Source organism: Shewanella dokdonensis (assembly GCF_018394335.1).
Taxonomy (GTDB): Bacteria; Pseudomonadota; Gammaproteobacteria; order Enterobacterales; family Shewanellaceae; genus Shewanella; species Shewanella dokdonensis.
Genome location: NZ_CP074572.1, coordinates 3516530 through 3574200, shown reverse-complemented (window position 1 = coordinate 3574200; position 57671 = coordinate 3516530). Strand labels below are relative to the sequence as shown.

At 48.6% G+C, this 57671-nt stretch carries 41 protein-coding genes, 1 other RNA gene and 13 pseudogenes (1 of these 55 cut by a window edge); 34 read left to right on the top strand and 21 right to left on the bottom strand.

What is annotated here, in order from left to right; genetic code table 11:
• Positions 1-52: 52 nt before the first annotated feature.
• Positions 53-184 carry a hypothetical protein gene (locus tag KHX94_RS21260; RefSeq protein ID WP_280529588.1) on the top strand — a complete coding sequence of 44 codons (132 nt, stop codon included), beginning with the start codon at positions 53-55 and terminating at the stop codon, positions 182-184.
• Positions 181-531, top strand: coding sequence for a hypothetical protein (locus KHX94_RS17165; RefSeq protein WP_213681533.1), 351 nt, complete (start codon positions 181-183; stop codon positions 529-531). The genes KHX94_RS21260 and KHX94_RS17165 overlap by 4 nt, the downstream gene beginning before the upstream one ends.
• Positions 532-724: 193 nt before the next feature.
• Here KHX94_RS17165 and KHX94_RS17160 read toward each other — a convergent pair whose 3' ends face one another.
• The 5 genes from KHX94_RS17160 to KHX94_RS17140 all read right to left on the bottom strand — a co-directional run bounded on the left by KHX94_RS17160 (position 725) and on the right by KHX94_RS17140 (position 6639).
• Positions 725-934, bottom strand: coding sequence for a cold-shock protein (locus KHX94_RS17160; RefSeq protein ID WP_212593649.1), 210 nt, complete (start codon positions 932-934; stop codon positions 725-727).
• A gap of 235 nt (positions 935-1169) precedes the next feature.
• On the bottom strand, positions 1170-1973 hold the full coding sequence (rlmA, locus tag KHX94_RS17155; RefSeq protein WP_213681532.1) for a 23S rRNA (guanine(745)-N(1))-methyltransferase: 804 nt from the start codon (positions 1971-1973) through the stop codon (positions 1170-1172).
• A 20-nt stretch (positions 1974-1993) separates the two neighbouring features.
• Positions 1994-2800: a PH domain-containing protein gene (locus KHX94_RS17150; protein ID WP_213681531.1), complete on the bottom strand. Its 807-nt coding sequence runs from the start codon at positions 2798-2800 to the stop codon at positions 1994-1996.
• A gap of 387 nt (positions 2801-3187) precedes the next feature.
• Positions 3188-5569: a phosphatase PAP2 family protein gene (locus tag KHX94_RS17145; RefSeq protein ID WP_213681530.1), complete on the bottom strand. Its 2382-nt coding sequence runs from the start codon at positions 5567-5569 to the stop codon at positions 3188-3190.
• Positions 5570-5994: 425 nt separating this feature from the next.
• A complete protein-coding gene (locus KHX94_RS17140; RefSeq protein ID WP_213681529.1) occupies positions 5995-6639 on the bottom strand; it encodes an MBL fold metallo-hydrolase in 645 nt (214 codons plus the stop codon).
• 218 nt (positions 6640-6857) lie between these two features.
• Here KHX94_RS17140 and KHX94_RS17135 point away from each other — a divergent pair, with 218 nt between their 5' ends.
• Both KHX94_RS17135 and KHX94_RS17130 read left to right on the top strand, forming a co-directional pair.
• Positions 6858-8144, top strand: a complete 1287-nt coding sequence (locus KHX94_RS17135) for an alpha/beta fold hydrolase (RefSeq protein WP_213681528.1) — start codon at positions 6858-6860, stop codon at positions 8142-8144.
• Between the two features lie 208 nt (positions 8145-8352).
• Positions 8353-8550: a DUF4250 domain-containing protein gene (locus tag KHX94_RS17130; RefSeq protein WP_213681527.1), complete on the top strand. Its 198-nt coding sequence runs from the start codon at positions 8353-8355 to the stop codon at positions 8548-8550.
• Here KHX94_RS17130 and KHX94_RS17125 read toward each other — a convergent pair.
• The 3 genes and pseudogenes from KHX94_RS17125 to fadI all read right to left on the bottom strand — a co-directional run bounded on the left by KHX94_RS17125 (position 8547) and on the right by fadI (position 14139).
• Positions 8547-10555 (bottom strand): annotated as a pseudogene (locus KHX94_RS17125) (DNA topoisomerase III). The gene KHX94_RS17130 and the pseudogene KHX94_RS17125 sit on opposite strands and share 4 nt — an antisense overlap.
• Before the next feature lie 138 nt (positions 10556-10693).
• Positions 10694-12822: pseudogene (gene fadJ, locus KHX94_RS17120) on the bottom strand (fatty acid oxidation complex subunit alpha FadJ).
• A 6-nt stretch (positions 12823-12828) separates the two neighbouring features.
• Positions 12829-14139, bottom strand: coding sequence for an acetyl-CoA C-acyltransferase FadI (fadI, locus tag KHX94_RS17115; protein ID WP_213681526.1), 1311 nt, complete (start codon positions 14137-14139; stop codon positions 12829-12831).
• 365 nt (positions 14140-14504) lie between these two features.
• Between fadI and KHX94_RS17110 the strand changes: the two are divergent.
• From KHX94_RS17110 to KHX94_RS17025, 20 genes and pseudogenes are all read left to right on the top strand, one after another.
• A pseudogene (locus tag KHX94_RS17110) lies at positions 14505-15462 on the top strand (AAA family ATPase).
• Positions 15463-15464: 2 nt separating this feature from the next.
• Positions 15465-16403 (top strand): DUF58 domain-containing protein, encoded by a 939-nt coding sequence (locus KHX94_RS17105; protein WP_213683503.1) that lies wholly within the window; start codon positions 15465-15467, stop codon positions 16401-16403.
• A 94-nt stretch (positions 16404-16497) separates the two neighbouring features.
• Complete coding sequence (locus KHX94_RS21905) at positions 16498-16710, top strand: hypothetical protein (RefSeq protein WP_425314021.1); 213 nt, start codon at positions 16498-16500, stop codon at positions 16708-16710.
• A complete protein-coding gene (locus KHX94_RS17100; RefSeq protein WP_213681525.1) occupies positions 16610-16915 on the top strand; it encodes a DUF4381 domain-containing protein in 306 nt (101 codons plus the stop codon). The genes KHX94_RS21905 and KHX94_RS17100 overlap by 101 nt, the downstream gene beginning before the upstream one ends.
• Entirely contained in the window at positions 16909-17892 is a 984-nt protein-coding gene (locus KHX94_RS17095; RefSeq protein WP_213681524.1) for a vWA domain-containing protein, read from the top strand. The genes KHX94_RS17100 and KHX94_RS17095 overlap by 7 nt, the downstream gene beginning before the upstream one ends.
• Positions 17889-19958, top strand: a complete 2070-nt coding sequence (locus tag KHX94_RS17090) for a vWA domain-containing protein (RefSeq protein ID WP_213681523.1) — start codon at positions 17889-17891, stop codon at positions 19956-19958. The genes KHX94_RS17095 and KHX94_RS17090 overlap by 4 nt, the downstream gene beginning before the upstream one ends.
• The gene (locus tag KHX94_RS20735; protein WP_244859217.1) at positions 19952-20935 is read left to right on the top strand and encodes a BatD family protein; all 984 of its coding nucleotides are present in this window, start codon (positions 19952-19954) and stop codon (positions 20933-20935) included. The genes KHX94_RS17090 and KHX94_RS20735 overlap by 7 nt, the downstream gene beginning before the upstream one ends.
• Before the next feature lie 82 nt (positions 20936-21017).
• Entirely contained in the window at positions 21018-21572 is a 555-nt protein-coding gene (locus KHX94_RS20730) for a hypothetical protein (protein ID WP_244859216.1), read from the top strand.
• A 235-nt stretch (positions 21573-21807) separates the two neighbouring features.
• Positions 21808-22071 (top strand): outer membrane protein assembly factor BamD, encoded by a 264-nt coding sequence (locus tag KHX94_RS17080; protein WP_213681522.1) that lies wholly within the window; start codon positions 21808-21810, stop codon positions 22069-22071.
• A 47-nt stretch (positions 22072-22118) separates the two neighbouring features.
• Entirely contained in the window at positions 22119-23165 is a 1047-nt protein-coding gene (locus tag KHX94_RS17075; protein ID WP_213681521.1) for a tetratricopeptide repeat protein, read from the top strand.
• Between the two features lie 268 nt (positions 23166-23433).
• Positions 23434-24884: pseudogene (gene putP / locus KHX94_RS17070) on the top strand (sodium/proline symporter PutP).
• Between the two features lie 347 nt (positions 24885-25231).
• Entirely contained in the window at positions 25232-26530 is a 1299-nt protein-coding gene (locus KHX94_RS17065; protein WP_213681520.1) for an OmpP1/FadL family transporter, read from the top strand.
• Positions 26531-26649: 119 nt separating this feature from the next.
• The gene (locus tag KHX94_RS17060) at positions 26650-27363 is read left to right on the top strand and encodes an SIMPL domain-containing protein (RefSeq protein WP_213681519.1); all 714 of its coding nucleotides are present in this window, start codon (positions 26650-26652) and stop codon (positions 27361-27363) included.
• Positions 27364-27505: 142 nt separating this feature from the next.
• Positions 27506-28534 carry an efflux RND transporter periplasmic adaptor subunit gene (locus KHX94_RS17055; protein WP_244859215.1) on the top strand — a complete coding sequence of 343 codons (1029 nt, stop codon included), beginning with the start codon at positions 27506-27508 and terminating at the stop codon, positions 28532-28534.
• A 15-nt stretch (positions 28535-28549) separates the two neighbouring features.
• Positions 28550-31798, top strand: coding sequence for an efflux RND transporter permease subunit (locus KHX94_RS17050; RefSeq protein ID WP_213681518.1), 3249 nt, complete (start codon positions 28550-28552; stop codon positions 31796-31798).
• Between the two features lies 1 nt (position 31799).
• Positions 31800-32012: a YgaP family membrane protein gene (locus tag KHX94_RS17045; protein ID WP_213681517.1), complete on the top strand. Its 213-nt coding sequence runs from the start codon at positions 31800-31802 to the stop codon at positions 32010-32012.
• A gap of 15 nt (positions 32013-32027) precedes the next feature.
• Positions 32028-32399 carry a rhodanese-like domain-containing protein gene (locus KHX94_RS17040; protein ID WP_213681516.1) on the top strand — a complete coding sequence of 124 codons (372 nt, stop codon included), beginning with the start codon at positions 32028-32030 and terminating at the stop codon, positions 32397-32399.
• A 106-nt stretch (positions 32400-32505) separates the two neighbouring features.
• Positions 32506-32865, top strand: coding sequence for a VF530 family protein (locus KHX94_RS17035; protein ID WP_213681515.1), 360 nt, complete (start codon positions 32506-32508; stop codon positions 32863-32865).
• 151 nt (positions 32866-33016) lie between these two features.
• Positions 33017-33475 (top strand): FlxA-like family protein, encoded by a 459-nt coding sequence (locus tag KHX94_RS17030; protein WP_213681514.1) that lies wholly within the window; start codon positions 33017-33019, stop codon positions 33473-33475.
• 297 nt (positions 33476-33772) lie between these two features.
• Positions 33773-34929, top strand: a protein-coding gene (locus tag KHX94_RS17025; RefSeq protein ID WP_213683501.1) for an IS3 family transposase whose coding sequence is annotated in 2 segments (ribosomal slippage) — positions 33773-33989 and positions 33989-34929 — 1158 coding nt in all. Because the reading frame shifts where the segments join, the coding sequence is not laid out codon by codon here.
• Positions 34930-34938: 9 nt separating this feature from the next.
• On the opposite strand, the pseudogene KHX94_RS21900 reads toward KHX94_RS17025, so the two are convergent.
• The 5 genes and pseudogenes from KHX94_RS21900 to KHX94_RS17005 all read right to left on the bottom strand — a co-directional run.
• A pseudogene (locus tag KHX94_RS21900) lies at positions 34939-35061 on the bottom strand (IS4 family transposase); the annotation flags it as partial.
• Positions 35062-35115: 54 nt separating this feature from the next.
• Positions 35116-35259 (bottom strand): annotated as a pseudogene (locus KHX94_RS17020) (IS3 family transposase); the annotation flags it as partial.
• A pseudogene (locus tag KHX94_RS17015) lies at positions 35247-36339 on the bottom strand (IS3 family transposase). The pseudogenes KHX94_RS17015 and KHX94_RS17020, both read right to left, overlap by 13 nt.
• A gap of 226 nt (positions 36340-36565) precedes the next feature.
• Entirely contained in the window at positions 36566-39433 is a 2868-nt protein-coding gene (locus KHX94_RS17010; protein WP_213681513.1) for a TonB-dependent receptor plug domain-containing protein, read from the bottom strand.
• A 398-nt stretch (positions 39434-39831) separates the two neighbouring features.
• Positions 39832-42195 (bottom strand): DNA polymerase II, encoded by a 2364-nt coding sequence (locus KHX94_RS17005; RefSeq protein WP_213681512.1) that lies wholly within the window; start codon positions 42193-42195, stop codon positions 39832-39834.
• Positions 42196-42279: 84 nt separating this feature from the next.
• Between KHX94_RS17005 and dinG the strand changes: the two are divergent.
• The 5 genes and pseudogenes from dinG to KHX94_RS16980 all read left to right on the top strand — a co-directional run bounded on the left by dinG (position 42280) and on the right by KHX94_RS16980 (position 47208).
• A pseudogene (dinG, locus tag KHX94_RS17000) lies at positions 42280-44350 on the top strand (ATP-dependent DNA helicase DinG).
• A gap of 12 nt (positions 44351-44362) precedes the next feature.
• The gene (locus KHX94_RS16995; RefSeq protein ID WP_213681511.1) at positions 44363-45133 is read left to right on the top strand and encodes a sulfite exporter TauE/SafE family protein; all 771 of its coding nucleotides are present in this window, start codon (positions 44363-44365) and stop codon (positions 45131-45133) included.
• Positions 45130-45791: pseudogene (locus tag KHX94_RS16990) on the top strand (primosomal replication protein). Before KHX94_RS16995 ends, KHX94_RS16990 begins: the two are co-directional and overlap by 4 nt.
• 9 nt (positions 45792-45800) lie before the next feature.
• Positions 45801-46490, top strand: coding sequence for a DUF2057 domain-containing protein (locus KHX94_RS16985; RefSeq protein WP_213681510.1), 690 nt, complete (start codon positions 45801-45803; stop codon positions 46488-46490).
• 439 nt (positions 46491-46929) lie between these two features.
• Positions 46930-47208, top strand: coding sequence for a late competence development ComFB family protein (locus tag KHX94_RS16980; RefSeq protein WP_213681509.1), 279 nt, complete (start codon positions 46930-46932; stop codon positions 47206-47208).
• 166 nt (positions 47209-47374) lie between these two features.
• Here KHX94_RS16980 and ffs read toward each other — a convergent pair.
• The 8 genes and pseudogenes from ffs to pspA form a co-directional block, all read right to left on the bottom strand.
• Positions 47375-47471: signal recognition particle sRNA small type (gene ffs, locus KHX94_RS16975), an RNA gene on the bottom strand.
• 160 nt (positions 47472-47631) lie between these two features.
• A complete protein-coding gene (locus tag KHX94_RS16970; protein WP_213681508.1) occupies positions 47632-47940 on the bottom strand; it encodes a ComEA family DNA-binding protein in 309 nt (102 codons plus the stop codon).
• Positions 47941-48044: 104 nt separating this feature from the next.
• The gene (locus tag KHX94_RS16965) at positions 48045-48644 is read right to left on the bottom strand and encodes a TIGR01620 family protein (protein WP_244859214.1); all 600 of its coding nucleotides are present in this window, start codon (positions 48642-48644) and stop codon (positions 48045-48047) included.
• Positions 48566-49165 (bottom strand): hypothetical protein, encoded by a 600-nt coding sequence (locus tag KHX94_RS20725; RefSeq protein ID WP_244859213.1) that lies wholly within the window; start codon positions 49163-49165, stop codon positions 48566-48568. Before KHX94_RS20725 ends, KHX94_RS16965 begins: the two co-directional genes overlap by 79 nt.
• Positions 49162-50582, bottom strand: a pseudogene (locus KHX94_RS16960) (YcjX family GTP-binding protein). The gene KHX94_RS20725 and the pseudogene KHX94_RS16960 overlap by 4 nt, the downstream one beginning before the upstream one ends.
• A 45-nt stretch (positions 50583-50627) precedes the next feature.
• A complete protein-coding gene (gene pspC / locus KHX94_RS16955; RefSeq protein ID WP_213681506.1) occupies positions 50628-51023 on the bottom strand; it encodes an envelope stress response membrane protein PspC in 396 nt (131 codons plus the stop codon).
• On the bottom strand, positions 51013-51249 hold the full coding sequence (gene pspB, locus KHX94_RS16950; RefSeq protein ID WP_212593741.1) for an envelope stress response membrane protein PspB: 237 nt from the start codon (positions 51247-51249) through the stop codon (positions 51013-51015). Before pspB ends, pspC begins: the two co-directional genes overlap by 11 nt.
• A 21-nt stretch (positions 51250-51270) precedes the next feature.
• On the bottom strand, positions 51271-51954 hold the full coding sequence (pspA, locus tag KHX94_RS16945; protein WP_213681505.1) for a phage shock protein PspA: 684 nt from the start codon (positions 51952-51954) through the stop codon (positions 51271-51273).
• A gap of 178 nt (positions 51955-52132) precedes the next feature.
• Between pspA and pspF the strand changes: the two are divergent.
• From pspF to KHX94_RS16920, 5 genes and pseudogenes are all read left to right on the top strand, one after another.
• A pseudogene (gene pspF, locus KHX94_RS16940) lies at positions 52133-53223 on the top strand (phage shock protein operon transcriptional activator).
• Positions 53224-53373: 150 nt separating this feature from the next.
• Positions 53374-54996 (top strand): annotated as a pseudogene (locus KHX94_RS16935) (ABC transporter substrate-binding protein).
• Complete coding sequence (locus KHX94_RS16930) at positions 54996-56027, top strand: ABC transporter permease (RefSeq protein ID WP_213681504.1); 1032 nt, start codon at positions 54996-54998, stop codon at positions 56025-56027. Before KHX94_RS16935 ends, KHX94_RS16930 begins: the two are co-directional and overlap by 1 nt.
• Entirely contained in the window at positions 56014-56904 is an 891-nt protein-coding gene (locus tag KHX94_RS16925) for an ABC transporter permease subunit (RefSeq protein WP_213681503.1), read from the top strand. Before KHX94_RS16930 ends, KHX94_RS16925 begins: the two co-directional genes overlap by 14 nt.
• 2 nt (positions 56905-56906) lie before the next feature.
• A pseudogene (locus KHX94_RS16920) lies at positions 56907-57671 on the top strand (oligopeptide/dipeptide ABC transporter ATP-binding protein) (its annotated part continues 234 nt past the right edge of the window); the annotation flags it as partial.

Sequence of the window (57671 nt, the reverse complement as noted above, 5' to 3'; positions counted from 1 at the left end):
ACAGCTTACAAGAGTCATAACGCTATCCTCGTCACCAAGGAATATATTGCTCATGCGCTTACCATTATTGCTGCCCCCATCACATTGCTACTCTTATCTGCCTGGCTCTGGCACGCCAGATCCGGCGCAATTTGCAGCAAAGTCACCGATAGCTTCCAGACAGAAATTAAAAGTGATGGAATGAAACTGTTTACCTACAGTGTTACCGCAGTGACCGCTGATAGACATCGGCAGAAGTCAGCAGAAACACCTGAGCGCCAGCATTCTCGCCCCCAACCTCAGGATGACATGCGTTCACAACGCATGGGGCGTCGAGGTAGCACTGAAAATAAACTGATGACGCAAGAACTGGAAATTGGTCTGCAAAAAACGCTCGAAGCCAACCTATATTGCCGTGATGGTTACTATGAGCTGGAACGTTTGGTACTACAAGACCGAGCCGAGTTACGAGGTGAATGCCATGAAGGTGCCAGTAAGCAAGATATTCAACATTTTGGTTACGGCAAATATACCGAGCAGCAGAAACAATGATTAATACAGTCATTGCACAGCATTAATTGAATTTAGCGACAGATAACTACCGTTATTTTGTAAAAAACAAACAAGTTATCTGAATGAAATGCTTAAATACTCTAGAACAACCGTAATAAAGAGACTTTTTAGATATAAAAAAACGCGGCGCTAATTGCCGCGTTTTTTTCGAATTTCTTTATAAGAAATTAAATTAGCTGATTACAGTTACGTTTTCAGCTTGTGGACCTTTCTGGCCCTGAGTAACGGTGAAAGAAACTTTCTGACCTTCATCCAGAGTTTTGAACCCTTCAGAGTTGATAGCACGGAAGTGTACGAATACGTCTGGACCTGATTCCTGAGCGATGAAGCCGAAACCTTTGTCAGCGTTAAACCATTTAACAACACCAGTTACTTGAGACATAGTCTTAATCCTGTAACAAAAACAATACTAAGCCTTTACGGCGGTGGAGCTGAAAATGCCGGTATTATTTATGCTAACAGGACGAACAAGTCGTTTTGAACACATAAAAATAAGCCCAACTTTCAAGCCTCCATGACTATAAATCATTCCATAAATAAGTCAACTTACTTCGCTGAAGCAGCTTTAAAATCTGCGTATTTAGGCAGATTTTAAATTTCTCAATACGACTTTTTGCTTATTTCTGTCGTTGAAACAGTTCAATGCAGAAATCCAACTCACAACTCACCCCTTGTTGTGCTAAGTGTTGCTTCTGTTCAGTTGAAAATTTCCAGGCATAAGGTGTCATCTGTAAAAAACTGCTGCTGAGTTCTCCTAGTGGGGTTTGCAACTGCCACTGCAACCTTTCCTGGTGTTGCAAGATAAACCCATCCAGTTGTCCAGCACTAAGCGGATGCTCTTTGGGCTCGGCATAGATGAGCTGTTTGAGGGCAAAGTGGTGCATCGGCCCCGCGGTGACACTGATATAGTAACCATCAGGACGACAGACACGTTGTAACTCAGCCGCTGCTACCGGGGCAAAAATCTTTAGCATCAAGTCAAAACTATTGGCGACAAAGGGCATATCAAAAGCACTAGCCACACAAAACTGCAAATCAGGGTAACGTTTGGCGGCGTAACGCACAGCGGTTTTAGAAATATCCATGCCCTGCAATATTCCACCCGTTGCTTGCTGCAAGCGTTGGCTGTAATAACCTTCGCCACAACCAATATCCAGAATATCCGGCATTTGCTGGTGAAGAGAAACAGCTAACGTATTAATTCTGTCGCTCAACGGCTGATACAAACCTGCCTGTAGAAATGTTCTTCTGGCCGCCATCATCTGTTGATTATCACCGGGGCTCAATGAGTGCTTTTTATTGACCGGTAACAAATTCACATAGCCTTCTTTTGCCACATCAAAACAATGGCGCTGCTGACAGCGCCATTGCCGACCATCTAACACTAATGCCTCGCGACATATCGGGCATTCATAATGCATTTAATCTTCTCTTTACTGTATCAGTGTTCATTCTCATCCCCCGTAAGTGTGGCCACCATTGCCACCAATTCTGGGGGTGCCAGCAATTCATAACACTCAAGAGTGCGCTGCAAGCGTTCGTCGGCCACCTGATTAGCACTGTAACGATAGCTGTGGCGACTGAGCGCCTGATTATAACAATGCCCCAACCACTGTCGTTTCTGCTCCAATTGTGCATGCAACTGCAACAGCTCGTCTGCGGCCTCGGGGGATAGCTCAAGTGCCATGCGCTGCTGATAACGTTTTAGCTGGCGGCTTGTCTGTTGGATTTCAGATAGTTGCACTGCAAGTGTGACCGCTTCTGCATGCGGATCGGGAACCTGCGCCAATATGGTACGGGCATGTTCCAACACTTGAGGTTGCAACATTAAACGGCGATCGCACTCAAGCGGCAAAAGTTCAAATGCCGTAGAATTTAAACTAAAACAGATCTCAGCCGCGCAATCGATATCGACCGTTACCCCTCGGCGCAAGGCACTGATGGCCTTAGCGCTGCTAACACCTGGTGCTATATATAACCTGACACCCTGCCCCAAACTGCGAGAAACAGCAGATGACAGCGGTAATGGGTTAGTCACATTACTCATGTCAAACGTTAAGAATGGTTGTTTGCGCACAAGATGATGCACGTTGGAGTGGTTGCGTTCGCACACTATCCACTCAGCTAAGGGATAACTGGAAAACTCTAATAGCACAAAATCGCTAAATTGCGGTGGTACCGTCAGCACTAACTGTTGCCGCCCACTCATGGTTAATTCTGTTGGTGACGCAAAATACTGGCCTAGCATACGACAGCTCCTTGTATACAACGTCCTTCACTGCGGGACAGCACAAGTCATCAACGCCATGTTAATGTTAAACGTTATGGATTTCACCAAGTAACATGCAGAGATTATAGAGAATTTTTCCTTCCGACAGGAAAGCAGCCATTGAGTGGAGCATAGTAACGCGGCAGCCAAAGGCTGAGCTAGGCGAGAAACAGCCAACAACTGAGTATCTCGATGAATCTTCAGTCAGCACGTATAGGGGATAACGGCTGTAAACCCGATGGACATAGGATAGGAACGACAGAAAAATCCCCACGGTGCAATGCGTGGGGATTTTTGTCTGTTTTCGACATTATTCAAAAACACGTAACCGACTAAAGTTACCTTTTTGATAGCGCTTGTGTGCGGTTAGTTTTTCGGTGTAACGGTCACTTGCGCAGAGGTATCGGTATAAACCATCGCCACCTTATATACGGTGCCTGACGCATCGGTAGCCCTGATATTAGCTTCAGTAAATTTACCTTCCAGATGTTGGCTATTCAGCACGGTATAACGGGTTGCCGCCGTCAGTGGCGGAACCTTTAAATCCAGTGACAGATTGTTTCCGGTCAGGTAGATACCAGTGGTCGCCTTGAGCTGTGCATTACGGTTAAGATCAAGCGCCAATACACCGCCATCCATAACGAAATCGGTAACCGTCAAGGCACCTGCGGCCGCCGTTTCAGCCCCAGCGCCTATCGATATTTTTACCGTACCATCCTTTTGGTAAAGGGTATTGTTACCGAAGGCAGAAGCCGAGCTAGCCACTAGCGTTCCTTGTTCCAACACTGTGCCACCGCGGTAACTATTGGTGCCAGTAAGATAAAGCGTACCACTACCACTTTTTTCTAGACGGCCATCACCAGAAATATCATTCATCCAGCGGTCAATCGCATTAAAGCCACCGCGGTTCGCGTCCATGTATATCGACACATTACTGTTAAACGCCGCATAGCCATCTGCCGCATCAACTAAATTGAGGCGTCCCCAACCACGAGACTTATTGATAACCGGATAATTAGCATCTATTTCAGTGGTGGCCAAAACTTGACGACGCTGGTTTGCATCCAGATATGGGAAACGCGTTTTCAACAGTACTTCGGCGCCTTTTGGCACTTCGGGCGCGGCGCTTGCTTCTGCCAACGGTGTAAAACCGTAAGTCATACTTTGGCGATAGCGCGTTTTCATCGCGGCTCTATCCGCATACTGGTCAGTCAAATCACAAGGCTTAGTCACATCAGTGGTACAGTGAGCGTAATCATAAACAGTGTCGTATCCTGCGGTTTGCGCCTTGGTGAGGAAATACTTCTGAGCTTGTTCTACCGCAGTTTCGGCTGCGAGTGCATTGTTATTATCAGATAACATTGCCGCAGCAATAGCCGTGGCCATAATACGGCCACCAATTACATCTAACGGAGAATGCATCCCGGCAACGATACGATCAGTGCCAAGATCGCCTGCCCGTGCAACCATTTCCGCAAAACGTTCAGGAATGGCGTAGGCATAGATCAAGCCACGGTCAAATGCTTCAGCGGTATGCCCACTGGGAAACGCACCATCTTTCGCTCTGCTTGAATACAATGCAGGAAGACTATTGACGGCAGTCTTAGTATCCCCTTCAAATTCACTGAAACTATTAGGAACACCGTCATTGTCACTATCTTTGCCGTAATACGTAGTACGCGCTGCGCACAATAAACCGGTAATAGGCAGCACGATTGGATTGGCCGGACGCTCATAATATTTGTATGCAGCCACCGCTTGTCCATCAAGCCCCAAACACGCATCTTCTTCTAGTGCACTAATGTCGGTAATGGTGCTGTAGATGCTTGCAGAAGCATCATTAACATTCACGGTACTGTAATCATCAGCATTGATACGCCATGGACGGGGAGACTCAAAATGGTATTTAGGCGCTTCCGTAGACGCACCATAAGCCGCAACGGTTTGCAATAAAACTACGACATCACTTAAAGCCGTTGCTTCACCATCAACGGATGTCGAACCAAAGCCAGTTCGGGTTGAATTCGCCAGGCTCTCATAGAGATTGCCATTGTATTTGGTATTTTCAATGTCAATCACATGGGTTTCACCGCTAACTGCGTCAGTCAGCACCACATCACCATTAGCATTAACACTATAGGAAGAGGTCGCATTCGCGCCGCTTTGATAATCGGCGGTCATCGGCCCTAAGCCAGAGGAGATGCTGAAGCCTTTATCTCGTTGATCATCTAAATATGCAGCAACCTTTTCTGCTTTAGTTGAGTTTTCAACCAGTTGTTTTACATAATTAAAGTTTTCCTGCCAGACACTCTTGTTGCGGATCTGTTCATGGCTAAAATTGAAAGGAATGGCATAGGACGTGCTGTTAGTGCCACCACCAACTACGCCTGGATAAGCTTCATAACCTGCCGCAATCGCCTTCGATTCAGAAGAGCCAGTCATGGCCCAAGTATCATCGCCTGCATACCAAATATCATCAAAACCACTCAGGATTTGGATCAAAGGACTAACGGAAGGGTCGAAAGCAACAATATTGCCATTGTTGTTAGTCGTAGGGAGATTTCCATCCACCACGGCAATGTCATTGCCCGATAACACAGGTTCAGCAACACTGTGGGTTGCCGATGTTCCCGCGGGTAATCCCGGGTTTGTGTACGTGGTAGTGTCATCGTTAGAAGAGTTACAGGCGGCAAGGGCTAAGGCAACGGCACTGACCACGAATACCTTGGCACATGACTTGGTGACCATAGTGATAAATCCTCATAAAAGTAGGTAAGAGGTTATTTTTGTTGAACTTGGTCGGCCAATTTACTGACGCTTAATGACAGATAAATTAAGGAAAAATGATCATATGTATAACTTATATCTAATTGCGGTTTTTATTACCGATATGGCGATAACAACGCCCTATTCGCGTAAAAAACGCAGGTGAAGAAACGGGGAGACGGGCAACTGTGAGACAATTATCAGCAGTGGCGGCATTGATTAAGCATATTGAAGAGGCAACTAAAGACTATAAAGCGTTATGACTAAGGGCGATGACTGATTGCTACGAAGGCAACTTAGTAAACGTATTCAGCAGGTTAAGGCACTAAACGTGCAATACTCATCATCCAGAGTGGCTAAGCATCACGCCAGCCGATCGCTGCTGGCGTCATCGAAAGCACAACAGGCTATTGCAGTAACTGATCGGCCACAAAAGGATTATTTTGCCGTTCTTCCGCAAACGTTGACATCAGTCCATGCCCCGGCACAAAGCGGGTATCATTGCCCAGAGGCCATAGCTTATTACTGATCGAATCAATCAGTGCCTGATAACTGGAACCAGGAAAATCCGTACGGCCGATAGAACCGCGAAATAACACATCACCAACGAATGCTAGCTTGTCTGCTGCGGACCAAAACACCACATGTCCCGGCGTATGCCCTGGGCAATGGAACACTTTCAGCACGCTATTGCCAACGGTGACTTCATCGCCATCTTGCAAATATTGACTGGGTTCAAACGCCACACTGGCAGGGAAACCAAATTTTTGGCTCTGTATCGGCAATTGTTCTAGCCACATTTTGTCATCCTCATGCGGCCCAATAATCGGTAACTGCTGTTGTTCTGCTAATTTGGCGGCGCCGCCGACATGATCGATATGTCCATGTGTCAGTAAAATCTTTTCCAGACTCAGGCCATGTTCATGCACGGCATCAAGGATCCTGTCTAGGTCGCCACCTGGGTCAATTACCGCCGCTTGCAGCGTCTGCTCACACCAAACTAAGCTGCAGTTCTGTTGGAATGGGGTTACGGGAATTATTTGATATTTCATTTAGTTGTTACTCTCAGGCTGGTTTTATCTATCCGTGATAACGGCAACATCATCGATCAATTATCAGCGATTAAAGTTGATCTTAACCGTAAAAGCTTCGCGTTAAATGCCAGTTTAACTTTTCCTGTCAGTGAAAGCCCGAGCAAATTACATTATGGGCATCTTGGGCCGTCATTTCGTTGTACAATCGGCTAAAAATTTTGCACAAGATGCTACTAATGAACAATATCGCCCAACTTGAAGGAATGCGGTGCCGCAAGCACTACTTTACTTTGCCGTTAGATTACGCTCAGCCCCAAGGGCCAACCCTCAAGGTTTTTGCCCGAGAATTGCAGGGATTACAAACGAACGCAGAAAACCTGCCAATATTGCTGTATTTTCAAGGCGGGCCAGGCTTTGCGGCACAGCGGCCATTAGCCAATAGCGGCTGGCTAAAACGCGCATTGCAGGAATTTCGAGTACTGCTGTTAGATCAACGCGGTACCGGTTTATCGAGCCCCGTAAGCTACCGTACGCTGAGTGGCTTGAGTGCCACTCAGCAAGCCGAATATCTGCGTCATTTTCGTGCAGACAACATCGTCCGAGACGCCGAAGCCATTCGTCAGCAACTCAGCCCACAAATGCCCTGGAGTGTACTCGGTCAAAGCTTTGGGGGATTCTGCATTCTGCATTATCTCAGCGCCGCCCCCGAGGGACTGCAACAAGCCTTTATTACTGGCGGAATTCCCTCACTGACACGCAGTGCCGATGAAGTTTATCGCGCCACTTATCAGCGGGTATTGGATAAAAACCGAGAGTTTCAGCGCCGTTTCCCAGATGCTCAGCAGTTACTCAACACGCTGGCGGCACACTTGAGACAACATCAAGAATACCTGCCGAACGGCGATCGACTGACGGTAGAGATGCTGCAACTACTGGGGATTAATCTTGGCATGATGCAAGGGCCAGAGGCCGTCTACTACCTGCTCGAGCAAGCGCTGCTAGAGGGCACTGACGGTCAAATACTCAACCCGTTATTTGCCGAGCATTTCACCCAGATGCTGAGTTACCACACCAACCCGTTATATGTGCTGCTGCACGAAGCCATCTATTGCCAGCAAACATCATCTAACTGGGCAGCCCAACGTGTGCGCGCCGAATATCCCGAATTTGCCCCTGATGCCGCAGAGCTGCTGCTCACAGGTGAGATGGTATATCCGTGGATGTTGCACCAGATCAGCAACTTGCGGCCACTACAACCATGTGCCGAATTACTGGCTAGCAAACCCGATTGGCCCACACTCTACAATTTGCAAAAACTTGCCGCTAACAAAGTGCCGGTGGCCGCGGCTATCTATAGCGAAGATATGTATGTGGCGCGAGAATACAGCCTGGAAACTGCCGCGCAGGTGGCTAACCTCCGTTACTGGTTGACGTCCGAATACGAACATAATGGTATTCGCATGGATGGAGAACATATCCTAGACCGGCTGATAGCGCTAAATAAAGGCGCGCAACTGCGTTAATTTCAGTTCGACTTAATTAGCGTTCTGCATAGTGGCCCCATGCGTTTGTACCGACATGGCGATTGGCATTGCATCGTTTATATTCGCAACAATGACAGAGCATAAACGATGCAACCTACAGTTAATAAATCCCACAATTTTTTCATGGTAATGGCAATTTCTGTCACGCTATGACTATGCTTAAAGCATGTTCAGGGAGGCTTCCACTATGCAAGATCTGCAACAATTGCCCGCGGAGATCCTGCTCGGCATCGTCAATGAAAAACTACGTCTGCATTGCCCAGACAAACAGGCGTTATTGTACGACCTAGACTTATCACCACAGCTGCTGGAGCAGAAACTGCATCAGTTTGGCTATGAATATGACATGGTATCCAACCAGTATCGCAAAGTCCGTGACGTTTAATCCGCAGACTTGCTGCCGTGCGTTACGGCTTTAGTTTGACGTTCTGCCCGGCGTACTGTTTTCCCAGTTTGCCCAACTTTGCCCCTTGCAGCTTTAGAGGTGCGCTTCCCGGTAGTGTTGCGATAATTCCGTTGTCGAGTTTTAACTCCACTAAGCGCTGTAGGTAAGCTGTTTTGTGCCTGAGTAACTAGCGCTGTCAGTTGCTGTAGCAGTGGCTGCATAAATGCCTGATATTTCATGTCACGGCGACTGATAGCATCTAGACTGCTTTCCCATTGCGCCGTCATATCCGGTGTTGTGGCAACATCTGGCAAGCTGTGGATCAGCCCGGTGCCAGCCGCAGTGGCCTGAATACTCTTGCCTTGCCGCTGTAAAAATCCCCGTTTAAACAGCAACTCGATAATACCCGCGCGGGTGGCTTCGGTGCCGAGACCATCGGTATCTTTAAGCACTTTACGAATTTGCGGATCGCTGACAAAGCGGTTAATTCCCGTCATGGCGGCTAACAAGGTGGCATCGGTGAAATGCTTCGGCGGCTGAGTCATTTTTTCCAGCAATTCGCCCTTAAGACATTGCAGTTGTTGCCCCACCTTGAGTGGCGGCAAGCTTCCAGTTAATGCCTCCTCTTCATCGTGGTTCTGTTCCTGACGAAATAGCTGTTTCCAGCCGACTTGCTGTTGCTGCTTGCTCTTGGCGACAAAAAGGCCACCCGCAATCTGCAACTGGACCTGTGTTTCCAGATACAGATAATGGGGATAAAACTGCGCCAAATATTGCCTAGCGACCTGCAGATAAACCTGCCGCTCACGCGCCGACAATCCTGCTAAATTAGCCACTTTGTGCGTGGGAATAATAGCGTGGTGGGCATCAACTTTACTGTCATCCCACGCTTTGGATTTAAGCTTAGGATCAGGAAGTTCACATCCTTGCAGCAGTTCGGCCGCACCTTGGCTGATGGTAGCAATAATCTCGGTGGCATCAGCAAACTGCGCTTGTGGCAGATGACGACTGTCGGAGCGCGGGTACGTCAGCAGTTTGTGGCGTTCGTACAACGCCTGCGCCGTATCCAGCACCTCTTTGGCACTCATGCCAAAGCGTTTATTACAGTCTATCTGCAATGCAGACAAGCTATAAGGCAGCGGTGGCGCCTGCCTTTTGGGTTTGCTCTCCACGGTTTGTACATGGGCAGACTGACCACTGATACGGCGGATAACGTTTTCAGCCAGCCCTCTTGCCAACACGCGGCCTTCTGCATCCAGCCACTGCTGGCAGGCTTCACTTGGCTGCCAGCGCGCACTAAAGCGGGCGCCATCGTCACACTGTAGCTGTGCCAACACCTCAAAAAACGGCTTTGGCTGAAAAGCGGCTATCTCTTCATCCCGGCGCACCACCAAACCAAGCAAAGGGGTTTGCACTCGACCTACCGACAAAACCCCTGATAGCCGACTTTACGCCCCTGCAAAGTGTACGCACGTGACAGGTTCATGCCATACAGCCAGTCAGCACGACTGCGCGCCAACGCGGAGGTGGATAACGGCACAAATTCACGATTACTGCGCATATTGCCAAGTGCACGACTGACCGCCTGCGGGTTTAAATCATTGATCAGTAGTCGCTGCGCCGCCGACTGTTTGTCACTGCTGGTACCCAGATAAGATAACACTTCATCCACCAGTAACTGCCCTTCTCTATCAGGATCGCCAGCATGCACCAGTGTATCGGCTTGTTTGATCAGTTTTTTCAGCACCGCCAACTGACCTCGGCTACCTTTTTTAGGCAGTAACTGCCACTGCTGTGGCACAATCGGCAGATGCTCTGGTTTCCAGGATTTATATTGCGGATCATAGGCATCCGGTGCCGCCTGCTCTAGCAGATGCCCTACACACCAAGAGACACAATCGCCATTGGCCGCTTCAATATAACCCTCGTGCTTGCGCAGTGGCTTAGGTAACACGTCAGCAATCGCGCGGCCAAGGCTTGGTTTTTCAGCAATATATAGGATCATAGCTCAATAGTGCTGTATAAATTTACAGTAAATTTAACCCGCTTTACGCCAAACTGCAAACCACCGAGCACAATGACTATCGTTTTAGTAAACAAAACGCCCGCAGCGGCGGGCGTTTATGGTCAATCAGTTATGGCGTTAGTCAAAGAAACGCTGGCCAGTTGCCGCCATTGTTTTCAGCCGTTCGCAAGGGGCAAACCGTTCACCCAAACGGTACTGATAACCTTCCAGCATCTCCACCAGTTTAGCGGTACCCAAAGTATCAATATAGTGGAATGGCCCGCCCAGAAACGGTGGGAAACCGATACCAAAAATGGCACCGATATCACCATCACGGGCATTGCGGATAATGCCTTCATCGAGACAGCGCACCGCCTCATTTAACATCTGCACTACGCAGCGCTGTGCCAGTTGTTCGTTATCTGCGGCCACGCCTGGGGTGATCCCCAGCACTTTATAGACAGAACTATCCACCTGTTTCTTCTTGGATTTCTTTTTACCATACAGATAGAAACCCTTGCCGTTCTTACGCCCTTTACGCTCATCTTGCAGCAGTTTTTCAAACGCCGCTGGCGCGCGGAAACGTTCACCCAGCGCTTGTTCCAGAATGGGTGAGATCTTGGCACCGACGTCAATGCCGACTTCATCCAGCAATGTCATCGGGCCCACCGGGAAACCAAATTTCACCAGCGCCTGATCCAGCTGTTCCACACTCTGGCCTTCCAGCAGTAGTTGCGCCGCTTCGTTCATATAAAGCGCCAGGATACGGTTAACATAAAATCCGGCACCATCTTTTACCACTATCGGGGTTTTCCCCTGTTTACGGGCAAAAGCAACCGTAGTGGCGATGGTCTCAGAAGATGTTTTCTCATGGGCAATAACTTCCACCAGCGGCATCTTCTCTACCGGTGAAAAATAGTGCAGCCCAATGACATTTTCTGGGCGGCTGGCCACGGCGGCAATCTGACCGATTGGCAAGGAAGAGGTATTGGATGCAAACACCGTATGTGCAGTACATTCGCGTTCAATATCCTGCACCATCTGATGCTTGAGTTTTAGATCTTCAAACACCGCTTCCACCACGATATCCGCATCGTGTATGCCACGGTACTCGGTAGTGGTACTCATCAGCGCCATCTGTTTATCCCGCTGCGCTGCACTCATATGGCGCCGCTTAACACCTTTATCCAGCAGTTTATAGGCGTAGGACAAGGCGTTAGACAGCCCTTTTTCGCTGATATCCTTTACCCGTACCGGCAGTTTGGCCTTGCTAATGGTGACCGAGGCAATACCACCGCCCATCAGACCACCGCCGAGCACAACCGCTTTTTTCAGCGGCCGCGGTTCGGCGCCGTCAGCACCGGTCTCTTTTTTCATTTCGGTGGTCGCAAAGAAGATAGAACGCAGCGCGGCGGATTCTGCTGTCATCACCAATTCGCCAAAATAACGGGATTCTGTCGCCAAACCTGCCGCCATGCCTTCATCAGCGCCGATGCGCACACAATCAATAATTTTAGGCGGCGCGGGATAATTGCCCTGAGTCTTACGTTCCACCTGTTTTAATGCCTGATCGAACAATATATTGCGGCCAAAGTGGGTGCGCTCCAACGCTAGTTCCATCAAGGTTGCTTTGCGTTTCGCGCGTTTTTTACCGTTTTGGGCTAATTCAATCGCCGCTTGCAACAAAATGGTCTGTGGCACAACATCGTCCACCAAGCCCATTTTCAATGCCTGTTTCGGCCGGATTTGTTTACCGGTTAACATCATATCCAGCGCCTTGGCGATGCCTATCAGCCTTGGCAAACGTTGGGTTCCGCCACTGCCGGGCAACAGTCCTAATTGCACTTCCGGTAACCCCAGCATAGTTTTGCCATCGTCAGTACAAACACGCTTATGGCACGCCAGAGCCAACTCCAGACCGCCGCCGAGACATGCACCATGAATGGCCGCCACTACCGGGATTGCTAATTTTTCCAGTTCGCCAAACACTTGATGTCCGGCGGCCGATAACTCGCTGGCTTTATCACGGGTATCACAGGCATCCAACATGGCAATGTCCGCCCCCGCAACAAACGAGTCTTTTTACCAGAGATCACCACCAGACCTTTGATGCGCTGATCGGCGCGGATCTGTGCTAGCAGTTCGGTCATTTCTGGGACAAATTCGGCCCGCAAGGTGTTCATGGTTTCGCCGGGAACATCCATCGTCAACAAGGCGATGCCATCATCCCGCACACTGAGGTTGAAGGTTTTTTCTGTCATTTCCATGGCCTTTTACTCCACTTCCAGGATCATGGCGGCACCGAGGCCCCCGGCGGCACAAGCGGTGGTCAACGCAGTTCCGCCACCGCGACGTTTCAGCTCGTTACACACCTGAGTGATCAAACGAGTACCTGTTGCCGCAAAAGGATGCCCATATGCCAGTGAACCACCGAGGACGTTGAACTTATTCATATCAATCTCGCCAATGGCGCGGCTCTGCCCCAGTTTCTCTGCGGCAAAGGTCTTTGAAGCAAACATCTGGATATTGGCTAAGGTCTGCGCTGCAAAAGCTTCGTGCATCTCAATCAGATCCAAGTCTTCCAGTTGCATCCCCGCACGTTTCAGCGCCAGCGGTGTTGCATATGACGGCCCCATCAGCATATCTTGCCAGACTTCAATGGCGCTGAAAGCATAGCTCTTGATATAGCCAATAGGCTGATATCCTAGGGCTTTAGCTCGGCCTTCGCTCATCAGCAATACCGCTGAGGCACCGTCGGTCAGCGGTGTGCTGGTCGCCGCCGTGACCGTGCCATGCTTACGATCAAACACTGGCTTCAATTTGGCATAGGATTCCAAAGTAGAATTGTCGCGGATATTGTTATCGCGTTCGATAAAGCTGTCGAATGGTGGTACATGGGTGACCATTACTTCATCTTTCAGTTTGCCTTCCGCCCAGGTCTTGCTGGCAAGTGTATGCGAGCGGTGCGCCAACGCGTCCTGATCGGCGCGGCTGATATGATAGCTCTTGGCCATCTGCTCGGCGGTTTGCCCCATCGATAACCCGGTGGAATACTCAGCAACCGCAGGCGGAACAGGTAACAGATCCTTTGGCCGCAAACGGCTGAGCACTTGCCATTTTTGTTTCAGACTGCGTGCTTTACCTAAGTCTACCAGTGCAACCGCTAATGTCTTGGATACACCGATAGGTAATAAAGAAGAGGAATCTGCGCCACCGGCAATACCAATATCGATATTGCCAGTCATAATGGCTTCCGCCACATTCACTGTGCTTTGGAAACTGGTGGCACAAGCGCGGGTGACGCTGTAAGCATCGGTGGTCACCTTCATGCCTGTCCCCAGCACAATCTCCCGGGCAATGTTAGGCGCGGCAGGCATCTGCACTACCTGACCATATACCAGTTGTTCAACCAGTGCCGGGTCAAGCTCAGTGCGCTGCAGTAATTCAGCCACCACCATTTTGCCCAGATCTACGGCGGGCATGCCATGAAAAGCTGTCGCCTGACGAGCAAACGGTGTACGCAAACCCGCTACAATGGCAATGCGTTCTCCCTTGGCATTGGTTACCTGCTGTCTGTCACTCATCTGTTATCCTCGTTATATTTGGTCCATGACCACAGACTGAAATCCCTAGCCAGACATACACCCAACAGGTCTGACCATTAAAATGTGATCTGATTCTAACTTCTTCTCTCTAAGTTTTAAACACTTGTTTGGATTTTCCACTGGATAAATTATCGGCAACTGCCATCATCGCAGGATAAATCGGCCAACAGTTCTGTCTATAGCAACAGCGCATGGCATAATACAGACAAGGCTCCAAGTGCCTGCCTTAAGAAAAATTAACTTTTAATTCATAGCATTTTGTACTTCAATCGCCCTGTAATATTCCGCACAATGACAGGAAAACCCTGCAGCCGCTGCTGCACGAGCATGATAAGAGAAGCCCTATGCCGTTAAGTCGTTTTCACGCATTAAGAACATACCTTGACCACGTCATCGTCGGTCAGCCCTCGTTAACCGAAAATCTGCTGCTGGCATTGATTGCCGATGGTCATTTACTGGTAGAAGGCCCGCCAGGACTGGCAAAAACCCGCGCGGTGAAAGCGCTGTGTGACGGTATTCAAGGGGATTTTCACCGGATCCAGTTTACCCCAGATCTACTCCCGGCAGACTTGACCGGAACCGATATATACCGCGCACAAACCGGCACGTTCGAGTTTGAGGCTGGGCCGATATTTCACAATCTGATTTTAGCGGATGAGATTAACCGCGCGCCTGGCCAAAGTACAGTCGGCGCTGCTAGAAGCCATGGCCGAAGGTCAGGTGACCGTTGGTAAACATTCCTACAAATTACCGCAGCTGTTTTTGGTAATGGCCACCCAGAACCCGTTAGAAAATGAAGGTACCTACCCGTTACCGGAAGCGCAGCTCGACCGGTTTCTGATGCACCTGAACCTGGATTATCCAAGTGCAGACACAGAGTTGGAAATTTTGCGGCTGTCACGCAATGAAGCCAAGACTCGCAGCATGGAAAAGATGACGCCAATTTCCCAGGACGACATCTTTAATGCCAGGGGGCAAGCGCTGGAAATTTATCTGGCTGAGCCACTGGAGCGCTATATTGTTGATTTGGTGATGGCAACCCGGCAACCACAACGCTACAGCGACGAACTGGCAAAATGGCTGGAATATGGTGTCAGCCCTCGCGCCACCCAGTCCATTGAACGTTGTGCCCGCGCCCGCGCTTGGTTGTACCAGCGAGATTTTGTAGCACCGGAAGATATTCAAGCAGTGTTGCCAAATGTATTGCGCCACCGCTTGCTGCTAAGTTACCAAGCACAGGCAGAAGGCATTAGCCGTGATGAAGTGATCAACCATATTCTCAGCCAGGTGGCCGTGCCCTAATGATGTCCGAGTCTGAACACACGCTGCCGTTATTTGCCGATGGCGTACATCTGAGCGAAGCGGAATTGCTGGCGTGCCGGGATCTGGCGCGGGCATTGCCCGACAATCCAGTGCGTGCCAGAGCCGCGCTGGCTGGTAATCGCAGCAGTCTGCTCAAAGGCCGCGGCATGGAGTTTGCCGAAGTGCGCCATTATCAGCATGGTGACGATGTGCGCACCATAGATTGGCGCGTTACGGCACGTACGGGCAAGGCTCACACCAAGCTGTTTGTGGAAGAGCGTGAACGCCCGGTATTACTGCTGGTTGACCTGAAACACAGCCTGTATTTTGGCTCGACCTTGCTGTTGCAAGCGGTGCAAGTCGCCCATCTGGCGGCCACCTTGGGTTGGAAGGCCATTCAGCAAGGCGATCGGTTAGGCGCCTTGATTGTCAGTGATAACAAACGTCGCGAGCTGAAACCACGTACGCGTGAACAAGGCATTTTGGCATTAATTTCGGCGCTGACCGCCGTGCACCAACATCAGTTGCAAACACTACAACAGCCATCCCCGGATCCCGCTGCATTGATGGCGCAAAGCTGTCGGCAACTCGCTCGTTTAACGAAACCGGGCTCGCAAGTGTGGCTGCTTACCGATGGTAACGGCTTTGATGATGAGTGTCGGCAGCCACTGTCAGACCTGCGTCGCCACAGTGAAGTTTCAGCCTTTGTGATCACAGATCCGTTGCGTACTGGCAGCTTGGCTTTACCCAAGCATTTTTCATTACCCGTAAGCGAACAAGGGCAATCGTTACTGCTGGATCGCCGCAGTTATGATGCCTGGCTACAGCGACAGCAGCACAGCCTGATGCAATTTGTACAGATGATGCAGTCGCTGCGCATTCCTGTACGCCAGCTGGATGCCGCACGCAACCTTAACCAACAACTGAATTTGTTACGATGACGCCAACTACCGCTACTGCCAATCCGGCGCTCAGTGCCATGAAGGATATCCGGCTTCCCCTGAGATAGGTTTCTGGCCGCCTGCGCCAGCCATATTGGCACTGTTCATTCTGGCCTTATTGTCACTCATCGCCTTGAGCGTATGGCTATATTTGCGCCACCAACAAAAACGGCGGCAACAGGCGTGCCAAAGCAGCGCTGCAACTCTTGTCACAGTTGGACAGCGAAGATCCGCAACTGATGCTGCAACTCAGTGCGCTACTCAAGCGCTGCGCCATCAGTTATGGTGGCCGCGAGCAAGTTGCTAGCCTTACCGGCGAATGCTGGTATCAGTATCTGGATCAGGCTTTGCCGGTGAAACAGCAAGGAAAATTCCAGCGTTTACTACAACAGCGTTACCAGATGCGCCCTTCCGCCGAAGACGGCGAAGAACTCAAAACCTTGTGTCAGCAATGGTTACTCTGTGCACCAAGCTATTATCGGCGCGCCAGTAAAGGAGGCAAGTCATGCTGACACTCGCTTGGTGGTGGTTGCTACTATTACTGCCATTGCCGCTATTCATCCGTTTTCGCCCAACAAGCGTTGGCAGTGGTCAGTTACAAATGCCGGGCATCCGCCAATATGCGCTGACCGAAGTGAGCAGTCAGCGACGTCGACCGTGGATTATCTGGTTGTTATGGTCACTGTTGCTACTGGCTGTGGCGCGGCCACAGTGGTTGGGCGATCCCATTGAGTTGCCAACGCAGGGCCGCGACTTGATGGTTGCAGTGGATCTCTCCGGCAGTATGCAGATTGAAGATATGGTGCTGGACGGCAAAACCGTAGACCGTTTCAGTGTGATCCAAAAAGTCGTCAGTGACTTTATCGAACGCCGCGCCGGTGACCGTATCGGCCTGATCCTGTTTGCCGATGCAGCATATCTGCAAGCGCCGTTAACACAGGATCGCCGCTCGGTTGCCCAATATCTCAAGGAAGCACAGATTGGTCTGGTGGGCAAACAAACGGCGATTGGTGATGCCATCGCGCTGGCGGTGAAGCGGTTTGATAATCTCGATAAGAGTAACCGGGTATTAGTGCTGTTGACCGATGGCTCCAACAATGCAGGCAATATTGACCCGGATCAGGCTGCCGCCATTGCTGCCAAGCGTCATGTCACTATTTACACCATAGGCGTAGGCGCTGATGTGATGGAACGCCGGACCTTGTTTGGTATCGAGCGGGTCAATCCATCGGCGGATCTGGATGAAGACCAGTTAAAACGGATTGCCGATGTTACCCATGGTAAATATTTCCGCGCTCGTGATCCTAAAGAACTGCAACAGATTTATCAGGAGATAGACCGTTTGCAACCGATAAGCCGCGATCCGCTCACTTACCGGCCGCAATCGGAACTGTTTTACTGGCCACTAGGACTGGCATTATTACTCAGTTTGGCACTTAGTCTCAGCCAGTTCCTGCCCGCCATAAAACCTGCCGGGAGGTCATCATGAGTCTGCACTTTATGCGGCCAGAATGGTTTATCGCACTGCTGCCCTTGCTGCTGGTATTGTGGTTAAAGTTAAAGCATCAAGGTGGTCACTCCCAGTGGGATAAATACATTGCGCCACACCTTGCTGGCATACTTATCAGTCAGGGTGAACAGCCTCGGCGTCAATGGCTGCCAATCGTAGCCAGTTGCTGGCTATTGGCGGTGCTGGCATTAAGTGGCCCTGCACTATTCAAAAAGCCGCTGCCGGTGTTTGCCGCCACTCAAGGGCGTGTCATTGTGATGGATATGTCGCTGTCGATGTATGCCACCGACCTGACACCCAATCGCCTGACGCAAGCCAGATTCCGAGTCACCGATTTATTGAAAGGGCTTAAAGAAGGTGAAACCGGATTGATCGCCTACGCCGGTGATGCTTTTGTCATCAGTCCGTTGACGCGCGACAGCAACACTTTATTAAATCTGTTGCCAACGCTGAGCCCGGACATCATGCCCGTTATGGGCTCTAACCTGCCAGCGGCGCTCACTAAAGCCAAAGAGTTGCTCTCCCAGGGAGGGCATATTAATGGCGATATCATCTTAGTCACTGATGGGGTGGCAACGCCGCAGCTCAATGCCGCTAAAGCAGTATTACAAGATACTCAATATCGTCTTGGCATATTGGCACTGGGTTCTACCCAAGGCGCGCCGGTGCGGTTGGCCGATGGTCAGTTACTGCGAGATAACAGCAATCAGGTCGTCATACCTAGCACTAATTACAGTCAACTACACGAACTGGCACAAAGCTGTCATGGTCGCCTACTGCCCTTCGCCAATGATGGTTCAGATCTAACCAAACTACGGCAGTGGCTGAGTACCGATGAAGACGCGCAAGCCACTCACCTTGCAGGTGACAGTTGGATAGATCTCGGCCCCTACCTGACATTACTGCTGCTGTTGCCTATGCTGGCAATGTTCAGATATGGCCTCCCCGTCTGGCTATTAGTGCTGCCATTGTGTGGCAGCTTGCTAACACCCAAAGCACAGGCCAGTACATGGGATAACCTGTGGCATACTCGAGATCAGCAAGGGATGCAGGCATTTAAGCAGCAAGACTTTAAAGCTGCCGCAGATAAATTTGCCAACCCCGCTTGGCAAGGCAGCGCCTTATATCGCGCCGGTGATTATCAAGGTGCCCTCGCCGCCTATGAACAGGATAAAACGGCGCAGGGCTACTACAACCAAGGTAATGCGCTAATGCAACTTGGTAAGTATGAAGAAGCTATCAAGCGCTACGACGAAGCATTAACGCTACAACCAGCATTTGATGATGCGAAAGCCAATAAACAACTGGCACAGCAACTGCTGAAACAACAACAAAACAAGCAGGACAAGCAGGACAAGCAGGACAAGCAGGACAAGCAGGACAAGCAGGACAAGCAGGACAAGCAGGACAAGCAGGACAAGCAGGACAAGCAACAGAATAGTGCTGATAAGCAGCAAGACCAAGCACAGAATAAGTCTGAGCAGCAACAGTCGCAAGATAAGCAAAAGAATAGCGGCAAAGACAATCAAGGCAGCCAACAACCGCAGCAAGGTGATGAATCCGCAAACCAGCAGCAGGAGCAATCGCAAGCGTCCCCAGGGGAAGATTCGGCCGCTAAGGATAAGGACAAGAGCTCTTCTGCTAAATCCGCCGCTACCGATAATAAGCAGCAGGAGCAGCCGGCCGCAGATCAATCATCGGCAGACAACCAGCAACAAGCACAGTCTGCTGCTGATAGTGATAGGCCCCAAACGCCACCTGCGCCAGCAATGCAAGCGGATGCTAAGCAGGATAACCCAGCTGACTCGGCGCAACAGCGGGCCAGCGCGGCCAAAGCAGCGGATGAGCAACCGCCATCAAACCCGCAAAATGGGTCTGTGGCCGCGTCTACTCTGGATAACCAGGATAAACTGCCCGCAGATATGCAGCGTGCGCTAAAAGCCGTGGTTGACGATCCCGCCGCACTGCTGCGTAACAAAATGCAATTGGAATATCAAAAACGCCGCCAGCGCGGCGATGTACCCAAGGAACAACAACAGTGGTAAAACTACGCTTTCCGTTATGGCTGCTCTTGGCAACCCTGTTGCCACTCAAAGCACTGGCATTGACTGAACTACAGGCTTCTGTTGATAAAAATCCAGTGCCACAAGGCGAGTACATTGCATTAACAGTAACGGCTGATGACGATCTACAAAGTCAGGCGTTGGATACCTCCGCGCTACTGAAAGACTTTATCGTGGGGCGCACCAGCGTTGGCCGCAGCACCCAGATCATCAATTTTGACACTCGCAAGGAAACCCGCTGGCAGATCCTGATAGCCCCCAAACAACTGGGACAGGTGACCATCCCGGCATTTGACATTAACGGCGTAAAATCCAATCCGATCCAACTGCAAGTAGTGGACTCCAGCAGCCAACCACAGCAGATGAAAAACCTGTTTTTACGCACCAGCATTTCCAGTGACGAGGCTTATGTCGGCCAGTTGCTCACCTACAAAGTGAAGTTATATCTAGCCGTTGATTTACAACGCGGCGTGCTGTCGACGCCCAATATTGAAGGCGCCCAAATCAAACAGATTGGCGATGATAAAGACAGCAATGAAATCGTCAATGGCCGCCGTTACCGCGTGATTGAACGCACCTATAGCATTATTGCGGATAATCCCGGCAAGTTAATGATAAACGGCGTTAATTTTTCTGGCGATGTGCTGATGAACAGCCCCAGCAGCGGGATGTTTTCCTTCCAGGAAAGCCGCCCGGTACAAGCGCAAGGCGACAGTCTAGTGGTCAGCATCAACCCCATTCCTAAATCCTATGTGGGCGACTGGTTGGTGGCCGATTTAGTGGCACTCAGGAAGACTGGAAAGATAATCAAAGCTATGAGGCCGGGCAACCCATTACCCGAAACATTACGCTGCTGGCATCTAACGCCGATGAAACCAGTTTGCCAGATCTGCATCTGTCACTGCCTGCCGACATGCGCAGTTATCCCGATAAACCCGTCAAAAAACCTATGTCCGTAATGGACAAACTGTCGCCAAGCTGACGCAAACCATCGCTATCGTCCCAGCCAAAGCGGGTGACTACACCTTACCGGAAATCAAAGTGGCTTGGTGGAATCCGCATCTTAATCAAGAGGAATATGCCACACTACCGGCACGGCAGGTTAAGGTAAAACCGGCCAGCAATACCCCAGCACCGGATCTGAGCACACCTGTGGCTCAGGCACAAAACAACAATGGCTACTGGCCGCTGGCTACTGCGGTGTTTGCTGGTCTCTGGCTGTTAACATTGCTGCTGTGGTGGTGGACAAGCCAACAAAACTCAAAGCGCGTAACAACGGTAGAAAGTAAAAAAGAGCGTCCGGTGGTGAAAGCAGATTCACTTGATGATGCGATTAAGGCTAACAATATTGGCGAAGTGCTCAACGCCTTACTGCATGAGCTTTCGCTCCGAAGTTCACATAAGGTAACACTGCAGAATCTTGCAGAAATCTCGCCAGCATTAGCGCAAACAGTAACGGCACTTCAAGCCGCGCACTATGGCCGCAAGCCAACAGATACTGCCGAGTTATACCAGACCCTCAAGACCCAGTTGGCCGCCTTTAACACTGGCACCAAACAGCAGCGGGATAGTGCCTTAATGTCATTAAACCCATAGCTAAGCCATTCATGATCAATCGTTGTGGTTAAAACACCAACCTTACCAACCTTGCTCGCCAGCATCATGCTGGCGAGGCTCGTTTACACGTTTTTACTGGTGTAACGCTACCAGCCAATGACTTAACACCGCCAGTAAACACTATGCCTCAAAAAAGAAGGTCTTGATATATTCATTTCCATCTAGATAACCATATGATATATATCACTAATACTACTCCTTACTCGAATAATCCATGTTGCGTTATCAATCTGTCATTGGCGTTCTTCTCACCCTGTTTTATTGCACCAGTTGTACCTCTACAACGTCACTGCCGCCCTACCTAGCGTACCAACGTGCACTGCAAGCCTATCAACATGCAGATTATCAAACCGCCATACAGCAACTTAAACCATTAGCCGACAATGGCTTAGCTGATGCGCAGCAGTTGCTAGGAACTATGTATCAACTGGGTAATGGGGTTACCAGTAACGATGAAACTGCCGTGGAGTGGTTTTAAAGGCCGCGGCACAAGGAGATGACAATGCATTGATAAGTATTGGCTCAATGTACAAATTCTCAAACGTGCCAGCCACCCAACATCAGCAAACGCTGGCCACATTACAGCACGCCGCCGAGCAAGGCTCAGCCTATGCACAAAATCTGTTGGGATGGATTTATCTTGAAGGTCGAGGTGTCGCGCCAGATCCAAAACAAGGGGTGAAATGGTTACAACTGGCAGCAGCACAAGGTTACGGCAAAGCCCAATATAACCTAGGGTTAGCTTATGAACTTGGTGAAGGTATTGCGCCCAACAAACAGCAAGCGTTTTACTGGTATTTTGCCGCAGCCAACAACAACTTCACGGCCGCCCAAGAGATGCTGGCTGAACGTTATGAAATCGGCGATGGGATTGAGCAAGACGAAGCGAAAGCCCACGAGTGGTATAAAAAAGCATTAGAACATAGTAGTTTAGTGGCCCTTAATTGGTATAGAACCTCGGCCAACCTGGGTGATGCTGACGCCGAATACATGCTCGGGAAGCAATACCAAACAGGCAAACTGTTCCCAAAAGACGATATTAAAGCCTTGAATTGGTTTATGAAATCAGCACTTCAAGGAAATGCTCAGGCTGAAAATGCCATCGGTGAGTTATATCGTATGGGCCACGGGGTAACAAAAGATTACCAACAAGCTGCTGTTTGGTTTAAAAAAGCGGCTGAACATGGTGTGGCCAGCGCACAATATCGCTTAGGCAACTACTATCGAAATGGCACTGGTGTGGCACACAATGACCAACTGGCAGCGACTTACTATCAACAAGCGGCACAGCAAGGCCACGTTTATGCACAAGTCGCGTTGGGCATGCTGTATCACTACGGGGAAGGTGTAAAACGTAACGATAGCACAGCCGTTGAGTGGTTTACCAAAGCAGCTAAACAAGGGGACGCCGTTGGACAAAATAATCTCGCAGCAGCTTACGAATTGGGATTAGGCATTTCTCAAGATCACCAGCAAGCACTTTATTGGTATCAACAGGCCGCCAATCAAGGGTATCGACCAGCGCAGCAACAGCTGGCACACTTAACTGAGCAACCAAGCAATAAACAATAAGCAATAAGCAATAAGCAATAAGCAATAATGCAACTTATTGAATGGTCAGATTTCTATGCTCATGAGCCAAAATGAACGCATCCGCCATATGCTCATTGCAACAGTAAAGCTCACCGCACACATGTCAATCAAGCGACAGTCTACAGCGTTATCTGGTCAAGCAGCAACGACTGCCATTATGGTGTAATTACAGTACAGATGTTGTGTGCTGACATTCCCATCTGTTAGCATGCAAGACATTGATAACAATAATTTTACAAATATCTTTATGGTCACTGACACGCCTATCATTATCACCTTTATTGGTTATCTTACTGCCATGCTGGCAATCGGTTATTGGGCATACCGCGCCACAGATTCGCTCGACGACTATATTCTGGGTGGCCGCAAGATGGGCCCGGCGGTCACCGCCCTTAGCGTAGGCGCATCGGATATGTCTGGCTGGTTGTTACTTGGGCTTCCTGGCGCGGTATATCTTGGGGGCATGGGTGAAGCCTGGATTGGTATTGGGCTGTTGTTGGGAGCTTGGCTTAACTGGTTACTGGTCGCCAAACGCTTGCGGATATACACACAAATGGCCGATAACGCCCTCACCCTCCCCGACTTTTTTGAAAAACGTTTTGCCGATAAAAGTGGCCTGTTAAAACTGGTATCGGCGCTGACAATTCTGCTGTTTTTCACCTTCTATGCTTCTTCCGGCATGGTGGGTGGCGCCATTTTATTTGAAAAAGTATTCGGCATGGATTACCGGTTAGCCTTGGTTGTTGGTTCGGTTGTCATTGTGGCTTATACCTTTGTTGGCGGTTTTTTTGCTGTTAGCTGGACCGATTTCTTTCAAGGTTGTCTCATGTTGCTAGCGCTGTTAATTGTTCCTGTGAGCATGTTTACCCATCCCGAAAGCCACAAAAGTCTTGATACGCTAGACCCCGCATTATTGTCACTGTTCAACGACAAGCTGACATTTATTGGCTTGCTATCAGCCTTAGCTTGGGGCCTGGGTTATTTTGGTCAGCCTCATATTTTGTGCCGCTTTATGGCGATACGCAGTACCAAAGAGTTACCGGTATCACGCCGCATCGCCATGAGCTGGATGCTGTTGTCTCTGCTTGGGGCGTTAGCCACCGGGATAGCCGGGATGCTGTACTTTGCGGATAAGCCACTGGATAACCCAGAAACCGTGTTTATTCATCTCACTCAAGTGGCCTTTAATCCATGGATTGGCGGTCTCCTGATTGCGGCGATTTTGTCAGCCATTATGTCAACCATAGATTCACAGTTGCTGGTGTGCTCCAGTGTGGTCACCGAAGACTTCTACCGCCGCTGGATACGGCCCCAAGCGTCCAATCGCGAACTGATGTTGGTGGGACGCTTAGCCGTGTTGGCAATTGCAATACTGGCAGGCATTATTGCGCTGGATCCTAAAAGCAGCGTTCTTGGCTTAGTGAGTTATGCTTGGGCAGGCTTTGGCGCGGCATTTGGTCCTGTGGTGCTGTTATCACTGTTCTGGCATGGCTACAGCCGTCAAGGTGCCGTTGCCAGCATCATAGTCGGTGCCGTTACCGTTGTTTTTGGAAACAGGCAAATGGCGGTATTTTTGCCTTATATGAACTATTGCCCGGATTTGTGTTTGCGTCGATTACAGGCATTGCGGTTAGTCTGTTGTTGCCACCCGCAGCAACGACGGTTAAGCAATACCACACCATAAAACAGGCGTTATGACCACAGCCAACTCTCCAACTAAGCGTACAGATGTTAGCTTAGCTGGAGAGCTATAGCAGCCTGTTACTTACCGTTACATTTAACTTTTATAATATGATTTCTCGTTATTTAACATCATAAAAATCAATCAAATAATCTTAAACTTTCGACCATTCTTCAGCAGCGCCAGCCTAAATTTTAAGCGATCTGGCGCACATAATTCCGCCATCTATTAAGCGAAACAAGTGTAAGCTGCTGGTCGGACTTGTTAGTCCTACCAGCGCCCCCTAACATGCCCGCTGATTTAACGGGGACGTTGGCGTTAGCTAACGGATATGCGCAATATTATTCAGAGAACAACAATCAATATGACTAACTTCAGAAAATCACTGCTGGTGAGTGGCATGATGCTGGGCGCTACGCAGGCTTATGCTGCCGGATTTCAGCTCAACAGCCAATCAGCCACCGGTATTGGCCGCGCTTTTGCGGGTGATGCGGTAATTGCCGACAATGCGTCGGTATTGTCACGTAACCCAGCGGCTATGGCATTATTTGACCGCGCGGCGCTGTCAACCGGGCTGACTTACGTCGATATTGATGTCGATGTAAAAGATGTGAATTTTGCAGGTGGTCAGGTTGATTTAGGTGGTATTGATGATGCGGGAAGCAGCAAACTGATCCCGAATATCTATTATGTGCAGCCGTTAAATGATCAATGGGCATTTGGGGTAGCGGCATTTTCCAATTTTGGCACAGGTACAGACACCAGTTCACTGCTCAAAGGAGCAACCGCCGCCCCTTATGATCTGATCGGTAACACAGAAGTGACCACAGTGACACTGAATGCCAGTCTTTCTTATCGTATCAATGAGATGCTCAGCATTGGCGCGGGCATTGATGCCGTTTACGGCAAAGGTAATCTCACCCGCTATGCTGGCAGCATCCCGCTCGTGGATGTAGATGCTGATGGGGTAGGTTTTGGCGGTATCCTTGGCGCCACCTTGGAGCTGAATAAAGATAACCGCTTTGGTCTGAGCTATCGTTTCAGCCCAACAGTAACGGTAACGGGTGATATCAATGTCATGACCAGCCAGCAGTTGCCGGGACTGGGCGCACAACAGATTGCCATTGACTACAACGAACTGGACGTCCCCTTAGCCGATATTCTGCAATTCGCGGGTTTCCATCAATTAACTCACCAATTTGCAGTACATTACACAGCGCAGTACACCCTGTGGGACGATTTTGATCAGATCACCACCAAACAAGGAACCGCAACTATTGCTAGCGGCAGTTATGCAGGGATGGAAGTGGCCACCAATGTGAAAGCACCGCTGAAAGAATATCATTGGAAAAACTCTTGGCTGTTCAGTGTTGGCGGCACATACACCGTTAACGACACGCTGACACTGCGAGCGGGTTACATGTTTGATAACGGTGTGGTGGATCAGCTTGGTTCACTGTCTATCCCCGATTCAGACCGCCATTGGTATACCCTTGGTGCCAGCTATCGCCTGTCGGATAGCATGACTATCGATCTGGGCGCGGCACTGGTGCGTGGTGTTGAAGAATCACTGATTGAAACCAGTGCGCTGGCCGGTGATGTTAACGCACACACCAAATCTACCGCGACCTACTATTCAATGCAGTTTAACTATCGCTTCTGATAGCAGAAACCGCGTTGCGTACGGATTAAAGCGGGTGACCAGTTCACTCGCTTTTTGCTATCTTAGTGTCACATCTTACGGATATTTCTAATTTCTTTCCGCATACAAGGAGTCACGGAATGAACAAACAATCAGTATTAGCGGCAGCGCTGTTAGGCGCATTTATCTGTGGCGGCCTTTATCTGCTGGGCAATGGTTTAGGCAACAGCTTGGTTGCCATGAAAGCGATGGATCGAGTGGTCACAGTGAAAGGATTAGCGGAGCAGGAGGTGAAAGCCGATGTGGCAATCTGGCCTGTTGCCTTTAATGATGTCGACAACGACCTGAATAATCTCTACAGCTCAGTGCAGAAAAAGACCGATAGAGTGATGAAATTTTTGCTGGAGCAAGGTTTTACTGCTGAAGAGATCAGCGTGTCGCAACCGTCCATCGAAGACCGACAAGCGCAAGGATATGCCGATCCTAATGTTAAATTTCGCTATAACGCCAAAGTGACGCTGTCGGTTTATACCCAGCAGATAGATAAGGTATTGCAAAGCCGCAAGAAATTACTGGAACTGGCGAAAGACGGCATTGCCGTAGCACAGAATTACGATAGTCGTACTGAGTTCATCTATACCGACTTAAACAGCATCAAGCCACAAATGGTACAGCAGGCCACAGAAAACGCTCGGGAAGTGGCGGAGAAATTTGCCCGCGATTCGCAATCCTCACTTGGCAAAATCAAGAATGCCAGCCAGGGGACTTTTTCTATCAGCGATCGCGATAGCAACACGCCTTATATCAAGCGTGTTAGAGTGGTTTCTACCCTCACCTATTACCTGAAAGACTAATACTGACAGCGGCCATCAGGGCCGCTTTTTTCTTGTTAATTCAGGGTTTACTTAATTTTTCTTTTTTCACGTACGCTGTTGCGTATTGAAGCATCATCCATTAGAATTTTCTCATAAATAGGTTTTTATGAGATGCAAAACTATGCGAGGACTGTTGTTAACCACTGTGATGGTGGGGTTAGGACTGGCTGTCAGCCCGGCGCTGCACGCAGCAAATGATGTGGCCACTATCACGGTGGCAACGCAAAAAGCGCCGCATATGCTGGTGCTGGATGGTACGCTGGAAGCCGTAAAATCAGCCACAGTTTCTGCACAGACCAACGGTCGCATTGTAAAACTCAATTTTGACGTGAACGATCTGGTGCCTGCGGGAGCCTCGCTGCTGGAGATCACCAGCAAAGAGCAAGGCGCATCGCTGGCCGCCGCTGAAGCCGACTACGCCCGGGCACAAGCGTTAAATGTAGAAGCGCAAAAAACATTAGAGCGTTACCAAAAACTGTTTCCTCAGGGGGCCATTTCCAAAGGCGCGATGGATCAAGCGATTGCCAATGCCAAATCCACCCAGCAAGCAGCCAGTGCCGCCAGCGCCCAGATCACCAAAGCCCGTGAATCATTGAAATATACCGTGGTTTCAGCGCCCTATTCAGGTGTAGTGACCGCGCGTCACGTTGAAGAAGGGGAAACCGTTAGCCCTGGGCAAGCGCTACTTTCAGGCTATGCCACCGACAAAATGCGGGCGGTTATCCAAGTGCCGCAGCGTTACCGTGATGCCCTGATTAACGCCGGGGCAGTAGATGTAGTACTGGCAGATGGTCGGCAGTTCCATGTCAGTAACCCCGTCATTTTTGGTTTTACCGACACCCAAAGCCATGCTTATAAAGTCCGGCTACCACTACCAGAAAATACGCCAGCACTCTTACCTGGCAGTTGGATTAAAGCCCGTTTTCCGGTAGATGAACGGGAGATCACGTTAATTCCACAAAGTGCCCTCTACAGTGTTAACGAACTTTCCGGCGTGTACCTACAACAAGGTGATAAATTCGTGTTGCAGCAGGTAAGGCTGGGGGAAACCCGCGGTAATAATGTGGAAGTGCTGGCCGGATTGCAGGCGGGAGATGTGATTGCCGCTAACGCCTATCAGATACTGCTTACCCATCCAGTACAGCAGTAAGCGGGGGTCAAGGTTATGAGTAAAACCACAGGAACTGGTATTTCTGGCCGGGTGGCGGCCATGTTCCAGAACAGCGCTATCACACCGTTACTGGCCTTGTTAGGGCTGCTGATGGGGCTATTTGCCCTCATAGTCACCCCCAAAGAAGAAGAGCCACAGATTGATGTGACCTTCGCCGATGTGTACATCCCCTTCCCCGGCGCCAAACCTGCCGAAGTAGAACAACTGGTGACTCTCCCCGCGGAAGAAGTGATTTCACAGATTAAGGGCATTGATACCCTGTACTCGTTTTCACGGCCCGATGGTGCGCTGATCATTGTGATCTTTAAGGTTGGCGTGCCGCGCAATGACGCTATCGTCAAGCTTTACAATCAGATCTATTCCAATCTGGACAAGCTCCCGTCTGGTGCTGGGGTTGGCCAACCACAAATCAAACCTATGGGGATTGATGATGTCCCGATTGTCAGCCTGACACTGTGGTCAGAAGATCCACAGCTTTCGGCACAACAACTGACCCATGTGGCTCATGGTTTGGAAACCGAGCTCAAACGCATTCCCGGTACCCGCGAGGTAAGTACCGTTGCACCGCATGATCTGGTGTTGAACGTCCGTATCGACCCGCAACGGATGAACTATTACGGCGTCAGTTACGACAAGATCCGTACGGCACTGACGGCTAACAATGCCGTATCAATGCCAGTATCGCTGGTGCAAGGCAATCAGGAAATTAAAGTTCAGGCAGGTCAGTTCCTGCAATCAGTCGATGATGTTAAACAGTTGGTAGTCGCAGTGAATACCGATGCCAACGGCCATGCGGCTCCGGTATTTCTGCAAGATTTAGCTGATATCAGCCTCAAGGCAGATATTCCGACCGCCAGTGCCTGGCATTACAACACTGTGCGTGATGGCAATAAGCTGCAAGAAGGCCTGTTCCCGGCGGTAACCATTTCCATTGGCAAAAAACCGGGAGAAAATGCCGTTGATGTGGCCGATGCGATACTCGCCAAAGTGGCCCAAACCCGCAATGTGCTGATCCCAGAAAAGGTTAACATCACCGTTTCCCGTAACTACGGGGTAACCGCAGCAGATAAATCCAATACCTTGATCTTCAAGCTGATCTTTGCCACCACTGCGGTCGTCATTCTGGTGCTGTTCACTATGGGGCTACGGGAAGCCTTAGTGGTGGGGATTGCCATTAGTATCACGCTGGCGATAACCCTGTTTGCCTCTTGGGCCTATGGCTTTACGCTGAACCGGGTGTCGTTGTTTGCGCTAATATTCTCGATAGGTATTCTGGTGGATGACGCCATTGTGGTGGTAGAAAACATCCACCGCCATATGGCAATGGGCAAGCGTTCCTTCAAGGAACTGATCCCGGCCGCAGTCGATGAAGTGGGCGGTCCAACCATTCTGGCCACCTTCACTGTTATTGCGGCATTGCTACCCATGGCGTTTGTGTCTGGTCTGATGGGACCGTATATGAGCCCGATACCCATCAACGCCAGTATGGGGATGCTAATTTCCTTGTGTGTCGCCTTTGTGGTAACACCTTGGCTCAGTCGTCATCTGCTGAAAGCCCATAAAGAAGATAACCAACACACTCCGGATCCGGTCAATCCGCGTATGCTTGGTATCTTCAACCGTTTGATCAAGCCATTTCTTGACAGCCGTAAAGCACGTTTAGGTTTGGCCGGTGGTGTAGCCGCATTGATCATAATGGCAATTGCGCTACCAGTGACACAACTAGTTTTGCTGAAAATGATGCCTTTCGACAATAAATCAGAGTTTCAGGTCATTGTTGATATGCCGGAAGGCACACCCGTTGAGCAGACCGAAAAAGTACTGAAAGCGCTCTCTGGTTATCTGGCTACCGTGCCCGAAGTGCGCAATATGCAGTTGTATGCAGGAACTCACGCGCCAATAAACTTTAACGGCTTGGTGCGGCATTATTTCCAACGCAGCACTCAGGAAGCTGGTGATATTCAGGTCAATCTGACCGATAAACACCACCGCCATCGCGATAGCCACAATATTGCGCTGGCCGTACGTGGGCCATTGCAGGTTATTGGTGAAAAATATCAGGCCAATGTCAAAGTGGTAGAAGTGCCGCCGGGGCCGCCAGTATGGTCACCCATTGTTGCCGAAGTTTATGGGCCTAGCGAATCCATCCGCGAGCAAGCGGCGCATGAATTGATGGACTTGTTCCACAAGACTAAAGATGTGGTAGACATCGATATCTACCTGCCTGCCATGCAGCAGAAATGGCAAGTGAGTATTGATCGCAGCAAAGCCAGCCTGCTGGGCGTACCTTACGCCAATATTGTAGATTTAGTGGCAACCTCGGTGGGCGGCAAAGATGTGAATGTGCTGCACAAGAGTATGCAAAAATCTCCGGTGCCGATCCGCCTGGAGCTTAATGAAGCCGATAAGCCAGATCTCACCCAATTGCTGTCGATGAAACTCGATAGCCAATTTGGCGGCACAGTACCGTTGTCAGAGTTGGTGAAGATCAACAAAGGTACTATCGATATGCCGATCATCCACAAGAACATGATCCCGATGATCATGGTGGTGGCCGACATGGCCGGGCCGCTGGACAGTCCGCTCTACGGTATGTTTGAGATGGCGTCTGACATCAACAGCCCTAACGGCTTAGGCTTTGACCAGTACTATGTCCATCAGCCGGATGGCCTCAATGCCGTCAGCGTGAAATGGGATGGTGAGTGGAAGATCACTTATGAAACCTTCCGCGATATGGGCATTGCCTATGCGGTCGGCATGATTGCCATCTATCTGCTGGTTGTGGCGCATTTCCGCTCCTACCTAGTACCGTTGATCATCATGGCGCCAATTCCATTAACCATCATAGGGGTAATGCCGGGGCACGCCTTATTGGGAGCGCAGTTCACTGCAACATCCATGATTGGCATGATCGCACTGGCAGGCATCATAGTGCGAAACTCCATCTTGTTGGTGGACTTTATCAATCTGGAAACCGCGGCAGGCCGACCGTTTGAAGAAGCGGTGATCCACTCTGGCGCAGTGAGGGCCAAACCCATTATTCTTACCGCCTTAGCGGCGATGATCGGTGCGCTGTTTATTCTGGATGACCCGATTTTCAATGGCTTAGCTATCAGTCTGATCTTCGGTATCTTTATCTCTACCCTGCTGACACTGGTGGTTATCCCTGTTCTTTACTATGCAGCAATGCGTAACCGTATTGCACATTTAACCGAAATGGCCGAAGAAGCCAAAGGAGCTTAATATGTCTGTAGAACGTGCCACAATGGCGTTTGCCGGTTTTATGGTGATGCTGTCAATGCTGCTCACCGCAACCGTTCATCATGGTTTTATCTGGCTGACACTGTTTGTGGGTGCCAACCTGTTCCAGAGTGCTTTCACTCGTGTCTGCCCTGCCAGTATGCTGATGCGTAAGTTAGGGATGAAAACCGAAGCGGAAATCGCCCTGGGCAAATAATCGGGACTTTACAAGATGTTGAAAATTAGTTTTTTTGTGCTGCTGGCTGTGGTGTTGTTCGTCAGTCTGCGTGCCTTTGGTAACAACGGCGGACAAGATCCAGCCACTGCCTTTGCAAAAATCTCTAAAGGTGCCAAGGTCATAGATGTCCGCACCGCTGAAGAATTTGCGGCCGGACACTTAGCTGACGCCACCAATATTCCTTATGAGCAGATAGTACCAGCACTGCAACAATTAGGGCTCGCGAAAGACCAACCGCTGCTCCTGTATTGCCGCAGCGGCCATCGTGCAGGGATTGCTAAAGCTGCACTGGAAAAAGCGGGTTACAGTGATGTCTACAATGCCGGTGGTTTGCAGCAATTACAGGCTTATAAAGCAAAACATTAGACTACTTGGTTCATCGTAACTGGTAGCAAATAGTTAAGCCTCATGCTAATGCGGAACTCGTGCTAAAATGTCCGAGTCTTCCCAACAATTAGTATGAGGTTTTCTTTTGGTAACGCCCGCAGACCACAGCCCACAGGCTAATCACAAAGATCCACTGCATGGCATCACGCTGGAAAATATACTGACAGCACTAGTGGAGCATTATGGTTTTGATGGTTTAGCACAACAGATCAAGGTTCGCTGTTTTAGCCACGACCCCAGTATCAAGTCCAGCCTTAAATTTCTACGTAAAACCCCGTGGGCAAGAGCTAAAGTCGAGCGTCTGTATCTGACCATGCAAGGGCTCCCCGTACCTGACTACCTGCGGCAACCAACAGCAACAGCAACCAAAAACACCACAGAAAAAACCACAGAAAAAACCACAACAACCAGCCAACCACTCAATGCTGACATATGGGGCAAATAGTCGCAGTTGCAGTCTATAATCGGCTATAAAGGTGACCCATCTTACATTTCAATGTAAAGCAACAGTGGGGTTATCAAGTTTATGGCTCCGTGGCCGTTAGCCAGATATGATTTAGCACCACTGTCACGAATAGTCCTCGGGGGATAAGCAGATGAACGTTAATGGATTAAACCAACTTGGTAGCCAGAGTAGCTCTCTGAAATCGATGACAGTCAACATTACGACTGACGACAATGCTACAAGTACCCCCATCAGCAACGACAGCAGCAGTAATGGCGATACAAAAGACACAGTATCTATCTCTGCCGATGCCTTAAAAGCTCTATCATCCGATAACGGTGCCACAATGCATAACAACGCCACTCAGGCACAAACCAAAGCCGATAGCAGTAGTGAAGATAGTGCTGACCCAGCCGCAAAAATCGAAAAACAGATTAAAGAGTTAAAACAGCAACTGAAAGAGTTACAACAACAACTGCAAGAACTACGGGGCGATAACTCCAAACAGGCGGATACCCAACGCCAGCAACTACAGGCCCAGATCGGCATGATCAACGGCCAAATTGTCATGCTGACCAATCAAAAAGCCAACCTTGCAAAATCAGAATAGCGCCGGTTAATCCTTAACGGTTACCGCAATGACCCAAGCCAGCTGTTAAGTTGGAAGCTATTGTCGCTAAAACAAAGAGATAATATCGACATAACTGTCGTCAAAATTGATATAAGAGTGTAAATCTTCGATGAGTTTCAAATAGTGAAATAAAGACATGGGGTTAGGATCGATGAGAGCATTCAAAATGGCTGGTGTAGTGGCATATTGAATTTGGCCACCTAATTAGAGCTGCTATGATGGCAGCATAACAAAGTTAGGTGACAAAATGACAAAGAAGAAAGGCCCGAATTCAGACTGGAAACAGCACAACTGGTAGTTGACCAAGGTTATACGAATAGAGAAGCCGCTGAAGCGATGGGCGTTGGCTATTCAACGCTGGGTAAATGGGTTAAACAATTGCGAGAAGAGCGTGCGGGGAAAACACCTCAGGCCTCACCTATGACGCCTGAGCAACGCGAAATTCGTGAACTGAAAAAGAAAATTGAACGCCTTGAATTAGAAAAGGATATTTTAAAAAAGGCTTCTGCTCTGTTGATGTCGGACTCCATGAAACACTCTCGTTAATCGAGAAGCTGAGCCAGAGCAATAAGCACCGTTATTCGGTTAATCATCTGTGTGCGGTACTGGATGTCCACCGTAGCACGTTTAAATACTGGCAGCAGCGCGATAAGCGACCATCGCCGGAAGCTATCCGGCTGCGTAGCTTAGTACGTGAAGCGTATCGACAGAGTGGCGGTTCTGCCGGGGCCAGAACCCTCTCAGACATTATCACGAACGATGAGTCTCACGACATTACGCTGAGCCGATACCGTGCAGGAAAATTGATGAAAGCGCTGAGTTTATTCAGCTGTCAGTTGCCAAAACATACTTACAGGAAAGCTACTCAGGAGCACGTTGCTATTCCAAACTTACTCGACAGACAGTTCGCCGTTACAGCGCCGGATCAGGTCTGGTGTGGTGATGTCAGTTTCATCTGGACGGGCAACCGCTGGGCTTATCTGGCTGTGGTACTCGATCTGTTTGCCCGCAAGCCAATAGGCTGGGCAATGAGTTATTCACCGGACAGTAATCTGACCAGTCAAGCTCTGACAATGGCGTTCGAGTATCGCGGGCAGCCAAAGAACGTGATGTTCCATAGCGACCAGGGATGTCACTATACAAGCCGCAAATTCCGTCAGTTAATCTGGCGCTACCGCTTAACGCAAAGCATGAGTCGCAGAGGAAATTGTTGGGACAATAGCCCAATGGAACGCTTCTTCAAAAGCCTTAAAACCGAATGGGTTCCAACGACAGGTTACGTGAGCTTTACGGAAGCAAAGCAGAAGATTGGTGAATATATTCATGGCTATTACAGTCGACTGAGACCGCATTCGTACAATGGTGGTTTAACGCCAAATGAATCGGAGAAACGTTACTGGAATAGCTACAACGATGTGGCCAAAAAGACTTGACCACTACACTAATAGCCAAGGTTCCTTAGCTCCTAGGCGATAACTCTCTTGGGATGTATGGTTACGTCCTGCTATGTGTGAACGTACGTCTTTACGGCCTTTAGCATTGGCTTTGTATAAATGCAGCGTGGCATAAATAGAATTTCGTTTGCTCAGCTCGCCAAAAACCAAACTGAATCGCCACTGATTTATCGACTCCGGCACCACTAATGCGTCAGGCGTATCACGTTTTAAGCGCTTCTTCGGCTTTATCCGCAGATTAAGTTCCAACTCACGGTAAATCCTAAGCACCCGCTTATGGTTCCAACCAAAGCGTTTCACATTGCGTAAAAAGTAGAGATTAAGGGTGGCTTTCCGCCATTGGCTTTGTGTGGCCGTTCATGATTATAGAACCATAGCCATTTAGTGGCGTAGTCCTGAACTTCTTCAAGCGTATCAAATAAATGTTTACTGACCCAACTGTATCTCATCGTTCTGTTATGTCGTTCGATGTAGGCATTTTGCTGAGGCTTGCCAGGTTGAATGTAATCAATTCGGATCCCATGCTTTCTCGCCCATTCTGTAAATTCGTGGCTGATGAACTCTGGCCCATTGTCACAACGGATCGCCTTCGGTGTTGTTCGCCACTCAAGGAGTTGGTTGAGTGTCCGAATTACCCGCAGAGAACCCGGCTTCTATCGCAAGACCTTCTCGTTTAAAGTCATCAATGACATTAAATAACCGATAGCTTCGACCATCTGCAAACTGGTCATGCATAAAATCTATCGACCAAACTTGGTTCGGTTTAGTTGGCTCTTTCAGCGGCTCTGGTGCGTTTAGTTTTAATCTTCTGCGGAGCTTTATCCACAGATTTAACGCCAAATCGCAGTAAATGCGATATACACGCTTGTGATCCCAACCAAGACTTTTGACGTTGCGGAGGTAATGAAAGCACTGCCCAAAGCCCCAATCGGTTTCTTTCTCGGTTAACTCAACAAGTAAATCCGCGATCTGCACATTTTCATCATCGTTAACGGGTTGATATCGGTAACAGGTTTCACTGATAAAAAAGCAGCGCAGACCAAGCGAATAGTCACTTGCCGATTGGAAACCGCATGTTGCGCCATCGCTTTACGTTGCGACGGCTTTACCACTTTTTTGCCATCGCTTCCTGAATGATTTCGACCTTTAAACGCTCTTCGGCATATTATTATCCCCTTGGGGACATTTTTTTAAGATGAGCATTTTCAGCTTCAAGCTCTCTTAGCCGGGCATGAGTGATGCATCCATGCCTCCGAATTTAGCCTGCCATTTGTAAAACGTCGCAGAGCTCATGCCATGTTCGTGACACAGTTCTGGAACTGGCGCTCCGGCTTCAGCTTGTTTAAGGATCGACATGATTTGGCTGTCGGTGAATTTTGATGTTTTCATAAAGAATCTCCTGCACATATGGTACGAGAAAATTCTACTTTTGACGCCAGTTAATTTAAGGGGGATTACCATATTGAACACCCTCCATACTTCACCTCAATAAGCGAGTTTACTCACTTAGCGAGATGTCCAAAAGTATCGGAGCAGATCATAATAGAAAAGGCCAGCTACTGGAGCTGGCCTGAAAACTGTCAACCTATATGAGGACGAAACAAACTAATAGAATTTAGAATTTAACTCCTACACTGGTAAATAGGAAACGACCGAGCGAATCATAAAAACCAGACATTGTATTAGCATTTGTCGCTAACGTTCCACCAACCATCGGAGGCTCTTTATCCAAAATGTTATTCACACCTGCAGTAATGGTTATATAATCATTTACCGCATAGTTTCCAGACAAATCAAAGAAACTGTATGAACTGATGCCATCGCCGACTAAAACATCTGTGCTATCGTTGTAATCTACTTTTCCGTAGAAACGCCATTTCAAAGCAATACTATAATCGTCAGCAAGATATTCTGTTCTAATAGTATGACGCCACTTAGGAGACGCTACGCCACAACGCGAACTGATTACACCTGAACAGTCATAAGCCAGATTACTCGCACCAGCAACTGGTTCTATTTCTTTCTTGATACTGTATGAGCCATTCAATGAGAAAGCTAACGTACCACTACCAAGCTCCATTTGATAACCACTTGTTAAGTCAACACCTTCCCACGTACGACTACCGATATTCGCTAATGCGTTTTCAACATAACCAGTTTGACCTAACCATAGACTTCCCGAAACGCTTCTGTGGATGTTATCACAGAAAGTAGCATCTCCAGTTAGAGCGCAGTTCTCTAAAATGGTCTCAGCACCGATACTATCAATCACTTTTTCCATTTTAATTTTAAAGTAATCAATGGAGAAGTTGAATCCCTCAAATGGGCTACCGACCACACCCACAGTGTAGGTGTCAGCGGTCTCGGGCTTCAACTCTGTATTACCACCAGAAACCTCATTATATTGGTTCGCAGGAGAAGAACTGATATTCCCATACAAATCACTAGTAACACCGGTACGGGCACACATTTCCGCATCTAAACCTCGGTTTTCAATGGCTTCTGCTGACCCTGCACAAGGGTCGGCACCGGACCACAAACCGATTCCCGTAGAGGAGAATAACTCACTTACATTTGGTGCACGTACAGCTCTTGCGTAGCTTGCACGGAATTTGTAAGCGTCTGCCAACGTATAGTCGGCACCAATTGAATAGGTTGAATCTGTGCCAGTTGTATCATAGTCAGATAAACGTCCGGCCAAATTAACATTTAAATTATCTAATACAGGAATAGCAAGCTCTGCAAATACTTCATTTACGTTGATATCGCCGATAATATCTTCTGTTGGGCCACCTTGTCCTAATAACAAACCTTCTGCATAAATGGTATCAGCGGTTCTTTCATAATCTAGTTCACGTCGTTCAGCACCGATCACCACGCCGATTGTGTTCTCTGTAGTAGGTAAACTCCAGCCCAAATCACCTGAAATATAACCGTTGTAAATTGTCTGCTTAACAATACCGTTTAATGTACCAACACCTGCTAATTGGGCTGCTTGCTCAGCTGTTACACCACCCAATTCAAACACGTTGTAATACAAACACCCATCGGCCTCTAGACATTCAGTGCCAACGGCGCCGACACGTTGCGGAATTTGTGTAGCTAGTAAGTCATTCTTGTAAATTGAACTTGAAGATGTTGCCGAATAGCTGTAGCTAATATCATAACTCCATGTACCATTAATATCGCCTTCCATACCGGTTAAAATACGATAAGAAGTATGTTCCATATTATCGGAGCGAGGGCCACCTTCAACGTTACGCTTACCAATGTACATGATGAATTGATCGTCAGGGGTCTGACCAAAATATTCTTGTAACTGGGCTTTTTGTGCATCAGTCATTAATGGATTGTTGTAATCCATCAATAGTTCATTGTTAAAGAAAGTACCTGATTCCGCAATCTGACCAGCGGTACGGTTATGCATAAATGACACTTCCAAATAAGGACGGAAGTGCTCATTAATTTCATAATTAACAAAGGCACCAGTAGAAAAACGCTCATTGGGACGCATAAAATGGTTAACAGGGGCATAATTATAGAGGTTCATTACGCCGTCAGGATCTTCAATGAACCCCGCCCCATTCGGGTTAAGAAAACCAAAAAATTCATCTTTTCCCATTTCACCATCAACAACAGGGAAAACATCGAAATAAGGATTAGGAGCCGTTGCTGAACCACCACAAACTGTACCCGCATTATTCAACGCACACGAAGAATAGTCACGGCTACCTTGTCTTAGCTCGTCATTGCGACGCCAAACAGCATAAACAGTAGCATGGCCTTTGCCGTTATCGAAGTTCCCTCCCATAGTCATATCCATGGAGTAAGCTTTGCCGTCAATGCCGTTATAGCCGTCTGGGTAATCATACCCCCGTTCGTCCATTAAGCCTTGAATATAGCTGTTGTCATTCTTATGTTGGTACCCCGATGCACCAGCGTTAAACTGAAAGCCTTCAAAGTCATCATCCATTACGAAATTCACAACCCCCGCAACAGCATCCGCGCCATAAACTGCTGCGGCACCACCGGTAAGAACCTCTACTCGTTTGACTAAAGATGCGGGGATTTGGTTTACGTCAGCTGACTGCGAGTAGATACTACCAGCTTGCATTCTACGGCCGTTAATCAACACCAATGTACGATTAGAACCTAATCCACGTAAGTCTAACGTTGCGGTTCCCGTAGCACCGTTTGCTAAAAATGAAGTTTCAGCGGCTTCAATTTGAGGCAATTGGTTCAGGATATCTTCTACACGATCATATCCCGATTGTTTGATTTCAGTAGCGTCCATCACCATAACGGGACTTGAAGTTTCAACATCTGTCCGTTTAATACGGGAGCCTGTGACTTCAATTCGCTCCACTTTCTGCGCATTTTGTTCCTCAGCAGCTACAGCTACCGACCCAGTAAAAGAAACAGCTAAAGTTCCTCCTGCCAATGCCAGACTGACTGCTCTAGCTAAAATATTCTTATGATTCATGCTAGTCTCCCTTGACTATACTGTTTTTGCTTAGTGCATTTGGTTCATCGCCATACACTTTTTATAAACAAATCAACATTTATGTGTTTGTTAGTAGTATTTCGCACACTATAAAATCACATAAATAACATTTTATCAACGTAATAAGAACATAAACCAACAAACAGTTACACTGCATGGCGAATACACATCATAGAATTTGCACATTTATTATGAATAAAATATAAAAATAAGATAAAAAACTAACGAAATGATATACTACAATATATAAATCTATACTTTGTTAAAAATTAGATTTATATACTAAAACTTAAATAGAGCAAAATATAAACAGAAAGTTAACCTTATCAAGGTGTGTGTAAGAGTATGTATTTTTTGGGAAGGGATACTAAAACAAACTAAATTAGCGTCATCTGCTTCAGAACTAATGACTCAAAGGATGTTTGCAGTATCGACAGGACGGGTTCTGCAATGGGTTTGATTTGCTTGTCGAGATAGTAACGGTAGTCGATTGCAGAGCGTCTTAGTTCAATGGGTTCTGGGCCATTGACGGTAATAACGTACTCCACTCTTTGTCCCCGCTTACCATAGGATGCGTCGTTAAATGCGCTCACTAACAACTGCGCAACTTTTACATGAGGAGCATTTGACTGGTAGTCATTCACTGCACGGCGTAGCTGTTTCGTGAACACCAATTCGTCATCTAGCTTACCCTGTTGCAAGAGTTCCGCTTGTTCGGCCAAATATTCGGCAACATCAAGGTCATTGAATAACCGCTGATACAGCTCATATTGAATTCGTTTTGCAATGGGGCTCCAATCACTACGAACCTGTTCCATCCCTTTGAAAATCATTGCAAGTTTGCCATCTTCACCACGCACGGCGCCAACATAGCGTTTTTTCGAGCCTTCAGTTGAACCTCGCAGCGTAGGCATCAAAAAGTGTTGATAATGGCTGTCAAATTCCAGTTCCAGTGCACTCTCCAGCGCAAACGTTTGCTTGATGTAATCCCGCCATTGGTCACTGATATCTGCCGCAAGTTGGTGGCCAAAAGCGACAGGATCGTCAATACCATGATGGTCACCCAGCCAGACAAATGTGGAATCAGTATCACCATAGATAACTTTATAGCCCTGTTCTTCAATCCAGGCTTTGGTGGTCTGCATGATCCAGTGACCACGCATTGTGATAGAACTGGCAAGCCTAGCATCGTGAAACACACAACCACGGGAGCCCAGCACTCCATACAGTGAATTCATGATGATCTTGATTGCTTGCGACAATGGTGCATCTTGTTGCTTCTTTGCTTGTTCTCTCGCTTGCGCCAGCTTTGCCACCAACTGTGGCAAGATATGATTTGTTCTAGAAAATCTGGCACCGCGATAACCGTCTACCGTTTCATTTAGTTCCTGTTGCAAACCTAGGATCATTCCTAGTGGATCGATCAAAAAAGTCCGAATAATAGAGGGATACAGACTTTTAAAATCCAGTACCAGAATATCGCGATAAAGTCCTGGGATAGAGTCCATCACGTAGCCACCGGGGCTTTCTAAACCATCGCTCACCGGATTGGCTGGAGCGACATATCCAGCTCTATGCAGGTGCGGCAAATACAGATTGTTAAACGCCGCGACGGATGCTCCGACCCGCCCCAGTTCCAGCCCGGTTAACTGCGCTCTCGCGATAGCAAATGGCAACAGATGCGTTTTGGCAAAAATCTGCCACACTAGGCGACAATCACTGAGGTTATAACGTGCCAAAGCTAGTTTATCTTGCTGAAAAAGCCGAGTGATTTCTTCTCCACGATTATTAACATCATGGATCTCTTTCCCCTCACCTAGCAGCTGTTGCGACACATGTTCCAAGGAATAACGATCAAATTTGTAAAATGCGGCCTTGAGCCAATCGATACCATCGAGTACAACAATCCCCGGTAATTGCAATGTTTCTGGGCGGAATTTATCTGCAACCAACCACTCAAGTAACGCACCATTGCGACCGAGTGCCGCCGGGATCTGATACAAAGCAAAACGCTTCCATAACAGCGCCAGATCAAAGGTCACGACTGACCAACCTAACATGATATCGGGCTGCCACGCCGCAAACCACGCCACTAACGACACTAACAACTGCTTTTCATCTGCCACCCAATCTATCCAGTCTTCGCCTTCTAGTTCTGGCCCGACCATGATCACTTTGCGTAACGGTAATCCTTGCTCATCCTCACCATACAGACCGACAGAATACAGCTCGCCGCTGAGACTACACTCCACATCTAACGATACAACTCTCAGTGCAACGTCCTTGTTCAGCATTACAGCGCGCGCTTTACTGGCGATGAAATGTGTAGGCTTGTCTGTTGCAAAATACCCTTGAAATTCAGCATCCAAGGCGATAAAACGTTCGATTAGATAACGCTGGTGCGGACGAATTTCCGCTTCATGCAAAGCGATATGATGTTCCCGGTTCCAACGCTGTAGCTCACGAAACTGTTTGCGACTGTGGCAATAGATAGCGGCCATCGGTTGCTGCTGAAAATCCTGCAGCGGTAAATAGCGATAGCCAACAGCGGGGAATCTACGAACGACAGCAGCAACAGCCAATTGCGGAATAAAGGCTACCTGCGATTCACCTGGAACGTCGACAGTCAACGGCCCTGACTCGGTCTTCAAACAATAACGGAGACACATGCCATCGGCGGCAGCGAGCGTCTGTCGGGTAAGAATTCTGCCTTTAACTGTGGTAAAAGCGCTGGCGGGCATAAAACACATCCGCTGACATTAAAGGTTTATTAGCATAAGAAATTACTGTTAATATATACAGGATTATTTTCCAGGATCCATTCAATGCTTGCTGCCAACGTAAAAAACCAGATCCGCGAGATTTATAAGGCGATATCTAGCGCACTGCCCGATTTTCGCTCCCGCCGGGAGCAGAATTACATGGTGGCGGAAATCTCAAAAACGTTAGCGGGTGAATATGACAAGCAACGGCGCATTATTGTGATTGAAGCGGGGACCGGCATTGGTAAATCACTGGCCTATATCCTCGGCACTATTCCGCTAGCATTGGCCTCCAAGAAGAAAGTCTGTATCTCCACAGCCACTGTGGCACTGCAAGAACAGTTGCTGCATAAAGACCTGCCATTCTTTTTACAACACTCGGGTATCGATTTTAAATTTGGCTTAGTCAAAGGCCGGCAACGTTATGTGTGTCTGGCAAAATTGGAGATGCTGATTGGCGAAAGTAGCACCGGACAAATGGCGATGTGGCAAACCAAGCCGGATCAATCGCAGCTTCAATCATTGCAGCAACTGTTGCAGGATTATCGCGCTGGCCGTTGGAATGGCGAATGGGACACGCTAGAGACGCCCTTACCCGATCATCTGTGGCAACAGATAGCCTCAGACAAGCACAGTTGCCACAAACAACTGGCCAACCACTCAAACTGCCCGTTTCATAAGGCCAGGGAAGATATTGAAGAATGGGATGTTTTAATTGCCAACCATAGCCTGTTACTAGCCGATCTCGAGCTGGGTGGCGGCGTCATTTTACCCGACCCGGAAAATCTCTTTTATGTGGTTGATGAAGCCCATCACCTGCCAATTGTGGCACGTGATTTCTCCAGTGCACAAGCAACGGTACGGGGGCTACCGACTGGTTAGATAAAGTCAGTAAACTCGCCGGAAAATTGCAGGCACATATAAAAAGCAACCATATCATTGCCCCCGCGCAAGCAATGATGGATCGCGTAGAAGAACTCACATCGCTGCTCAATAAAGTGGCGCAGTTTTGTGAAACACAACCCAAACTATTTGCCAATGAAGATCAACGCTGGCGCTTTGAGCATGGCAAATTACCGGGGCCGTTACTCATTCTGGCTGAAAACCTTGCCACAGCCAGTGGTGACGCACTCAAGCAGTTCAACAAGATGCAGTTACTGCTGAATGAGAGTTTTAAAGAGGGTGAACTGCCAAAACATCAGGCAGAAGCGTTACTCACCGAGTGCGGCTTTATGCTGCAACGGCTAGAAAATCTGCAAAAGCTCTGGAAAATGATGGCCAGAGAAGATAATCCCAAGGGCGCACCGCTGGCGCGCTGGATTGAAGTCATTAGTGGCAAACAGCCTGATTATCTGTGCAGTGCCTCCCCCATCGAAGTGGGTTTTATGTTAGAAAAAATGCTGTGGGAGAAAGCTGCTGGCGTAGTGTTATGCAGCGCCACACTGCGGGCACTCAACAGTTTTGAACACTTTACCTATCAGGTGGGATTGTCGCTTAACGATGGCAGTCGTTATCTGGCCCTGCAATCGCCATTTGATTTTGCAAACAATGCCACACTGTTTCTGCCACAAATGCAGACAGAACCGGCTGATGATGCTTATACCGACGAGCTGGCGCAGCAGATTAAAGCCTTGGTTGAAGAGGAACAAGCCACCTTGGTACTGTTTGCTTCTTACTGGCAAATGGAAAAAGTAACTGAGTTGCTGAAAGACAAATTGCCTGTCGAGCCACTTATTCAAGGTAGCGCACCGCGGCAACTGTTGCTGGCAACCCATAAACAGCGCTGTGACAGTGGCCAACCCAGCATACTGTTTGGTACTGGCAGTTTTTCTGAAGGCTTAGATTTACCAGGTGATTACCTGACCAATCTGATTGTCACCAAACTCCCTTTTGCAGTGCCCACCTCCCCGGTAGAACAGGCACATTCAGAATATATCAAGCTAAAGGGGGTAATCCTTTTCTACAATTGACGATTCCCGATGCCAGTCGCAAGCTGATCCAAAGTTGTGGGCGGCTATTGCGAAAAGAGGAAGATTATGGCCGAATTACCATCCTTGATCGCAGACTTGTCAGCAAACGCTACGGGAAAGCATTATTAGATGCGCTGCCACCCTATCGTCGAGTCATCGAATAAACCGGGAACTTCGTGGAAATAGTTACTCATTCAGGCAACTGGCTGCTGCTGACCGTAGTAGGACTGATCGCGGGTTTTATTGACGCCGTGGTCGGTGGTGGTGGTCTGCTGTCGATCCCAGCATTACTGACGATTGGGATGCCGCCACATCTCGCACTGGGCACCAACAAACTGGCCGCCAGTTTTGGTTCATCAATGGCGGCCTATACCTACTATCGACAACATCTGCTGCAACCCAAACTGTGGCGTTCCTGTTTTGTAGCAACGGCAATTGGTGCATTATGTGGCAGCATTTTAGTGTATATGGTCGATACCTCCTGGCTGGAAAAACTGTTACCGCTACTGATCATCATCATGGCACTCTACAGTCTACTCAGCAAAAAAGCGCTTGAAGATAGACCGGCACACAATGACGAACATCCCAAACGCAGTCATAAAATCGTACAGGGGCTGGTATTGGGAGGGTATGATGGTTTCGCCGGGCCGGGCATAGGAGCTATCTGGATTGTCAGTTCCAAAGCGCTACATAAACTGTCATTTCTCAAAAGCTGTGCGCTGTCGCGGGCAATGACTTTCGCCAGCAATACCACTGCACTGACAGTATTTTTATTGCTGGGGAAAGTTGACCTTGCTATTGGATTATTACTGGGGTTGAGCATGATGCTGGGATCATTTATTGGTGCTCATTCAGCCATTCGCTTCGGACTGCCATTTATTCGGCCCTTGTTTATCATCGTAGTCATGGCAATAGCACTGCATCTCACCTGGAGTGCCTGGTTATGAATCAGCAACAACTCGTTGCCAGGTTGCGAGCGCAATTGCAGCAGTTAGAGCAACAGGTACAGCAATATGATAGCTCACTGCCAGCACATGATTTCAAACTGTTAGAACATCTTGAGCGGTTTAATGACGAGTTATTCCTCCAGCATGGAGCCAAGCTCACACCTTGCGTGCAGCAGATCCGCGACAATATCAATCAGTTGGAAAAACAACTACAGCTCCAGATGTCAGCCGCCACCGTTGCCAGAACCTGTGAGAGGATCCAAGATCGCTTTTCAGCGCTCCAACGGGCCATGGCAACCACGGCTATCGATATCAAAGAACAACAGCAGCAAAAGCTGAGCAAACAACGATATTTCCAGAAAAAACAGTCACAACAACATCAATCCAGTGGCTTCAGCTGGATTGCCAATCAAGTGATGCAAAGTAGCCATAAGCTCTATGAGGAGTTAAGTAAACACCAAAATTGGGAGAAAAAATTTTATTCAAGATCGAACAATTGCAATCGCAGCTAGACACCTGTCATAGTACTGCAAAAATTGCACTTCAGAATGACCTGCTTTTAATGCACCGCCGTTTGGGCAAATGCAGACAGGCCATAAGTTACATTGAAGATCGCATTCAAGTGTTCGAACGTCCGCAGCAAAATAACCATCGTTAAGGAGCAACAATGAAATTCACTTTGACCGCTTCAGCGCTGCTTGCGCTTCTTAGTTCATCCTCTGTATTTGCGGCCAATCTCAATATTCCTATGTCTTTCGAATATCTGGCACTGGATGGACAAGAGGTCGAAACCAACCATTTTACCCATAAAGCTAATCTGAATTTGACTGAAGGTGAGCACAAAATTGCCATACGTTACAGTGACGTATATGACGATGGCATAGGTGAAAGCCCAAATTTTGTCAAGTCTTCACCCTTCATTGTCACCTTGAATGTCAATGGCGATTACCAATATCTATTGGCCCCTAAAAGCAAAGTGATCGACCCTAAACACTATGCCAAAGCCCCAGAAGTGGTTATCTCACGTAAAGATGGTGGCACAGTGGATTACAACATAGTGCAAACACAATTAAGAGAAGACTCTTTTGTGAGCAAGATATTGGGCACAGATACTGGCGTGGATATTGATGCGGCATCAGCAGCCGTGACCGGTGGCAAAGAGCTTCCCGCTGCACCAGTGAGACAGCCAACAGCCGTTGAAGCCATGACCGCACCCGTAGCCGCAACTGAAATGACTACACCTGCCAATAAATCAGACAGCGCAGCCCATGCTGAACAGATGCTGCAATATTGGTGGCTACATGCTGATGCTGCCACCCGCAAAGAGTTTATGAGTTGGGCAATTAAACAACTGTAAGCGACTACAGAGCCCTACACCTCGTTTATCACGCCAGCGATTCCGCGCTGGCGTTATTTCAACATCCACCTGTTCCATCCTAACATTACCGCCATATCTTGACGCGCATCATCCGTAACCACTACCACGTTAATCAATTCAGACTAGCTCTGGAATGGATAGCAACAACATCTTGCTAGCCTGGTATTGCCACACCAGCGGTTATAACTGCTGTTTATGGCATGTGGCTATACGCTGATGCACCTAAACCTCAGCCTTGCGCAGCAAAACAAGCATGACTAATGAATAACAAAGCACACTTGCTCAACTGTAAAAACGCTCCCAATAGTCTATGTTGGTGGAGGCAAATTTGCCCGAGACGCTCTACAATTAGCTTCCAGAGACTGTCTGTTTATATGTTCCACTGTCGCGTATTTTGCTAACTGAAGGAGAACAGTGAATGCAACTGGATATCCGCAACTATTATGAAGTGTTGTTGATGGAAATTTTATCCGATGAGGGACTGCTTGATGAGCTCCCAGAGAACTATCTGGCAGATCTGGCCTGTATTACGCTGAATCAGTTGCCAGTCCGCTATATTCATCATCTGGTCGACACTTATTTCTATGACGATCTTAACGAACAGGAGCAGATGCGCCGAGAAATCTATCATGCGTTAGAAAAATCACGCGCGTTTCTAAAATCAAAACTCGTTAAAGACGATGAAACAACGGCATAAAATAGCGGCAAACAGATAAGCGAGAAGCGGTATTAAACACCATGCCGAGACCTAAACAGATACGAAGGAGATTTAACGGGACGGTTTCTCATAAAATGTATCACCAAGTGTACCACTCGCTGTTTTTATGAGATAAGTTTTTGATTTCTGAGGGAGATTGGAGGCTCCCCCAGAGCCAACACCCCGGCACATGAGTCGCTTGCTACGGTTGCTCCCTTCCGGGCCTGGCCGAGTTCACAAGTTATCATTGCGGGGGACCCTGGGGTCGCCATTGATTTACAGAATAACTGCAACGGCGGGATTATCCCTGAAGGCACCGCGGGGATCAAGGATAAATCCCCTATTAGCGGGAAAGGAGTGTGTAACTGCACATTAGATAAACAAAAAGTCCGCCAAAGCGGACTTGTACAGCAATAACATACACTACAGAGCTAGCATGCCAGCATTCTTCTCGATGAGCTTTGGCCCTATTCCCTTCACCTTAGTGAGATCTTCCAACGAAGTGAATTTCCCATTGGCTTCGCGGTATTCCACTATCGCTTGAGCTTTGGCGGCGCCAATACCATTTAGCAGCTGTAATTCAGCCGCGGTGGCGGTATTGATATTAATTTTCTGCGCATTAACGTCGGTGGTAACAATATCAGTTTTGCTGGTTTCGGCCATGACCGGGATAACCACCGCAGACGTCAGTAACCCGGCAACAATCATCAGCGTTTTCAGGTATCGGTTCATCACTCTCTCCTTTTTCAAAAATCCCTATTTAGCTGAGCCTAAAGTCCTAAATCCCTGGCTCTCAGAAAGTGTAGTTAACGCTCAAAAATTAGCCAATACTGAAATTACCGCCCTATGACAATCTTACTGTTCTTCATCCGCAGACGACTTCGCCTTTTGCCGCAACTGCTGCAATTCCAGCAATAACTCTTTATGAATGCCGGATAACCGCGGTCGGGACTTATCATCAAAGCTAACGGACGGCAAAGTGACATTGCCTGATAACCCAATCTAGCAGTTAACAAACCGGCACCTAACCCTTGCCCTAACCGTGCTGACAACTTTCCGGTCAACTCCACTGACAGTAATTGGTTACCAATATCCATCGCGAGTTCGGTTGTGCCCGCATACAGAATGTTGAGCAGAATACCGCGAAATAGTCGGATGCGACTCCAATACCCCAGCTTAATGCCATAACATTCGGCTATCCGACTGAGCATTTTCTGGTTACGCCATAACACCAACGCCATATCAAGCACGGCAAATGGACTAATAGCCAGTAATAAGGCTGACTCAGCAGCAAAATGGTGCACAATTTTCCGTGCAGCGGCATCACGTTGGCGCAGCACAATAGACTCAAATAACATCACCTGTTCCGCATCATTCTGCTCGACAGATAACAGGCTTTCCAGTTGTCGAATTGCGGTGGCGGCTGACGACGGCATAGCGGCGGTGATATTGCGGATAAAGGGGACGGCTTCCCCATCTGCATACTGCCCAGTAACCGTTCGCCTTGAACCCGCGCATCTTCCATCTGCCGCAGTTGCCGCAATTGTCGCCACTCAACAAAGGTGGTGTGGCCAGCCCAGGCCAGCACGCTTGAGATAACTGCTGCATAAAAGGTAAATAGCCAAGGACTCTGTTGCCAAGCATCGGCCAACCCGAGTCCCGTTTGCAGCAACACAGCCGCCAACAACCCGGTTAATGCCAGTTTCGCCAGTACCGAAAGTTTTTTCGGCTGAAGTAACGAACGCAACGAGGCTTGCTTGGTGGCGGAATGCCCCTCCAGCATCGCTTCTATATCAACATCATCGGTCACGGGGAGTAACGAGGTGGCCGCCTCGTCAAACTGCACTTTATTATGCTGATACTCTCGAAACGGTCGCAGATTGTCGGTACTGTCATGCTCATGCGCTGCGGCTTGAGCTTCCGGCGCGTCTGCTGGATTGACGAGTTTGCGTGTCATTGCAATTTATCTCCCAACAAAAAATTCAACAGATAATCTAGCCGAATATGCTCAAATGGCTGTCCGGCTGGCAATGTCGGGGAGCAAAATCACAAAAGCGGAAACCCTGTTGCTGCCAAAAATTGGCATCAGGCAGTTGCCTAGGCACTTGTCCCGGGTAGAGGGTAACAGGCTGTTGATCAAGTAAACGCTTGCCAACCACAACCTCTTGCTCACCATAATCGCTGTCCTTAACCATACCAGGCCTGGTTGCGCGAATGGCACTGACAGCCATGGTTTCAACCATACATCCAGCACTGTCAGCAAAATTACGCCCGGGAGCCAAAATGGCATTTAGCAAGGCCAACACATTGCCTTGTTGATCGCGGGTGATCTGATCCACTTTGCTGGCGGCAAACAGTAAGCGGTCTATTTTCGGGGCAAACAAGCGGCGCAATAAACTGCGGCTACCGAAACGAAAACTCTGCGTGATGGCGTTCAACGCCTGAGTCATATCGTCAAACTGGGCCTTGCCACGATTGAGTGCGGTGAAGCAATCAACTAACACCAATTGCCGATCAAATCCGGCAAAATAATCGTAGTAAAACGGCCTGACAACCTGAGTGACATACTCCTGATAACGCTGTTCCAGGACTTGATAAATGCTGTGACGACCGTAGGTATCACGCGCCGCGAGCTGCTCAGGAAGCAACGGGAAAAAACTTAAGATAGGTGCCCCAGCCAAGTCTCCCGGCAGCAACATGCGCCCCGGCTGTGCCAGATAAAAGCCCTGTTGCTGCACCATATCCTGCAATAACCGCTGGTAGTTATGAGCGATGGCAGCGAGTAGCTCATCACTGGCCTCGGTTGCTGGCTGCAACGCCATCACACTGGCTTTAAATTCCTCAAAAAAAGGCGAACGGCTGAAATTGGCGGCTGCCGCCCAAATACTGTGACACCACTGCCGGTAATCCTGCTCCAGCATGGGTAAATCCAGTAACCACTCCCCAGGGTAATCGACAATATCCAATAGCAAGGTGGCGCTGGCCCCATTGAGTAGTCGGCCACGAAGCCCCTGCTGCGGGCGGTATTTTATTGCTAGGCGTAACTCGCTGATATTCGTGGTCGATGCCGGCCATTGTGGTGGGGTGGCAGTTAATTGCGCCAGTGCCGCATCATAGGCAAAACTGGCGAGTTGCAAATCGGGTTGTAATACCCGTTTGGTTTCTAGTAATCGCTGTTCCAGACACACAGTAAATAGCGGCAGTTGATTGGCATGTTCCGGGGAAGCATTGATCAATTTGTTGATAATGGCTGTAATAAAGGCGGTTTTGCCGGCGCCAGCCAACCCTGTAACTGCCAAACGTACATGCTGGTCAGCGGTTCGATAGCTAAGCTCCAACGCCTTGTTCTTTAGTTGCTGCCAGTGGCGGTTCATAGTGCTCCAAAAACAAAAGGGCGGTCACGCCGCCCTCAATGAGGATTACAGGTTATTGATTTGACGCTTTAATTCAAACTGCTCTGAGGTGACGTAGGTTTCCAGATCCCGCAATTTAGTTTCCAGTCCAGTAAAACGCTGATTCAGGTCTCTAAGGGCTTGGGTAGCGGGTTCTCCCGCTTGCCAGACTTTCTTTTTGATCCCTACCTCACGATATTCTGAGTCAAAGTCGCGTGGTGTCTCATCTAGGATCATCCATAAAGCCACATAAGCCACCACCATTACCGCAGAACCGCCCAGTAGGAAAATAGAGACTACCGCCACTCTTACCAGCCAGGTTTCCAGATTAAAGTAGTCGGCAATCCCGGCACATACCCCAGCGATTTTACCGTTACGCTTATTGCGATACAGTGTCTTTCTGCTGTTATTGTTATCTGTCATGGCGCTGTCTCCATTCCGGTGATTCCGCATCCAAAATAGACTCTAACGTAGTGATACGTTGGCTCATTTTGTCAGCTTTATCAATCAACTCATTGAGCTGTTTAAATTCTTCATCGGTCAGTCCCTTACCCACCTGCCGCTTGCTGCGATAATGAAGAATCAACCAGATGGGCGCCACAAAGATCATGAACAAAATCAGTGGTGCCATCAACAGATCCATATCCATAATTCACCTCAGCTTTAATTGTTATTTTGCAGATTTAGTCGCTTTGCTTTTCATTTTAGCTTTCAGTGCGGCCAGTTCTTCACTGACTTCATCATCGGCTTTCAGTGCGGCGAATTCAGCATCCAGGCTGTTCTTTTTACCACCCAGTTCGTAAGATTCTACTTCGGCTTCCAGCCCTTCAATGCGCCGTTCATACTGCTCAAACTTCAGCATAGCATTGTCAATTTTGCTGGAATCCAGCTGTTTTTTGACTTCCAGCCGTGAAGAGGCTGATTGCTTGCGGATGATGATGGTTTTCTGCCGAGCTTTGGCATCTGCCAGTTTTTCCTGCAACTGTGCCACTTCCTCTTTCAGGCGGGCAATGTGCTCGTCAACCACTTCCAGTTCGCTTTCAAGCGTCTGTACGGTTGCAGCCACTTTCTGCTTTTCAACCAGGGCCGCTTTAGCCAGGTCTTCACGTTCTTTGGTTAACGCCAGCTCGGCTTTTTCCTGCCAATCCTGCACTTGAGCCTGCATCTTCGCAATTCGGCGCAGCAATTCTTTCTTTTCGGCCAACACCTTAGCTGAAGTAGAACGCACTTCCACTAGTGTGTCTTCCATTTCCTGAATGATCAGGCGTACCATTTTTTCCGGATCTTCTGCCTTGTCTAACAAAGCGCTGATATTGGAGTTAATGATGTCAGCAAAACGCGTAAAAATTCCCATAATCCTGTCCTCAAAAATTATTGTGGGTTGCGGACGTTCTAATACAGATACTGTGCCAAGTTTTATATTTTAATATATTTCAACACGTTAGATTAAAATAAAGTTTTTCTTTATTTATTTCCACTCGCCACATATCATGAATTTCACCACTTATTAGCGTTAAAGACCAACAGTTATCGTGAGCAGATCCTATCAGCAAGATAATCTTATCGGGCAATCCAACGCATTTCTGGAAGTGCTAGAGCATGTATCGCAACTGGCCCCGCTATCAAAACCGGTATTGATCATTGGCGAACGCGGCACGGGCAAAGAGCTCATCGCCGAACGTTTGCATTTTCTTTCGCAGCGTTGGGAACAGAACTTTATCAAACTTAACTGCTCTTCGCTCAGTGAAAATTTGCTTGAAAGTGAATTATTTGGTCATGAAGCCGGGGCCTTTACGGGAGCCAGAGCACGCCATGAAGGTCGCTTTGAACGAGCCGATGGTGGCACCTTGTTTCTGGACGAATTAGCCAATACTTCGGGGCTGATCCAAGAGAAGCTGTTGCGTGTGATTGAATATGGTGAATATGAACGCGTAGGTGGCAGTAAAACCCTCACCGCAGATGTCCGCCTGGTCTGTGCCGCCAACGAGGATCTACCGTCTTTGGCAGAAGCCGGGGAATTTCGTGCCGATTTATTAGATCGTTTAGCATTTGATGTCATCACCCTGCCCCTTTACGCTTCCGTCAGGAAGATATTCTGCCATTGGCGGAACATTTTGCGCTGGGGATGGCCAAGCAGTTAAAGCTGAAACTCTTTCCAGGATTTACCAATAGCGCCGTGCATTCGTTGTTGAATTATGAATGGCCAGGCAACATCCGCGAGCTGAAAAACACCATTGAGCGCAGTGTTTACCGCCACGGTAATGAAGATAAACCCATCCGTGAAATTGTGCTCAACCCATTCGACTCGCCCTATCGTCCACAACAACGGATCCGCACCTTATCAAGGCAAACGGCGGCGGTGGCGGAAACCGTTGCCCCGCAGCCGTCAGAGCCCATAAAACCAAGCAATGATGAAGTTAACGCCACCGCCACGGTTGATGTTGGTACATTGGAATTTCCGGTGGATTTTAAGCAAAGCTGCGAAGCTTTTGAGGTGGAACTGATCCAAAAAGCGCTGGTTGCCAGTCAGTTCAATCAGAAGAAGACCGCAGACTTGTTGCAACTCAGCTACCATCAGTTACGCGGCATCCTCAAAAAGTACAATTTATTGGACAAAAACTGAGGGAATTGCCCAAGACAGGCTGACACTGTTAGAATTGCGGGTCTATGTACCGACAATTAACCACATGCGATGAATCTGTTGATGTTCAACACCAGGCCGACAACGCTTCTATTTACAGGCATTTCACTGGTTAAGAGGCTACGACTGAGAATGTTCAGGTTCACTGGCAAAATAGGGCTGCGACAGTTGGGTGGCTCACTGTTAGGATTGGTACTGTTTGGTTGTGGCCCACAACCGCTCCCGTCAGGTCTGGTTTATTGTTCTGAAGGCAACCCTGAGTCTTTTAACCCGCAAACGGTGACATCTGGCACCACAATTGATGCGACTTCACATCAGATATATAACCGCTTGATTGATGATAATCCTTATACCGGGGAATTCATCCCGGCACTAGCAACGTCTTGGCAAGTCAGCAAAGATGGCCTCACCTATGACTTTGAATTGCGCCATGGCGTGAATTTTCAGGATCGTCCCTATTTCCATCCTTCTCGCCAGTTTGATGCAGACGATGTCGTATTTTCTTTTGAGCGGATCATTAATAAAGACAATCCGTACCATTTTGTATCGCGTACCGGTTACCCTTTTTTGAAAGCATAGGGTTCGAAAAGCTGATCAAACGGATTGTAAAACTCGACAGTGACAAAGTGCGCTTCGAGCTGAATTATCCAGATGCCTCATTTATGGCCAATATGGCCACCGATTTTGCGGTAATTCTCTCCAAAGAATACGCCGATCAGTTACAAGCTTCTGGGCATATGCCTAATATCGACAGTAATGCGGTAGGCACCGGGCCGTTTATGCTGGTGAATTATGTCAAGAATGAATATATCCGTTACCGCCGTCATCCCGGTTATTGGGGAACGATTCCCGCCGCCGATCAACTGGTATTTGATATCACGCCACGCAGCACTATTCGCCTGTCAAAACTGATTGTAGGTGACTGTAGTATCTCAGCACTGCCAAAAGCTGGCGAGCTGCCCGCGGTGGCCGCCCATGATGACTTGACGCTTGAAAGTCAGCCCGGAATGAATGTGGCTTACTGGGCTTTCAACACCCGTAAACCACCACTGGATAATGTCAAGGTTCGCCAAGCGTTAGCCTACGCCATTGATAAACAGAACTTGCTGCGCGCGGTATATCAAGATACCGCGGTTGAGGCTTCTGGCATTCTGCCACCGTCATCTTGGGCGTATACCGGCACCACTGCGGATTACCACTACAATCCACAAAAAGCCCGAGATTTGCTGAAGCCAGGCAGGTGTGCATAATCTCAGCATTGATATCTGGGCCATGCCTGTAGCACGGATTTATAACCCCAATTCCCAGAAAACGGCGGAACTGATCCAGGCCGATCTAGCAGCGGTGGGCGTCAGGGCCAACATTGTCAATTACGACTGGAGTGTTTTTACCCGCAGATTATCCAGCAGTAACTATGATTCGGTGCTGATCGGCTGGAGTGCCGATAACAGCGACCCGGATAATTTTTACACGCCTTTGCTCAGTTGTGGCTCAGTTGCCTCAAAAAGTAACAGATCCAACTGGTGTAATGCCCAGTACGACAAACTGGTCAACCGCGCAAAAGTGATTACCGATAAAGGTGAACGTACCGAACTGTATCGCCAGGCAGAAGAAGTCATTGATGCCGAAGTGCCACTGGTACCATTAGCTTACGCTAAACGCATGTTGCTGAAACATACCGATGCCCCACCCATTATGCTGATGCCTTTCGGCGGTATCAGCTTTAATGACATGAACAATAAGGGGCAGCAGTAATGGCAAGTTATCTCATTCGGCGCCTTAACCTGTTTATTGCAACCTCCTTGCTACTGATAGGGATTTTGTTTTACGCCGCCCACCTGTTCCCGGTAGATTTAGGCTATGCCCTGAGTGGTATTCAATACCCCACAGATGCACAAGAAGCCCAGATAATTGAAGATTACCGTCTGGACAAAGGCAGTGTGCGCCAATTTCTGGCGTATGCGGGCGAACGTCTGTCTGGCAACTTGGGAGTCTCAGTCACTTCGAAACAACCCGTTGCAGAAGAACTCTTACTGGTGCTTCCAGCCTCTTTTGAGCTGGCGTTTGTCGCCGGTATTATCGCGTTGGCATTTGGTGTTCCGCTTGGGGTTATTGCGGCGCTGACTCACCATTCGGCATTGAAAAAATTCATCATGGCGGGAACCCTTACCGGGTACTCGATTCCTGTGTTCTGGCTGGGGCTGACGCTGGCGTTCTGGTTCGGCGTTAAACTGGGCTGGCTACCGATTTCTGGCCAACTCAACCTGCTTTATGAAATTCGTCCTGTCACCGGTTTTATGCTGCTGGATACTTTATTATCTGACTCGCCATATCGAATTGCCGCATTCCGCGATGCCTTGTTACACATCATATTGCCAGCCGTCACGTTGTCTGTGCTGCCATTTACGGTGGTAGTGCGTATTACCCGATCCGCGATGGTCAACGTGATGAGTCAAACCTATATTCGAGCCGCCGAAGCACGTGGGTTACCCTATTCAAAAATCGTGCTGCGTCATGCGCTACCTAATGCATTGATCCCATTGCTTAAACATATTGGTCTGATGTTAGGGCCCTTTGCCAGTTACGCCATTGTGGTAGAAGTTATTTTTTCCTGGCCGGGCATAGGCTCTTGGTTGGTGTCAGGTATTTATCAGCGTGACTACACTGTGATCCAAAGCGGCATTCTGGCCGTGGCATTACTGATCGTGTTTTCCAGTATCCTGATTGAAGTGTTGTATACCTTGGCCAACCCGCTAAGTCGCAAGGAATTTTATGGCTCAAACTAAAATCTATCTGGATGACGCCATTCCCTCTCCGGCATTGAAAGTCTGGCGGATTTTTGCATCCAAACCGCAAGCCTTAGCGGGTTTGTGGGGCGTAGGCATGTTGTTATTGCTAACCGTGGTTGGACATTACTTCGCACCATTTGCTGCGGAATTTCAAGATCCCGATGCGCTACTGTTACCACCCTCATGGAACAGTAATGGTACGGTGGAGCATTTTCTGGGGACGGATGATCTGGGCCGAGATATCTTCAGCCGGCTACTGTACGGGGTGCAACTGACATTTGGTACGGCTGTCGCTATTGTGAGTTCGGCGTTAGTGGTGGGGGTTATCATTGGCTCGATTTCAGGCATGATGAGCGGGCTAAAATCCAGCATTCTCGGCCATCTGCTGGATGCCTTGCTATCCATTCCCTCGCTGCTGATGGCAATTTTAGTGGTGGCAGTCACCGGTCCCGGGCTCGGCAATGTTTTCTGGGCAGTGGGGATTTCGCTAACACCACAGTTTGTACGCGCCATCCACCAAACGGTTCACGAAGAGTTGCAGAAAGAATATGTCACCGCAGCCAGACTCGATGGGGCCAATGCGTTACAGATTTTCTGGTATGTCATCATGCCAAATGTGTGGGAAACCGTGATTATCCAGACGACACTGGCGATTTCCGCTGCCATACTGGACATTGCTGCCTTAGGCTTCCTAAATCTTGGCGCTCAGGCACCACAACCAGAATGGGGAGCCATGGTGCTACAAGGGTTGGATAGTTTTCTGACGGCTCCTTGGACTGTCACTATCCCAGGTCTGGCAATATTGTTCAGCGTGCTCTCAGTTAACCTCGTCGGTGATGGACTGAGATCTGCACTGACGCCAATGAGAAACTGACAATGCCGTTACTTGATATCCGCAACCTCACCATTGAACTGAGCACTCCGCATGGCCCAGTCAGAGCCCTGGAGAAAGTCAGTATTACCGTTAATGCCGGTGAAGTGCATGGTTTGATCGGTGAGTCTGGCTCTGGTCGCAGCATGCTGGCACGAGCTATTTTGGGACTTTATGAACCAAACTGGACTCTCACCGCTGACCGTATGATGTGGGATGGTCAGAACCTGATGGATATGAGTCGCCAGCAGCGGCGCAGCCTGATGGGTGAAGATATCTCAATGATTTTTCAGGATCCATCTGGAAGCTTTGACCCAGCATTCACCGTAGGTCAGCAACTGATAGAGGCGATTCCGCCCAATCACAAGCTGGCCTTCTGGCGACGGCCACAGGAACGCATATACCTGGCCCAAAAATGGCTGCATAAGGTAGGGATCAAACATCCACGTAAAGTGCTGTCGAGCTACTCCTGGGAGTTATCAGAAGGAGAATGTCAGAAAGTGATGATCGCCATGGCGCTGGCAAAACAGCCCAGATTGCTGATTGCTGACGAACCGACGGCGTCGATGGAACCCAGTACCCAGGCACAGATCTATCGACTGCTGACCCAGCTCAACCAATTGCAGAATGTCACCATTTTATTGATAAGCCACGAGCTGGATACCTTGTCCAACTGGTGTAACCGCATGACAGTGCTGTACTGTGGACAGGTAATGGAATCGGGGCCGACCGCTGATTTACTGGAACAGCCTAACCACCCTTATACCAAA

What these genes read in the sequence shown, in the direction of transcription:
- KHX94_RS17165 (WP_213681533.1), top strand. Translation starts at nt 181, where the DNA reads ATGAAACTGTTTACCTACAGTGTTACCGCAGTGACCGCTGATAGACAT.
- KHX94_RS16970 (WP_213681508.1), bottom strand. Translation starts at nt 47,940, where the DNA reads ATGAACCGATACCTGAAAACGCTGATGATTGTTGCCGGGTTACTGACG.
- rlmA (WP_213681532.1), bottom strand. Translation starts at nt 1,973, where the DNA reads ATGCATTATGAATGCCCGATATGTCGCGAGGCATTAGTGTTAGATGGT.
- KHX94_RS17130 (WP_213681527.1), top strand. Translation starts at nt 8,353, where the DNA reads ATGCAAGATCTGCAACAATTGCCCGCGGAGATCCTGCTCGGCATCGTC.
- KHX94_RS17135 (WP_213681528.1), top strand. Translation starts at nt 6,858, where the DNA reads ATGAACAATATCGCCCAACTTGAAGGAATGCGGTGCCGCAAGCACTAC.
- KHX94_RS17075 (WP_213681521.1), top strand. Translation starts at nt 22,119, where the DNA reads ATGTACAAATTCTCAAACGTGCCAGCCACCCAACATCAGCAAACGCTG.
- KHX94_RS17140 (WP_213681529.1), bottom strand. Translation starts at nt 6,639, where the DNA reads ATGAAATATCAAATAATTCCCGTAACCCCATTCCAACAGAACTGCAGC.
- fadI (WP_213681526.1), bottom strand. Translation starts at nt 14,139, where the DNA reads ATGAGTGACAGACAGCAGGTAACCAATGCCAAGGGAGAACGCATTGCC.
- KHX94_RS17160 (WP_212593649.1), bottom strand. Translation starts at nt 934, where the DNA reads ATGTCTCAAGTAACTGGTGTTGTTAAATGGTTTAACGCTGACAAAGGT.
- KHX94_RS17060 (WP_213681519.1), top strand. Translation starts at nt 26,650, where the DNA reads ATGAACAAACAATCAGTATTAGCGGCAGCGCTGTTAGGCGCATTTATC.
- KHX94_RS17150 (WP_213681531.1), bottom strand. Translation starts at nt 2,800, where the DNA reads ATGCTAGGCCAGTATTTTGCGTCACCAACAGAATTAACCATGAGTGGG.
- KHX94_RS17055 (WP_244859215.1), top strand. Translation starts at nt 27,506, where the DNA reads ATGCGAGGACTGTTGTTAACCACTGTGATGGTGGGGTTAGGACTGGCT.
- KHX94_RS21260 (WP_280529588.1), top strand. Translation starts at nt 53, where the DNA reads ATGCGCTTACCATTATTGCTGCCCCCATCACATTGCTACTCTTATCTG.
- KHX94_RS16965 (WP_244859214.1), bottom strand. Translation starts at nt 48,644, where the DNA reads ATGCCGTCGTCAGCCGCCACCGCAATTCGACAACTGGAAAGCCTGTTA.
- KHX94_RS17030 (WP_213681514.1), top strand. Translation starts at nt 33,017, where the DNA reads ATGAACGTTAATGGATTAAACCAACTTGGTAGCCAGAGTAGCTCTCTG.
- KHX94_RS17105 (WP_213683503.1), top strand. Translation starts at nt 15,465, where the DNA reads ATGTCCGAGTCTGAACACACGCTGCCGTTATTTGCCGATGGCGTACAT.
- KHX94_RS17050 (WP_213681518.1), top strand. Translation starts at nt 28,550, where the DNA reads ATGAGTAAAACCACAGGAACTGGTATTTCTGGCCGGGTGGCGGCCATG.
- KHX94_RS17005 (WP_213681512.1), bottom strand. Translation starts at nt 42,195, where the DNA reads ATGCCCGCCAGCGCTTTTACCACAGTTAAAGGCAGAATTCTTACCCGA.
- KHX94_RS17065 (WP_213681520.1), top strand. Translation starts at nt 25,232, where the DNA reads ATGACTAACTTCAGAAAATCACTGCTGGTGAGTGGCATGATGCTGGGC.
- KHX94_RS16980 (WP_213681509.1), top strand. Translation starts at nt 46,930, where the DNA reads ATGCAACTGGATATCCGCAACTATTATGAAGTGTTGTTGATGGAAATT.
- KHX94_RS17080 (WP_213681522.1), top strand. Translation starts at nt 21,808, where the DNA reads ATGTTGCGTTATCAATCTGTCATTGGCGTTCTTCTCACCCTGTTTTAT.
- KHX94_RS17145 (WP_213681530.1), bottom strand. Translation starts at nt 5,569, where the DNA reads ATGGTCACCAAGTCATGTGCCAAGGTATTCGTGGTCAGTGCCGTTGCC.
- KHX94_RS17010 (WP_213681513.1), bottom strand. Translation starts at nt 39,433, where the DNA reads ATGAATCATAAGAATATTTTAGCTAGAGCAGTCAGTCTGGCATTGGCA.
- KHX94_RS17095 (WP_213681524.1), top strand. Translation starts at nt 16,909, where the DNA reads ATGCTGACACTCGCTTGGTGGTGGTTGCTACTATTACTGCCATTGCCG.
- pspC (WP_213681506.1), bottom strand. Translation starts at nt 51,023, where the DNA reads ATGACAGATAACAATAACAGCAGAAAGACACTGTATCGCAATAAGCGT.
- KHX94_RS16985 (WP_213681510.1), top strand. Translation starts at nt 45,801, where the DNA reads ATGAAATTCACTTTGACCGCTTCAGCGCTGCTTGCGCTTCTTAGTTCA.
- KHX94_RS17090 (WP_213681523.1), top strand. Translation starts at nt 17,889, where the DNA reads ATGAGTCTGCACTTTATGCGGCCAGAATGGTTTATCGCACTGCTGCCC.
- KHX94_RS17045 (WP_213681517.1), top strand. Translation starts at nt 31,800, where the DNA reads ATGTCTGTAGAACGTGCCACAATGGCGTTTGCCGGTTTTATGGTGATG.
- pspB (WP_212593741.1), bottom strand. Translation starts at nt 51,249, where the DNA reads ATGGATATGGATCTGTTGATGGCACCACTGATTTTGTTCATGATCTTT.
- KHX94_RS16930 (WP_213681504.1), top strand. Translation starts at nt 54,996, where the DNA reads ATGGCAAGTTATCTCATTCGGCGCCTTAACCTGTTTATTGCAACCTCC.
- KHX94_RS20725 (WP_244859213.1), bottom strand. Translation starts at nt 49,165, where the DNA reads ATGACACGCAAACTCGTCAATCCAGCAGACGCGCCGGAAGCTCAAGCC.
- pspA (WP_213681505.1), bottom strand. Translation starts at nt 51,954, where the DNA reads ATGGGAATTTTTACGCGTTTTGCTGACATCATTAACTCCAATATCAGC.
- KHX94_RS17040 (WP_213681516.1), top strand. Translation starts at nt 32,028, where the DNA reads ATGTTGAAAATTAGTTTTTTTGTGCTGCTGGCTGTGGTGTTGTTCGTC.
- KHX94_RS16925 (WP_213681503.1), top strand. Translation starts at nt 56,014, where the DNA reads ATGGCTCAAACTAAAATCTATCTGGATGACGCCATTCCCTCTCCGGCA.